This is a genomic window from Acidimicrobiales bacterium (genome assembly GCA_035630295.1).
Classification (GTDB): Bacteria; Actinomycetota; Acidimicrobiia; order Acidimicrobiales; family Iamiaceae; genus Iamia.
On sequence record DASQKY010000003.1, the window covers coordinates 56,910 to 114,580 of the forward strand.

Genomic DNA, 57,671 nt, shown 5'->3' on the forward strand with positions numbered 1-57,671 from the left:
TATCGCGCAGGTTCGGCAAGTTTGGGTCGGTCATGGTGGTTGTTGGCGTGTGTGTGGCCCGGCAGGTTGCGCATGTGCGTGTTTCAGAGTTGTTCGCCTACAGGGGGGTCCCCCAGACATGTTGTCCAGACGTTTTCGGGCAGTGCTGACGGTCGTGGCGGCCGCGGTGCGTGCCTTCGCTTTTGCCCCCCCCCCCCGAGGGATCTAGAGGGTAAGAGCAGCCTCCAGCCGGCCCGCCGCCGGGGCCTCGTCGGCCTCGTCGCGGTGGCCGCGATGGCCCTGTTCGGGTCGCTGCTGGGCCTGCCGTTGGCCTCGGCGCCGGCCGGGGCCGTGGCCCAGGAGATGGAGCTGGCCATGGTCCCGGGTGGGGGCACCTTGGTGTTGCGGGACTCCGAGGAGCCCGCGCAGTTGGGGTCCCCGACGACGCTGACGGGGACGATCGATGACGCCAACGGTGCGTTGACCGGCGGGGTGTTCACCACGCCGACGGTCGAGTACCAGTTCGACATCACGAGCCCGGTGCCGGGGACGGTGTATGTGGATGCGACGTTCTCGGAGGTCGCGCCGGGGACGGTGACGGGGTCTCTCGACGATGAGGGCAACTTCAGCGTGGAGATGATGGTCAAGGCCGATCTCCACATCGAGCTCAACTCGCCCCCCGCGCTCTTGGCCGATTGCACCACCCCTCCCATCCCGCTGCGGTTCGTGTCGACCGCGCCCTATGACCGTGAAGGCACCAAGCAGGTGACCTTGCGCGACGCCGACTTCACGGTGCCCACGGTCCCCACCACCCCCGCCTGCCCGGGGATCGTCGCCGACGCCGTCAACGAGCGTCTGGCCGGTGGCGGCCACTCGCTCGAGCTGCGGATGCAGGGTGAGATCCCTGAGGTGAAGGGCATCGGGGACCCGACCACCACGGCCCTTAGCGTCGAGCCGGCGGTCAGCCGGGCGGGTGACGACGTGGTCTTGGCGGCGACGGTGACCACGGCCGAGGGTGGTCCGGAGGTGCCGACCGGCGCGGTGGAGTTCCGGAACGGGCCCACGGTCATCGGCTCCGTGGCCTTGGACGGCACGGGCGTGGCGTCGTTGACGGTCTCGGACCTGGCTGTCGGGCAACACACCTTCAGCGCCCGCTACATCGGCGACGGCGCGCTCCACCAAGCATCGCGGAGCACCCAGGTCGCGCATCTGGTGGCGGCGGCGCCGACGGTCGAGGTGGCCATGGGCGACGCGTTGATCGGTGGCGGGTTCGTGCCGGCGACGGTGACGGTCACCAACCCCGAGGAGTTCGGTGCCGACATCGTCAACGGCCGGGTCGACCTGCGGTTCCGACGGCCGGCGGGACAGACCGGTGACCTCACCTCCGCCCGCATCGCGGTCGAGTGGCGCAACGGCGGGACCTGGGAGCCGTTGACGCTCGCCACGGTTCCGACTCGCACGGTCGTCGCTTCGATCGGCCTGCCCGCCGGCTTCCGCCTGGATGCCGGCACCGAGCACGAGCTCCGGCTGCGGGTCCGCATCTTGGGGGCGGGCGCCCCGACCACGTCGTGCAGCGGGACGAACCCGGTCACCTGCCCCGGGCCGGTCGAGCTCTCGGCCACCCTCAACGAGGTCAACCCCGGCGACGGGACGATCCGAAAGACGGTGACCACTGGTCAGACGGTGTTCACCATGGTCGAGACGACGCGGCGAGACACCACTTTGACCGTCAACGGCGGCGCCCCTCGTCCGCACAGCCTGCGGGCCGGCTACACGATGGACGTGGTCGTCGCTCACGCCCCGAACCTGAGCGGGGTGCGTCCCAGTGGCTCCGTCGAGTTCTACGTGGACGGCCGTCTCACCCCGGCCCGTCGTCTGGTCGACCCGCTGGGCGAGTACAACGCGCAGGTGCCGATCGGGTCGGCGATCCAGGGGTTGATCCTGCTCCCGCCGGACATCGAGCCCGGCCCCCACTCGCTGGCGGTCCGTTACCTGGGTGACAAGGTCTTCAAGCCGGCCGAGGCCTTCACCACCTTCACCGTCTTCCCCGCAGTGGCCGATTCGGTGGCCTTCGTGTGCCAGGAGACGGCCATCAGTGGCAACCACGAGTTCGGGGCCAACGTCACCTTCGACGCCGCGGTCCCGGAGACGGCCCTCAGCGGGACCACCGTCGACCTCGACATCACCAACGCGGTGATCAACATGAGCCGGCCCGGGTTCTCCGATCCGTGGCAAGGGCTGATCAACAACGTCACCGCCACGGTCGGCGACCCGACGCTGAACGGCATCTCCTTCGGGTTCGGGCCGGACGGGGCCGGGACGGCGGCGTCGGTGATCCGGACCGGGGCGACGCCGCAAGGGTTGCCGAACCCGGTCACCGATCTGTCGCAGCTGGATCAGAAGGTGACGTTCAACGATCCGATCGGCTCGGTGACCGTTGCTGGTGCTCCGGGTGATGTGGTTCCGGTGACCCTTGATGAGGTCGTGGTGACGCTCAACCTCGTCAGCCCGCCGCTGGTCTTCGATGTCCGTTGCACCCCGGTCGATGGCGAGCCGATGGTGTTGGGTGAGGTGGAGATCGCGGGGACGTCGGTGTCGGTGTCGCCGACTCCTGCTCGGGAGCGCTCTGAGGTGACCGTCGAGGCCCGGACGTTCCCCTCCGGTGCGGCGGGCACGGTGGCCTTCTCGAGTGATCGGGATGGCGCGTTGGGGACTGAGGTGGTGAGCGGTGGGGTGGCTTCGGTGGTGACCGATGAGCTCAGCCCGGGGGTGCATGTGGTCACGGCGGCGTTCAACGCGGCGGATCCGGGTGTGCCGGACAGTGTGGGGACGGCCACGGTGGTGGTGACTTACAGCCCGCGTACTGAGACCGAGGCGTTCGTGGTTGCTGCTCGCACCGACTATCTGGGGTGGGCGGAGCGCGATGCGGTGGTGGCTGATGCGGAGGATCTCGATGCCGGGTTGTCGAAGGTGACGTATCTGCGGCGTCTGTCGCAGTCCGATGCGTACTTGGCCCGGTTGGTCGATGAGTTGTATCAGGACACGTTGGGCCGTCCGGCGGATGAGGCGGGCAAGGCGTTCTGGATCGGCCGGTTGCGGGATGGGTGGTCGGTGGCGAAGGTGACGGCCAGCTTCTACGGCTCGGGTGAGTACTTCGCCGACGCTGGTGGGGGCACGGTCGAGACCTGGGTCGATGATCTGTACGTGAAGCTGTTGGGCCGCCCGTCTGATGCGGCGGGCAGGGCCTACTGGGTGGCCCAGACCGGCCGGATCGGTCGGGGTGGTGTCGCTCTGCGGCTCTTCCAGTCCCGAGAGTCGGCCCGGTCGCGGGTGGTCGCGCTCTATGACCTGTTCTTGGGTCGCAGTCCGAGCTCGGCGGATCGGGACTTCTGGGCCGCCCGGGTCGTCACCCGGGGCGACTTGGCCCTGGCGGTCGAGCTGACCGTCAGTGATGAGTACGCCGGGCGGGCCGAGAACCGGTTCCCTCTCATCTGACCCACCCGGCGATCTGATCCACCTCGGTTCTGGCCGAGGGCCGGCCTCCCTTGTGAGGTCGGCCCGGCCAGGACCGGCCGCCTCCCCCCTGGGGCGGCCGCGTCCGGTGGGTCTTCGTTCTGGTCCTGGCCTCTTGTGGCTGGGGCCGGTCGAGCCGGGGTTCGATGCTCCCTGCCGGTGTCGGACCTGTGACGGCTCCGTGGTGGCTGCCTGCACCATTCCCCCCGGTGCGGGCGGCCACCACCCCCAAGAGCGGATGGCGTGGCCCGGCGTGGGGGGCTGCCGTCTGCTGACTGGCGGGCACCCCGGCGGAACCACGGCGGGTGGCCCGTTCTCGCATCACTGTCTGATCCGAAAGAGGTTCCTCATGTTCACATCTTTGTTCTCTGTTCGTTCTGGTCGTCGTCGACGGCCACTCGTCGGCGTGGTCGCGGCGTTGGTGTTGGTGGTGACCGCGGCGGCGTGTGATCCGCCGCCGCCGGAGAACGCGCCGTATTGGCTTCCGGGGACCACGGTGGATGCGTCGCTGCATGGTGCGTTCGTGCGCATCGAGTGGGACGCGCCTCAGGGTGGTGATCCGGTCGCTGCGTATCAGATCAACCTGGGGACCCCTAACGGCACGGGTGTGGCGTTGGTCCCGGCGTCGGTGCGTGATTGCATCATCACTGGCTTGGCCGCCAACACCGCGTACACGATCGTGGTCACGGCCCGGGATGCCCAGATGCATTGGAGTGGTCCGTTGTCGGGCACGCAGGGGAATCGCAAGACCACGATCACGACCATCAACCAGGCCGGTCCTGGCAGCCTGGGGTGCCATCGCGACAACGACGGCGACAGCCTTCCTGACCCATGGGAGACCAACGACGGGTCCTACACCGGCATGACCGATGCCGGGACTGACCCGACCAAGGGCGACACCGACAACGACGGCGTGCCTGATGGTGAAGAGGTCCTCGGCACCGGTGTCCGTGATTGGGACAAGGACGGCATCCCCGATGTCGCCGATGGTCGGGGCAGCATCAACTTGGTGGCCATGGGCGCTCGGCCCACCCACAAGGACATCTTCGTCGAGATGGACTGGACCAGCACACCCGGCTGTCCAACGGGATATCGGCCCACCGCGGCGGCGATCTCCGCGCTGAGAGCTCCGTTCACCGACGCCCCGATCACCAACCCTGATGGCACCACCGGCATCAACCTCATCGTCGACTACGGCCAAGGCGGTGTCTTCGCCGGTGGCAACGCCATCACCCACGACGGCAGCCCCATCGCCGGCGTGCTCAGCGATGCGTACCTGGCGTTCAGAGACGCGAACTTCGACGCCGGCCGTTCCGGCGTGTTCCGCTACGGCCTCAGTGTGGGATCAGGGAACTCGAACGCGGTCACTGGGACCTGGCTCATGATCTCCGGAGACTGCGCTCGTCCCGCGCATGATCAGGCTGCCCATCTCATGCACGAACTGGGCCACACCCTCAGCCTCGCGCATGGCCGGAAGAGCCCCGAGACTGCGATCGCGGTCGGGGTCGCCAACCAGTTCCCGAACTACAACTCGGTCATGAACTACGCCTACCCCGAGGGGGTCGACACCGACTGCGACGGCGACGGGTTCGACGACCTGGTCCTCGACTACTCCCACGGCACCAACGCCCCCCTGGACGAGTCCGACCTCGACGAAAGCGCCGGCATCTGCAACGGCGTGGACATCGACTGGGACAACGACGGCATCATCGAGAGCTCCGTCCAAGTCGACATCAACCATGACACGGTCATCAACTTCCCCCATTTCGAAGGTGAGGGCTACGACATCCTCCGCGACTTCGACGACTGGGCCAGGGTCGACGAGAGAGGCATGCGCTGCATCCGCATCTGCGACGGGACCCTCTTGTAGCGCGACCTCGACCCCGTCCCGCTGGGAGCTGACCTGATCCCCACCTCGCCGGGGCTGACCTATCCGGTCAGCTTCCGCTTCTGCTCGGGGACCTGACCCCACCACGGAGCTCCCTCTGGATCAGCGTCGACTGACCCTCCCCTCGGTTCGCCGGGGCTGACCCGCCCGGTCAGCCCCGGCGGCATGACCGGCACCAGCATCGGTGGTGGCGTCGGGGAGGGGTGAGGTGACATGGCATCTGGCGGTTTGGCCATGTCGCCGCACAGGGCGCGGATGTGGCTGACCGCCGAACGGTGGGCACCCCGGCGGAACGGCGGCGGTTGCTCTCCTCCTCATCCATTGAGCAGAAAGAGACTCTCGTGTTCAGACCTTTGCTCCCTGTTCGTTCTCGGCCTCGCCGACGGCCCCTCGCTGGGGTGGTTGCGGCGTTGGTGTTGGTGGTGACGGCGGCGGCGTGTGACCCGCCCCCGGAGAACGCGCCGTACTGGCACCCCGGGACCACGGTGGATGCCACCGTGGTCGGCCCGTTGGTGCGCATCTCTTGGGATGCCACCACCGGCGGCGATCCGGCCACCGCCTATCAGATCAACCTCGGGACCCCCACCGGCACCGGTGTGGCGCTGGTCCCGGCGTCGGTGAAGGACTGCTACATCTCCGGCCTCTCGCCCAGCACCGGTTACACGATCGTGGTCACGGCCCGCGATGCCCAGATGCATTGGAGCGGGCCCCTCCCGGGGACGAAGGGCAACCGCAAGACCACCATCACCACCAGCAGCCACGGCGGCGCCGGCCCCAACCTGTGGTGCCACACCGCGGTCGACGCCGACAGCGACGGGTTGCCGAACGGGGTGGAGACCAACGACGGCTCCTACTCCGGCGCCGGGGACACCGGCACCAACCCCAACAACCCCGACACCGACACCGATGGCATCACCGACGGGGAAGAGGCCCTGGGCACCGGTGGCGTCAACCTCTGGGCCATGGGCGCTCGGCCGACGCACAAGGATCTCCTGGTCGAGGCGGACTGGACTTCCACGCCGACCTGCGCGGCTGGCAATCGGCCCACTGCGGCGGTCGTGTCCGAGCTTGCCGCCGTGTTCGCCGGGGGTCCTGTCACCAACCCTGATGGTGTCGGCGGTGTCAAGCTCATCGTGGACTACGGCCAGGGTGGTGTCTTCACCGGTGGGAACGCCATCACCCACGACGGCAGCCACGTCGATGGGCCACGCGAGGAGTTCAACGAGTGGAAAGCCGAGCACCTCGTCCCGGCCCGCCTCGGCGTGTTCCACTACGCGATCATGGTCGGCCTCGGAACCTCGATGGCTGAGAACGGTGGAGACGATCTCACCATCAGCGGGGCCTGCAACCCTGTCCCACACGTTGTTGCCCGCAGCCTCTTGCACGAGTTGGGCCACAACCTTGATCTCATCCACGGTGGCGTCTTCAGTCAGGGCGGCGGCTCTCGCCCGGTCAACGACCTTCCGAACTACAACTCGATCATGAACGACGCCTACGCCGAAGGGGTCGACACCGACTGCGACGGTGACGGCTCGGACGACGGTGTCCTCGACTACTCCGATGGCTCCAACGCCCCGCTGGATGAGTCCGACCTGGACGAGACCATCGGCATCTGCGACGGGCCTGATGCAGGTACGACCGGTGACCCCATCGACTGGGATCGCGACGGCATCTACGAGACCTCCGTCGAGGTCGACATCAACGACGACGACAGGATCAACCTCATCGACAACTTCGGGTACCTCGGGGTGCCCGAAGCGGTGGTCCCCCTCCATGACCACAACGACTGGGCCAAGATCAGCGCAACAGGCCTGCGCTGTGTCGGGCCGCTAGGCCCGTCGTCCTGTTGAAGCAGCCGGACCCCGAACCAGATGCAGCAATGGACTGATTCGATCCCCTTCCGACTGACTCCCGACCCGTCCGCCGGGGCTGACCCACTCGGTCAGCCCCGGGGGCCCGGCTGGGCGTGAGTTTTCCAGCCGCACCGGCACAGAGGGCGGTGAGGTGGTGTTCGAGGGCACCGTGGAGGGGCTGCGGGGCAGCGACACCCTCACCGGGCGGGCACCTGGACGACCGAGCCGCCCTCGAGGACGAGGTGCGGATCGCGTCGGAGGTGCTGGAGGTGCGGGGCACCGGCCTCACCGTTGGCGGGTACGCTCGCCGACCGCTCCACGGGTGGGGGCTGCGGATCCGGACGTCGAGCTGAGGAGACTGCGTGACGGCGACCATCGAAGCCAGTGGGTTGACCAAGCGCTACAAGACCAAGGACGGCGACCTCGAAGCCGTGCGGGGCGTCGACCTGCGGGTCGAGCCCGGTGAGATCTTCGGGTTCCTGGGGCCCAACGGGGCCGGCAAGTCCACCACCGTGCGCATGCTCACCACCCTGCTGTCGATCACCTCGGGCCGGGCCACGGTGGCCGGCGTCGACGTGGCCGCCGACCCGTCGGGGGTCCGCACCAAGATTGGAGTCGCCCTCCAGGAGGCCGGCCTGGACGAGCGCCAGAGCGGCCGCGAGCTCCTCGTCCTGCAGGGCCGCCTGTTCGCGCTGAGCCGGGCCGACGCCACCGAGCGGGCCCAGAGCCTGCTGGAGCTGGTCGAGCTGGTCGACGCCGCCGACCGTCCGCTGAAGAGCTACTCCGGGGGCATGAAGCGCCGCCTCGACCTGGCTTCGGCGCTGGTCCACCGGCCCGAGGTGCTGTTCCTGGACGAGCCCACCACCGGCCTCGACCCGGCCAGCCGGCTGGTCATCTGGGACGAGGTCCGCAGCATCAACGCCCAGGGCACCACGGTCTTCCTAACCACCCAGTACCTGGAGGAGGCCGACCAGCTCTGCGGCCGGCTGGCCATCATCGATGACGGGGTCATCGTGCGCGAGGGCTCGCCGGCCGAGCTCAAGGCCGACCTTCGGGCCCGGGCCGGGCTCGACCGCGATCCCACCCTCGACGACGTGTTCCTCGACGCCACCGGGCGGACCCGGGAACGACAGGCCGGCGACGTCCAGGAGGTCAAGGGATGACCGAGACCCTCGTCCTCACCCGTCGGGCCATCGTGGAGGGGTTCCGCTCCCTCGAGTCGCTGATGCCGGTGTTCTTCATCCCGCTGTTCTTCTTCGTGGTGAACATCGGCCAGGCCGGCAAGATCTTCCCCCGGGAGGGCACGCCGTTCCTGGAGGGCCAGAGCTACGCCGCCTTCTCGCTGCCCACCGCCCTGCTGACGGCGGCCTCCTTCGGCACCGCCGCCCTGTTCCTGGTGGAGGAGATCGAGGGGGGCTACTTCGACAAGCTGCGGGCCACCCCGATCCCCCGCCACGCCATCGTGCTCGGCCGGTTGCTGTCCGAGGCGCTGAAGAACGTCCTGGTCACCACGGTGATCGTGATCGTCGGCCTGCTGTTCGGCGTCCGCATCGAGAGTGGCCCGCTCGGGTTCCTGATCCTGGTGGCCGTCATGTCCGTCTGGGCCACGGTGTTCGCCGGCTTCATGCAGCTGGTGGCCATGAAGAGCCGCAGCGCGGCGGCCACCAACTCGGCCAGCTTCATCTTCTTCCCGCTGCTGTTCCTGACCCCGAACTTCGTGCCTCGTGACCAGCTCACCCGGCCCATGGAGATCGCCGCCTCCTGCAACCCGGTGACCTACATCATGGAGGCGGCCCGGTCGCTGATCCTGGAGGGCATCGAAGGGGACACCCTGGCCCGGTGCGCGGTGGTCCTGGTGGTGGGCATGGTGCTGGCCATCACCCTGAACGTCCGGGCCATCAACCACTACGACTGAGCGGGCCCGCCCCCGGGTCCGGCTTCGACGGCCTCAGTCGCCGGAGGCGCGGAACGGCCGGTGGCCGTGGTGGTCGAGGTGGACGACCTCGCCGATGGGGCGGCGGGTGGTGGGGCCGTAGCGACCCTTGGCCCAGCCGATGGGGATGACGCACACCGGGGTCACGCTGCGGGGCAGGCCCAGGATGCGGCGGGCGGCCGGCACGTACCAGATGGGCAGGGTCTGGAGCGATGCCCCCAGCCCCACGGCCCGGCATGACAGCAGCAGGTTCTGCACCGCCGGGTAGACCGAGCCGTAGAACGACGAGACCGAGATCTGGGGCCGGCCCACCGGCTTGTGCTTCAGGCCCCGGCGGTAGCAGGGGATGACCAGCACCGGCAGCTCGTCGAAGTGCTCGGCCTGCCACTGGCCCGGCCGCATGCGTCGCAACGCCTGCTCGTCCCCCCGGGCCTGGCGCTCCACGATCGGGTTGAACAGTCGGTAGAGCTTCCCGTAGAGCCGGCCGATGCGGGCCTTCTGCTCCCGGTCCTGCACCACCAGGTACGACCAGTCCTGCGTGTCGGAGCTGGTGGGTGCCTTCAGCGACAGCTCCAGCAGCGGGAGCAGCACGTCCATCGAGACCGGGTCGGGGTGCAGCCGGCGCACCGCTCGCTGGGTGCGCATGGCCTCGGCCAGCGGCATCGACAGCCGGGCCAGGGCCTCGGCCGGCTCGGGCGCCACGAACGTCTCGTCCCCCACGGTGGTCATGGCCCGAGCGTAGGGACCGGGCCCCCCGGCCACCGCTTGCCGGTCGATCGTCGGCGTCGAAGTCGGTTGCCCGGGCCGACCGGCCCGGCCAGGCTGCCGGCATGGGCGACCTCGCGGAGCAGACGGCGGTGGAGCACCTGGGCGACGGCCGGTTCACGGCCACCGTCTCCCAGGACTGGGAGATCTGGGGGCCCATGGGCGGGTACGTGGCCGCCCTGGCCCTCCGGGCCGTGGGGGCCCGCACGCCCCACGCCCACCCGGCGGCCTTCTCCTGCCACTACCTGGGGGTGGCCCGCTTCGCCCCGGTCGACATCGTGGTCGAGGTCCGCAAGGAGGGGCGGGCCGCCTGCTCCCACCGGGTCGACATCACCCAGGAGGGCCGGCCCATCCTCGACGCCATGGTGTGGAGCACGGCCGACGGCGAGGGCCTGGAGCACGACGAGACCGTCCCGCCCGACCTGCCCGGTCCCGACGAGCTGAAGAGCATCGTGGACCTGATCCCCCCCGACGCCGAGCCGCCCTTCCCCTTCTGGGCCAACTTCGACGCCAAGCCCATCGCCTTCGAGCCCGACTGGCCGCCGCCCGGGCCCCGGCGCGCGGCCTGGCAGGAGTGGCTCAAGTTCCTCCCCACCTCCACCTGGGACGACGAGTGGGTCGATGCCGCCCGCTCGGTGATCCTGGTCGACCTGCCCAGCTGGCCCTCGGCCCACCGGCCCCACGCCTGGAAGCAGGAGCCGTGGATGGCCCCCACCCTCGACCTCAACGTGGCCTTCCACCGCCCGACCTGCGGCGAGGAGTGGCTGCTGTGCGACGGCACCGCCCCCGTCTCCACCGGGGGGCTGTTCGGCTGGACGGCCCGGGTGTGGAGCGCCGAGCGGCGCCTCATGGCCTCCGGCGGCGGCCAGTGCCTCTACCGGCGCATGCGCACCTGAGGGCGGCGCGGGCGGCGCTAGCTGGCCGCGTACTCGGGGCGGGTGAAGGCGTACTCGGCCAGCACCGTCGAGGTGGACGGGCCGGCCAGCAGGGTCGTCAGCTCGGCGGCGCTGGGCGCCCGGCCCAGCATCTGGATCACGATCACCGAGACGTTGACCACCTTGGCCTGGGTGGCCGCGTACTCGGCCGACTCCGAGAACCCGACCATGACCCGGCCCCGGCTGCGCCGCCCCGAGCGGAGCTCCCCGGTCCAGAAGGCCAGCCCGGGGTCGTCGGCCGGCCGGCCCAGGACGTTGCGATAGAGGAGGTCCACCAGCTCGGCGTCGCTGAGGGCGCCGTAGCGCCGGGCGAACTCGGCCGACGCCGCGAACATCCCGCTGATCCGGGACAGGGAGGCGCCGGCGCGCTTGCGCTCGATCCAGTACTGGAGGCCGGTGGCGTCGGGGACGCGCAGGAACGCGGCCCGGTACAGGCGGGTCACCGGGTCGACGTTGGCCCGGTTCTCGTTCGACGACCGCAGGGAGGCCACCAGGTCGGCCCGGGTGCGGGTGCCCAGCAGGAGGCGCTGGTTCCAGGTGGCCCGCTCCGACGCGGTGGGCGCCCGCCCGATCAGGTCGAGGTACTGCCGGTCGATCAGCCGGCCCAGGCTGGTGAACGGGGCCGCGCTCCCCACCGGGAGCCGGAGCATGCCTCGGCCGTAGACGTTGTCGGTGCCGGCCGCGCCCCGGTCCTGGGTGGCGGTGCGGAGGTAGCCGGCCAGGCCGGCCGGGGTGGACGCCATCCCGGCGTCGAGGGCCAGGGCCAGGGCCCCGGCCGCCGCCGGTGTGGACGCGCTGGTCCCGTTGAAGCACTGCTCGCCGTAGGACGTGGTGGCCACGCAGGCCGGGGCGGCCAGGTCCGGCTTGACCCGCCCGTCGTTGGTGGGGCCCTGCGAGCTGTAGGAGGCGATGGCCGTGCCCCCGGGCGGGTCGATGGCTCCCACGGACAGGGTGCCCGGGTTGGCCGAGTCGGCCATGGGGGCCGCCGCCGCGTGGGGGTTGGACCACCGCTCCAGGCCGGCCCCGTTCACCATCAGCTCCATCACGTCGCCGGTGGTGCCGTTGCCGGCGTGGTACCGGTACACGGCCACGCCCACCGCCCGCCGCACCCGGCACGGCATGGTGTTGAGCCGTTCGATGGGCGGGGCGCCGGAGCGCTGGTCGTCGATGCTCTGGCTGATGGGCACCGGCGGGGTCACCGTCATGTCGTAGAGCACGACGTCGTAGTCGGTGGCGTTGCCGGCCCAGTCGTCCCACCGCAGGCCGTTGAAGTACCAGCAGGTGGTGGCCAGCAGCTCGTCGCCGGGGGCGAAGTCGAGCCAGCCGTCGTTGTCGGTGTCGGTCCACGGGCCCCGCCAGTACGAGCCGCTGCGGGTGGGGGTGCCGCCGTTGTTGCCGGCCGAGTTGACGTACACCATGCCCTTGGCCACGGCGTCGTCGATCACGTCGGCCACCCCGCCGGTGCCGTCGCCGGGCCCGTCGTACTCCGCCGTCTGGGACCGGGTGATGATCTGCACGCCCTGGCTGTGGAACCAGTCGACGGCGGCCTGGAAGTCGGCGGTGGTGAGGGCGTCGGCGATGTAGATCTGGGCGCCGGGGGCCATCTCGTGCACGACCTCGGCCACCGCCACCCCGTGCTCGGAGCGCGCCCCCCAGATGTCGCACGGCGCCCCGGCCCACCGGCAGAACGCGCCCGCCGGCCCGCCCCCCAGGTCTCCGGCGCCGGCGGCCGCCAACCACGTGGCGCCGTCGAAGGTGTCGATGATGCCGACCTTGGTGCCGGCCCCGTCGATGCCGGCGGCGTGCCACTCCTCCGCGTTGGTGATGGCCACCTCGGCTCCGGGCGTGCCCTGGGCCCGTTCCTCGGCGGTGGGCGCCACCCGGGTGGGCGTGGTCACGTAGGTGACGTGGGGGGCGGCCTCCACGGCGGCGACGGCACCCGCCAGCATCGTCGCCTCGACCGCATGGTCGCCTGCCGGCCCGTGGAGCCGCCCCCCGTGAGCCGCGACGGCGCCCTCAGCCGCGGCCCGATCCCCGTCGTGGTGGACTTCCACCACCACGGTCTTCTGTGCCTCCTGCGCCGCCGTCTGGTCCAGGGTGGCGTTGCTGGGTCCCGCGCCGGCCCGTGGGCGTGAGGGCGGGGAGGCGACGAGGTCCTCGGCCGCGGTCGGGACGACGGTGTCGGTGCCGGCGTCGAGCCCCGCCCGGGCCGCCGGATCGGCGGCCGGGGTGGCCGGGCTGGCCGGGGCCGCGGCTCCGACGCTCAGCGACGTGATGGTGATCCCGCCCGCGACGGCGCAGGCCCCGAGGGCCCTGCGGGTACGTCGACCCATTGTCCTCACCTGGTCCTTCGCCGGCCGCCACCCGAGTGCGACCCAGGAGGCGAAGGTACTCCTGCAGGCTGTGTGAAGTCACTACTTCAGACTGTTCTTTTCCGACTTTATCCCTGGTCGGACCGTTGCTGCCAAAAGTTTGACGTTCAGATGTCCTCTCGATCGGACAGGCCGATCCGGTCCTCGGTGGGCAGCCCGGGGGCCTCGGTGCCGAGACCCACGCGAGGTGTCCGGGTGTCGCCCTCCTTTGACGTCAAAGCGTTGCGGCGGCGCTCGGCCCTGCCGTGCTACGACAGGGGGGTGACCGCTGCGCCGGCCGATGTCCACCTGCGGGTCCGGCCCGGGCGAGAGATCACCGGCATGTCCGCCGTCCTGGTGCCCCACACCGCGGCCGGCGCCATCGACTGGGCGGCCACCGAGGCCCACATCGCCCGGACGGCGGCCGCCGGACTGGTGCCGGCGGTGAACATGGACACCGGCTACGTGCAGCTCCTGAGCGGCACCGACCAGGAGCGGGTGCTCGACCTGGCCGCCGCCGTCACCAGCGGCCGGTTCGTGGCCGGCGCCTACGTGGCCGACCAGCCCGGCGACCCCTTCGCCCTCGACGCCTACGTGTCCGCCGCCGAGGCGGTGGCGGCCCGGGGCGCCACCCCCGTCGTGTTCCCCTCGCACGGCCTCAACGCCCTCGACGACGAGGGCTGGGTGGCCGCCCTGGCCGCCATCGGGGCCCGCCTCGACCGCTTCATCGGCTTCGAGCTGGGGTCCATGTTCGTGCCCTACGGGCGGATCCCCTCCCTCGACGCCTACCGGGGCATGGTCGAGATCCCCCAGTGCATCGGGGCCAAGCACTCCTCCCTCAGCCGCCAGCTGGAGTGGGACCGCCTGGCCGTGCGGGACGAGGTGCGCCCCGAGTTCCAGGTGCTCACCGGCAACGACCTGGCCATCGACATGGTGGTGTACGGCTCGGACTACCTGCTCGGCCTGTCCACCTTCGCCCCCGAGGCCTTCGCCGCCCGCGACCGCCTGTGGGCCGCCGGCGACCCCGCCTTCCACGAGCTCAACGACCTGCTCCAGTACCTGGGCCACTTCACGTTCCGGGCCCCGGTGCCCGGCTACCGCCACGACGCGGCCATGGCCTTCGTGCTGCGGGGCTGGGCCGCCAGCGACGCCACCCCGCCGGGCGTGCCCCGCCGCCCCGAGGCCGATCGGGCCGTGCTGGCCGACATCCTGGAGCGCCTGGAGGCGTGGGGGTGAGGATCACCCAGGTCAAGAAGCTCGCCACCCTCGACGCCCTTCGGGCCCACCTCGAGGCGCTGGGGGTGGAGATCCCGGTGGCGGCCGAGGTCGACCCGGCCGGGGTGCTGGCCACGCCGGTCGAGGTGCACGACGGGTCGGCCGGCACGCTCACCATCCCCAACCGGTTCGCGGTGCTGCCCATGGAGGGCTGGGACGGGGGGCCCGACGGGCGCGCCACCGACCTGGTGCGCCGGCGCTGGGGCCGCTTCGCCTCCAGCGGCTGCGGGCTGGTGTGGGGCGAAGCCACCGCGGTGCGCGCCGACGGCCGGGCCAACCCCCACCAGCTGGTGCTGGACGAGACCACCGTCGACGACATCGCCGCCCTGCGAGACGTGCTCGACCCGGCCCAGGTGGCCGGCGTCCAGCTCACCCACTCCGGGCGCTGGTGCCGGCCCGACGGGCCCCTCGTCCCCCGCACCGCGTACGCCCACCCCGCCCTCGATCCCCGCAGCGGGGCCACCGGGGCCTCGGTCCTGAGCGACGACGAGCTGGACGAGCTGGCGGCCACCTACGTCGAGGCCGCGGTGTTGGCCCACCAGGCCGGCTTCGCCTTCGTGGACGTGAAGCACTGCCACGGCTACCTCCTGCACGAGCTCCTCACCGCCCACGACCGCCCGGGCCGCTACGGCGGCGACCTGGCCGGGCGCACCCGGTTCCTGCGCACCGTGGTGGCCGGCATCCGGGACCGGGCCCCGAGCCTGGCCGTGGCCGTGCGCCTGTCACTGTTCGACCTGCGGCCCTACACGGCGGGGGAGGGCGGCGTGGGGGTGCCCGACGGCTCCGGCCCGTACCGCCACGCCTTCGGGGGCGACGGCACCGGCCTCGGCATCGACCTCACCGAGACCCACGCCCTGCTGGACGTGGTCGGGGAGCTGGGCATCGGCCTGGTCAGCGCCACCGCCGGCAGCCCCTACTACGTGCCCCACGTGCAGCGCCCGGCCTACTTCCCGCCCTCCGACGGCTACCAGCCCCCCGAGGACCCGCTGGTGGGGGTGGCCCGCCAGCTGGCCGCCACCGCCGAGGTGGCCGCCCGCCACCCGGGCCTCACCGTCGTGGGCGGCGGCTACAGCTACCTGCAGGAGTGGGTGCCCCAGGTGGCCCAGGCCGTGGTGGCCGGCGGCGGGGCCGACCTGGTCGGGTTGGGCCGCATGGTCCTCTCGTACCCGGACCTGCCGGCCGACGTCCTGGCCGGCCGGCCCCTGCAGCGGCCGCTGCTGTGCCGCACCTTCAGCGACTGCACCACCGCCCCCCGGAACGGGCTGGTCTCGGGGTGCTTCCCCATCGACCCCTTCTACAAGGACCACCCCCAGCGGGTGGAGCTGACCCGGGCCAAGAAGGAGGCCAAGGCCCGCCTGCGCTGATGCTCTGACCGCATGCCGGGCACGGATCAGCCCGACATCCCGGCTCTTTCGTGCCCGGTATCGGGGGAGGTCACCAGCGGGAGCGGGACTCCTCGGCGAAGCCACCGATGCCGTCGACCCGCACCACCGTGCCGTCCTCCGTGGTGACGTGGCCGGCCCACGTGCCGAACACCTGGTGGACCTCGGTGGCCAGCACCACGGCCTGGACCTTGGTGTGGCGGTCGTGGCGGGGGGTGAGGGTGACGTCCAGGGAGCCGTCGGGGTGGCGGACCCGCCACGGCCGCAGGGGCCGGTCCCAGTGGTAGGACCACTCCAGCTCCTGGCCGATCTTGGTCAGCCGACCGTCGACCAGCACACCGTTCTCGGTGGCGCCGGTGCCCTCGGTCCACCGCCCACCGAACTGCAGGCCGACCACGGTGGCGCCGTCGGTGGCCGGCCCGGCCCCGCCACCCCAGTTCCAGCGGGTGCGGTAGGGCCAGCGGCCCCGGCCCACGTCCAGCACGCCCCACGCCGGGCCGTCGTCGTCGCCGAGGTGGTGGACCACGTCGCCCACCCGCAGCGTCCCCCGGGCCGGCCGGGCCTGGTGCTTCGACGTGTACTGGAAGAGGGTCTCGGTCCAGGGGATGACCACGTTCAGCGACTCGTGGCCCGGGGGCTGGTCCACGTGCACGTCCAGGGTGCCGGGCCGGCCGTCGGCCTCGTCCCACCGGGCCACGAGGCGGGTGCCGTCCTCGTCGTCGGTCAGGTCGAGGTCGAGGGGGCGGCTGCGGAACCGCAGCGGTTCGGCGCCGGGCCGCTCGGGCAGGCGCAGGCCTCGGCCCAGGGGAGCGGGGACGTCGCGCCCGCCCTCGGTGCCGGTGCGCAGGTCGACCCACCAGACGGTGGCCACGCCCAGGTAGCCCACGTGGCCGTAGGTGACGGCCAGGGCCAGGTCGTCTCCGAGCACGGCCCAGTAGTCCCACCGCTTGGTCCGGAACCGCCGGCCCCGCAGGTTGGCGGTGTGGAGGGGGCGGCGGGACCAGCCCCGGGCGGCGGGGGCCAGGCGCCGGCCGTCGGGGAGGCACAGGTCGACCGGAGCGGTGATCTCGTGCTCGGCGGTGGCCACGCCCCAGTGTGACCGATGCCCTGTGGGCTCTGGGGTTGAGCGATGTTACCGTCGGTAATACCGAAGTCCGGCCGTCCCGACGGTCCCGACGAGAGGATCCCCCGCATGAGCGCTGCCGCCACCCTGGACCCCACCGCCCCCGAGGCCCGGGAGACCCCGGCCCTGAAGGTCCGCCGCATCTCCTTCGACTACCCCGGCGACGAGGACATGCCCCGGCACTTCATGGACGACGGCGACCTGGTGATGAGCCACATCGTCTCGGTGCTCTCCGCCCTCTTCCCCGAGGGGGAGGACTTCTTCGTGCGCAGCGTCCGCCACTACCGCGACGAGATCACCGACCCGGTGCTGAAGAAGCAGGTGGCCGGCTTCATCGGCCAGGAGGCCATCCACGGCCGGGAGCACCGGGAGTTCAACGACCGCCTGGCCCGGATGGGCTACATCACCCGCCTGGTCGACCGCACCACCGCAGTCCGCCTGAAGCTCAGCGAGAAGGTCGCCCCGGCCCGGGTGAACCTGGCCGTCACCGCCGCCCTGGAGCACTACACCGCCACCCTGGCCGAGGTGCTGCTGGGCGACCCCGCGGCTCAGGCCACCTTCACCGAGGACGAGGTGAGGGGCCTCCTCATGTGGCACGCCATCGAGGAGAGCGAGCACAAGGCGGTGGCCTTCGACGTGTACCAGGCCGTCTGCGGCGACCCGAAGTTGCGGGCCCGGGTCATGAACGCGGTGACCGTCGGCTTCCTCGGCACCGCCGTGGTGTTCACCCTGCTGTCGCTGGCCAAGGATCCGGCGTCACGCGACCTGCGCCGCCTGGGGCAGAGCCTCAAGAAGATCCGCACCTCCCCGTGGCTGACCAAGGACGTCCGGGCCCGCATCCGGGACTACAACCGCCCCGACTTCCACCCCGACGACCACGACGCCACCGCCCTCCTCGAGGAGTGGCGCGACCGCCTCTTCGGCGAGCACGGCACCCTCACCGACCACCTCGCCTCCTGACCAGGAGGCGCTACGGCGTCGGTGCCTCGGAGAGCCGATCCTCGTTGCCGCCCCACGGACGGATCACCGGTGAGCTCGCAGGGGCGGGATGCTCCTCAGGGCTGATTGAGGGCGCGGGGGGTGGCTCCGGACGGGCAGCAGTTCTTCCGGCTCCGGGGCCGTCCTGGGACGATGCCGCCGTCGATACCAAGCTGCGGGGCACGTCCTGCTCAACCGCCTCCTGCTCGACCGCGCCGGGTACGGGGCGGCTACGCGGTGCGGACGGAGCCCAGGGTCGGAGGCGCTCGACGGTGGACGAGTAGAAGTCGTCCAGTACACCCAGCACTGAGCCGATGAACGATCCCCGGCCCTCGCCCCGCTTCGTTCCCATGGGCGCGGCCTGAACGAGCCTGAAGGCGCGCAACTCCCGCTTCGGGTCCCCGATGAGGATCGACGGGTCGGAGCGGACGTCCCGTAGGAGCTCCGAGGTGGCCACGGCGCGTCCGTTGAAGACGAAGGTGTCGATTCGAAGGGTGTCAGGGGCCTCCTTCAACTGCCTCAGCAGCCAGTTGATGCGGGTCAGCGGCCGGCCCTCCTTCGGCGCGTCGATGGTGAGGGAGCACATCACTCGCTGGGCTCGCAGGTCGGCAGCGAGGGTCAGGGGCGCCACACCACCGGGGATGCGGATGTCCCGTTGGAGGAGGCCGTTCCGGGTCAGGTTCTCCACGAGAACCTGGTTGGCGACCGTCGGATCTGCTGCTTCGCGTCGCGGCAACGCGGGTTGGACCTCGACGCCCAGCCGCTGACCGTGAACGAGGCAGGCGAAGCGGATGAGTTGGTCCCACCGGGAGGCGACCCGGGGAGCTCCCTTGTCGGTGGGGCGGAGGGTGCCCGCGTCGACGGCGTTGCGGACCGTGACCCAATCGTCGCCCATGTCGTCGAAGCCCATGGCCCCGGAGCGAGGGTGCTCCAGGTAGCGGATCAACTCACCAAGGATCCACGCCTGGTCGGGATCGGCAACACCGCGGTGGACCTTCTGCATCACGGCCGCCGTCGTGACCTCCGTCCACGAGATGTGGTGCAGTTGGACCTTCTTGAGCTTGCGACGATCGACCGCCGTCGGGTGGAGGCCAGGTAGAGGTGCGAGCTCGTTCGAGACCGTGATCAGCGCATCGAACCCTTCTGTCCGGGCCACGTCGAGGTAGTCCTCCAGTTGGGCTTTGATCAGCGCGTTCGTGACGGTCTTCACTTCGACCAGCGCGGTCCATTCGTACGTGCCTCGCCGGACGCGGACCAGGCCGTCGGGGAACACCTTCCGCTCGCCCAGGTCGAACGGGACCTCGATGAACGTGTCGATGGTGCCGGACAGCGCCCCGAACCGCTTGGTCAGGGCCAAGCCGAACTCTCGGACAGAGCTCATGACGGCCAGGAGGGCCGAGGTCGCCCTTCGCTCCTGCTCGTCGGCACCGTTGATGCCCGACGTGGGGATCAAGCGCGCCGCGTGCCAGGTCTCCTCGCTCATCGGAAGGTCCTTCCCCTCGTCGGCCCGTGACAGTACTGGGGGGTACGGTCCGGTTCTCGGACCGCCTCCGGCCAGCCCTGAGACGCCAAAGTCCGCGCTCTCGACCTGACTGGTCCATCCGTCGTCGCCCTGCGGGGGCGGGCCGATCCGGTCCGTGAACAGCTGTCACCGGCTGGCTCATCGCGTCCTCTGTGGGTGAGAGGGCGGGTTGAGGGTCCGGGGTTGGGCTAGTGAGGGGCGTCGTGGGACGAGTGGAGAGCGACGACGTCGACGGGCTGCTGGCCTCGTACCAGGGGGAGCGGCCGGCGCCCCCGGGGCGGCCCTGGGTCATGGCCAACATGGTCGCCGGGCTGGACGGCAGCGCGGCCATCGACGGGCGGGTCCGCGGGCTGTCCGGCGAGGTCGACCGGGCCCTGTTCGTGCACCTGCGGGCCCAGGCCGACGTGGTGCTGGTGGGGGCGGCCACCGTCCGGGCCGAGCGGTACGGGCCCCTGCGCCTCACCGACGAGCAGCGCAAGGCCCGGCTCGACGCCGGCCGGACCGAGGTGCCCCGGCTGGCCGTGGTGTCGCGCTCGCTGGTCCTCGACTGGGACGGTCCCGCCTTCACCTCCGACGACGGCCCCCGCCCCCTGGTCGTCACGTCGTGGTCGGCGCCGGTCGAGCTGCGGGCCGAGGCCGAGGCCCACGCCGAGGTGCTGGTGGCCGGCGAGGACACCGTCGACCTGGCCGCCGTCCTGGCCGAGCTGGGCGACGCCGGCGCGTCGGTGGTCCTGACCGAGGGCGGCCCCATGCTCCTGGGCGAGCTGGTGGCCGAGGGCCTGCTCGACGAGCTGTGCCTGACCCTGGCTCCGGTGCTGGGCGGTGACGCCCTCCCCGTCGCCGTCTGGCCCCCCGGGCGCCGGCCCGCGCCGGAGGTTCACCTGGTGGAGGCCCGCGAGGTGGGCGGCCACCTGTTCCTCCGCTACCACCTGGACGGCCGGTGACCGACGAGGTCCACGTCGCCTTCGACGCCCTGGTCGGCGAGTTGGTCTCGCCCCTGGTCGTGGTGACCACCGCGGCCGACGGCGTGCGGGCCGGGTGCCTGGTCGGCTTCCACGGGCAGTGCGGCATGGAGCCCCGCCGGTACGCGGTCTGGCTGTCCAAGGCCAACCGCACGTACCGGGTCGGGATGCTGAGCGAGGTCTTCGCCGTCCACTTCCTCGGCCGGGACGACACTGCGGCCGCCGCCCACTTCGGCGGCGAGACCGGTGACGAGGTCGACACCTTCGCCGGCTGGGCGTGGTCCGGGGGCGAGGGCGGCGTGCCCCTACTCGACGCCTGCCCCAACCGGATCGTGGGGCGCCGGACGGCCCTCCTCGACGCCGGCGCCGACCACGTCTGCGTGGTGCTCGACCCGGTGGCCGTCACCCACGAGGGGTTGGGCGGCCAGCTGTCCCTGGCCGACGTGGTCGGCCTGGAGCCCGGCCACGCCGCCACCGAGCGCCAGCGGCCCTGACGGACACCACCCGGCGGCCGGTGGCGGGACGGACCGCTCTCAGTCGTCGTCGGGCGGCGGAGCAGCCGAGTGGCCGATCAGCTCGCCGGCCCGGAGGACGGTGACGGGCCCGTCCTCGCTGACCACCACCACCGTGGCCCGGGGGTCGTCGTAGCTGTAGCGCCGGCCGGCGGTGTGGCGCATGCCCCGGTAGCCGTCGACGCCGCCCTCGGCCTCGGCGCTGGGCACCAGGCGCACACCGATCTGGCGCAGGGTCCCGGACCGGTCGAACACGGCCGCCCCGTCGACCTGGGCCAGGGCGTGGCGCAGGGGGGCCAGGTCGGCCGGGCGGCGGACCTGCAACGGCGGGGGCGCGGCCAGGCGGCCCTCCACCCCGGCGGGGAGGCCGTCGTCACCCGGGCCGTCGTCGGCCCGGTAGAGGAGCGTGGCCCCGATGTTGCGGGCGCCGAGGTCGTGCACGGCGAAGGCCAGCAGCGTCTCCAGCACCTCGCGGTCGCCCTGGGCCCCTCCGGCGGCCACGGCGTCCACCCAGGTGGCCACGAGCGGCTCGTGGTGCCAGCCGATGCCGTCCCAGCGGTGCACGCCGAAGGGCCCCACCACCCGCACGATGCCGGCCGGGTGGCGCTGCACGGCCACCGCGCCCAGCGCATCGACCAGGACCACCAGGTCGCGCTCGGATCCGGCGGGCCGGTCGAACACCGCCCACTCGTCGTCGCCGCCCGGGCGGCGGATGAGCCAGCTCGACATGCCGTCGGCGTAGCGCCGGGCCACGTCGGTGGAGCGCTCACCGGTCGGCCGGCGCTCGATGGCCAGGTCGGTGGCCGCCTCCCAGCCGGCGGGATCGGTGGTGGGAGCGACGAAGGCGCCGAAGCTGGGGACCCGCCGCTCGTGGATCTTGGGTCGCAGAGCGTAGTCCAGCTCCCGGAGGGCGAGACCGTGCCAGGGCTCGGTGCCCCCCAGGTCCAGGCCGACCTCGGCCAGTTCGTCGACCAGGCGGGCCAGGCGGCGGGGGGAGGGGGGGAGGGGAGCGCCCATGGCCGCAGGCTACGGAGGGGCCGGACGATCGCGCGCCGGGCCGGGCCAGCGGGCAGCATCGGGGCGTGGGCGACGACGCCGAAGCTGACAGCGCACCGGGACCCGACACCGACCCGGAGGCCGGGCGCCACCCGCCGGCCGTCGACGGCCGGACGGCACGGCGCGACCGCAACCGGGACGCCGTCCTCGACGCCGTGATCGAGCTGTTCGGCGAGGGCATGCTCCTGCCCGCCGCCGTCGACGTGGCCGAGCGGTCCGGTGTGTCGCCCCGGTCGGTGTTCCGCTACTTCGAGGACACCGAGGCCCTGTCCCGGGCGGCCATCTCGCGGCACATGGAGCTGGTGGAGCCGCTGTTCGCCCTGCCCGACGCCGCCGTCGGCTCGGTCGACGACCGCATCGAGCGCCTGGTGGCGACCCGCCTGCGGTTGTGGGAGGCGGTGGCCCCGGTGGCCCGGGCCGTCATCGTGCGGGCCCCGGTCAACGAGCTGATCGCCGCCCAGCTGGAGCGCAACCGGGAGCGGATGCGGGCCCAGGTCGAGACGGCCTTCGCCGGTGAGCTGGATGCCTGCGACCCGGCCGAGCGCCGGGCCCTGCTGGCCGCGGTGGACGTCCTGTGCGGCTACGAGGGCCTCGACCACCTGCGCCGGCACCGGGACATGACCGTGAGCCAGTCGCGGGACGTGCTGATCCGGGCCCTGAGCCGGCTGTTCGCCGCCCGGCCCGGCGAGCCCGGGGTGCCGGGCTAGCTGGTCGTCGCTTAGCTGGTCATGCCCCCGAGGCCGACCAGGCCGCGGGCCAGCTCGATCTCGCCCATGTGCCGGAGGCCGTGCTGGTAGATCCAGCACTCGGCCGCGTCGAGGAGGGTGATGCCCTCGGGGCCGGCCACCCGGGCGCTGTAGGTGCTGGCCACCTGGGGCGGGAAGGGCCGGGGCACCACCACCCGGGTCAGCTCGGCCGGGTCGAGCTGGTCGAGCCAGGCCTCGGTGCGGGCGAACACGGCCCGCATGTAGGCCTTGAAGGCCTCGTAGTCGCCGATGCGCTGGTGGACCATCTCGTCCACGGTGCGGTGCTTGCCGTGGTCGTCGATGGCCGGCCGGACCCGGTCGTGCCACCCCTGGTCCCAGATGGGCGGGGTGCCGGTCATGAGCATGAACGAGGCGTCGATCATGTTGGTGATGTGGAACAGCGAGAAGGCGATGGGCAGGACGCCGTCGCGCTCGAAGTGGTTCACGTGGTCGAGGTCCATGGTCTCGACGGCCTGCTCGTAGAGCGAGTGCAGGGCCCGCATGCGCCGCTGCAGGGAGTCGAGCACGAGAGCGTCGGACATGGCCCGAGCCTAAGTAGTGACACTATGACTGTCAACTGTTACCCTGGGCCGATGCTGGGGAGCGTCCGCCACGAGATCCGCATCGCCCGGCCCGCCGCCGACGTGTGGGTCCTGGCCGGCGATCCCGCCCGCCTCCACGAGTGGTTCCCCGGCATCGTGGCCTGCACCGTCGAGGGCACCCACCGCACCATCACCACCGGCGCCGGGTTCGACATGCCCGAGGAGATCCTGGTGCGCGACGACGTGCACCGACGGTTCCAATACCGGCTGGACATGCCGGTCATCGCCCATCACCGGGGCACCATCGACGTCATCGACCTGGGCGACGGCACCTGCCTGGCCGTCTACGCCACCGAGGCCGACCCCCGCACCATGGCCCTGGTCATCGGAGGCGGGTCGAAGGGCGCCCTCGACGAGCTCAAGCGCCAGATGGAAGGACCTCCCTGATGGGCCGAAAGATCCTCTTCGTCACCACCGACCAGCAGCGCTACGACGCCCTGGGCTGCAACGGCGGCACCGTGGCCCGCACCCCGGTGGTCGACGCGCTGGCCGCCCACGGGGTGCGCTACGAGCGGGCCCACCCCCAGTCGGTGGTGTGCATGCCGTCGCGCTCCACCATGCTCACCGGCCAGCACCCCAGCACCCACGGCGTGTGGATGAACGGCGTGCCCCTGCCCGTCGACGCCCCCTCGGTGGCCGCCGAGCTGCGGGCCGCCGGCTACCGCACCGCCCTGGTCGGCAAGCCCCACTTCCAGCCCTTCCTCGACCCCTTCGGGCGCTTCGAGGAGAACCGCTTCGCAGCCCACGGCCAGGTCGACCTGCCCGACCCCCACCGGGGCTTCGAGCACTTCGAGTCGGCCACCCACGGGGCGGCGGGCCCCCTGCACTACGCCCGCTGGCTGGCCGCCGAGCACCCCGAGGCGGTCGACATGTTCTACCCGGTGCTGGACCGCGCCCTGGAGGTCAACTCCCTCGGCGGCGGGGCCACCGGGGCGCCCCAGGTGCACGACAACCCCATCCCCCGGGACTGGTACCACACCGACTGGGTGGCCGACCGCACCATCGGCTGGCTCGACTCCCTCGACGCCGGCGACGACTGGTTCGCCTGGATGAGCTTCCCCGACCCCCACCACCCGTGGGACCCGCCGGCCTCCGAGCTGGGCCGGGTCGACTGGCGCGACGTGCCCCTGCCCGACGGCTACCTGGCCGACCCGGCCGAGCGGGACCGCGTCCTCGACGCCAAGCCCCGGCACTGGCGGGCCTGGTACGACGGGCGCCTGGTGTCCAACTACGAGGCCCCCCTGGACTGGGTGCCGGCCACCCTCACCGCGGAGCAGGTGCGCGAGGTCAACGCCCGCAACGCGGTGGAGTGCGAGCTGATCGACGAGGCCCTGGGCCGGGTCCTGGCCGCCGTCGCCGCCCGCGGCTGGGCCGACGACGTGGACGTGGTGTTCACCACCGACCACGGCGAGCTCCAGGGCGACTTCGGCCTGCTGTTCAAGGGCCCGTACCACGTCGACGGCCTGATGCGGCTCCCCCTGGTGTGGCGGCCCGCCCCCTCGACCGGGGCGGCGCCGGCCACCGTGACCCGGCCCGTGGGCCTGGTCGACCTGGCCCCCACGTTCTGCGCCATCGCCGGCCTGGACGTGCCCGGCTGGATGGAGGGCCGGCCCCTGCCCACCGACGACGCCGATGCCGAGGCCCGGGGCTTCGAGCGGGTGCTCACCGAGTGGGACAGCGAGCTGTTCGGCATCGACGTCCACCTCCGCACCATCACCCGCGACGGGTGGGTGTGCACCACCTACGGCCCCGGCCACGCCCACGACGGCACCGAGGGCGAGCTCTACGACCTGGGCGAGGACCCGCTCCAGCGGGCCAACCTGTGGGACGACCCGGCCCGGGCCGCCCTGCGGGACGACCTGCTGGCCGACCTGCACGACCACCAACCCCCCATGCGCACGCCCTTGGCGACGGTCGAGGCCCCCGTGTGACGGGGCTGTGGCCCAGCCCGTGGCCGGCCGAGGACGGGGGCCCGGTCCAGCTCCAGGCCCCCCACGGCGGGGCAGCCCTGGGCCTGCAGCCGGGGGAGCGGCTGGTGGCCACGTCCCGGGAGGCGATGGTGGCCACCATGGTCGTCCTGCGCGACCCCGGCCAGGTGTACCTGCTGCGCCACACGACCGGCGACGAGGCCGTGGCCTGGGTGGAGCGCATCGATCCGATCACGCTGGAGTGCCTGGAGCGCTTCCTTCACCACCCTCACCCGGGTCACGATCGAGCCGGGCTGAGGGCGGCGGCGGCCGCCGGCCCGGCGCCCCCCTCGTCCACCAGGGCGGCCAGGGCCGCGGCCCGCAGGTGCTCGTCGGCGGCGCCCGCCGCCACCCGCAGGGCATCTGTGAAGGCCGGCCGGTGAGCCCGGAAGCCGAGGACCAGGAGGCTGCGCTGGCGCAGCCCCCCGAGGGCGTGGCGCCGGTCGGCCGGATCGGCCTGCTCGTCGGCCAGGGTGGCCAGGTGTCGGGTCACGTGGACGTCGCCGTCCCGGGTGGCCCGTCGCCGAGCGCCGTCCCGGGCGCGCCGTGCCGTCTCATCCATCCCCATCTCAATCCCTCCCCGGATCGCATGGCTGGCGCCGACACTACCCGGACGGGTGGCGGTGCGCTGCGGGGGCGGCGCGGTCGGCCCCGAGGGCGCCGGTGAGGGGCCCCCGAGGTCTTCAGATCGTGTAGGCCAGCCGGGTCAGGACCTGGTGGCCCAGGGCGGTGTCGCCCTCGACCTCGACGGGGTCGTCCAGCTCGTCGAGGGTGGCTCGGCCCCCGGCCAGGCGCGAGAAGGCGTGTACCCCCAGGCGCAGGGTCACGGTGGCCGGCCCGTCCAGCGCCTCGACCACCCGGGCCCGCCCGTCCACCGCCACGTGCAGGTCGCGGCCCAGGTCGGTGAGGGCGAAGGTGACCGAGGTGCCGTCGGGGGCGCCGGCCTTCTTGCCCACCGCGTAGCCGAGGGCGCTGGCCATCTCGTCGATGGTGACCTCCACCGGCAGGCCGGTGGTGTGGCCGGGGCGGCGCAGCGCGTCGCGGATGTCCTGCTCGTGCATCCAGCAGTCGAACACCCGGATGCGCATGAACCGCCCGTAGGAGTCGGGGCCGGCCGGGGTGAAGCTCTCGGCCTCCCACTCGTCGTCGCCCATGGCCCGCAGGGTGGCGACGCGCTCGGCGGTGACGTCCCGCAGCAGGGCCAGCATCTCACCGGGGTCGGTGCCGGCGTGGCCGATGACCCAGGCCTCGTTGAAGGCGCCGATGTCGTTGCGGACGTGCGGCCGGGCGTCCCGGTCCACCGGGACATCGGGCGAGGGCCGGCCGGCCAACATCCACTCGGTGCCCACGATGTGGGCCACGTTGGCCCGCACGTCCCACCCGGGGCACGGCGTGGGCCGGGACCAGTCCTCCTCGGGGAGGTCGGTGAGCAGCGCGTCGAGGGCGGCCAGTTCCTCGGCCAGGGCGTCGACGGTGCGCCCTTGGGGGACGGGGGTGGTCACGGGGTCTCCTTCTGGACGGTGATCCAGTCGCGCGCCTCCAGGTACGGGCGGAAGCGCTCGGCGATGAGGGCGATGTCGGCCGGTCGCTTGGGCCGCTGCAGCTCGTAGAGGTGGGGGAACTCCCGCCAGCCGCACACCAGGTCCCACAGCCGGACGGCGGCGTCGCCGGTGGGCGGGTCGACCACCACCGGCCCGAAGAGCCACGAGTCGTCGTCGGTGAAGTGCAGGGTGGGCACGCCCCATCCCCCGCCCGCCAGCACCGCCTCGTGCTCGGCCCGCACCTCGTCGTGGGTGGTCTCATCGGCGATGGCCTCGTCGACCAGGCCGGGGTCGAGGCCCATGTCCTCCAGGAGGGCCCGGGCCACCTCGGGGCGGTGGGGCTTGCGCCCGTCGACGTGGAGGGCGGTGGCGGCCCGGAGGTACCAGTCGTCCAGCAGGGCCGGGTCGTCGCGCCGCAGCCGGGCCCCGACCCGCATCATCGACCACCCGTAGGACCACTCGCGCTCCCACGGGTGCTTCTTGCCCTCGGCCCGGTTGACCTCCTCCAGCGAGAAGAACCGCCACCCCACCTCCAGCCCGGTGCGGTCCCGCACCTCCCGCATCCACACCGACGTCTGGAAGGCGTACGGGCACATGATGTCGAAGTGGAAGTCGACGGCAGTCGGCCCGGTCACGACGTCAGTCTGGCCCCACCATCCGCCGACTGCCGCCCGTCAGGGCGGCGGGTGGGGTCGGCGGACGTGGAAGTCGACGGCAGTCGGCCCGGTCACGACGTCAGTCTGGCCCCACCATCCGCCGACTGCCGCCCGGGCGAGCATGCTGGGGCGGTGGAGCTGTTCGAGGTGGTGGCCGACGCGCTGCGGGGCATGGTCCCCCCCCACCTGGGACCGGTGCACCACCGCTGGCATCGCTACGGGGTGAAGGTCTGGTTCGGGCCCGAGGCACCGAGCCGTGAGCACTACGAGGCCCAGGTGGTCGGCGCCCGTGACGTGCCCGGGGCCCAGGTGCTGGCGGTCGAGGTCGGCTTCCACGCCGAGAACCGGGACCCGGCGGCCAACGAGGCGGCCCTGGCCCTCCTGGTGGCGGCCGAGAGCGCGTGGCGGCCCGAGCTGGGCGACGCCCCGGTGGCCGGCCCGTTCCTGGGCCGGCGCGACGACTGGTGCCGGGTGTCGGAGACGTGGAACGACCCGGACCTGGGCGACGAGGAGCTGGGCCTCGCCCTGGCCGCCCGCCTCACCGACTACGTGGAGGCGCTGGAGCCGATCCGGCGGCACCCCCCGGCCTGAGGGGCGGGCGCTCACACCCCGCACGCGGGTGCCGGTGCGTGCCACCGCCGGCACCCCGGGCTCGGCCGCATCGGCCCTGGTCGTGGCACTGATCGCCGGTTGCGTCCGGCACCTTGACACGAGGTGGACCGGGCCCCACACTGCCGGCCCTGGCGACCCTGGCGGATCATCGGCGACTCCTGTCGTCGGCCGTCAGGACAAGAGCGGATGTTCGTCGTGCGATGCACGGCGACGAAGGGATGAACACATGACCCGTTGGGTTCCTCGCACGAAGGTGGCGCGCGCGCCCTCACGACTGGTGGCCGCGGTGGTGGTGGCCGGCCTGGCCCTGGTGGCCGCCGGCTGCAACCCGAACGACATCAACACCCGTCTCAACCAGGTCGGCGACGACGCCACGGCGTCGACGCTGAACGGTGGGGCCAAGGGGGCCAGTGTGATCCTGGGTGACGGCCGGGTGGTGTTCCTGGCCAACGACGTCTACGCCGGGACCGTCAACTCCAACGGCACCCGGTCCAACAACACCCGGGTGGCCAACGCCCTGATGGTGGCCGAGGGCCTCGAGTCGACCGACCCCGTCACCACCAAGCTCGGCTCGAGCAACAGCGCCTACCTCAAGCCCAGCACCTCCGGCAACAGCTACAGCCTGTTGAGCGCGGTGGCCGGCGGCTCCGACATCCAGGTCTTCGCCACCGAGCGCAACAGCGCCGGTACCCGGGTGGCCATCAAGATCGTCCGCCTGCTGCAGTCGACCCTGGCCCCCTCGGGCACGCCGGTGTCGGTGCCGATCCACGCCGGTGGGCCGGAGTGGGGCAACCACGTCCTCCAGCGCAACGGCTACTGGTACATCTACGGCGCCGGGGCCACGGCCTCGACGTACGTGGCCCGCACCCCGGTCGGGTTCCTCACCTCGACCGGCGACTGGGAGTACTGGACGGGGTCGAGCTGGTCGGGCTCCGAGTCGGCGGCCGGGCCCATGCGGGACTGGTCGGGCCAGGTCGTGGACAAGTACCTGACCCCCGCCACCGACAACGGGAACGCCCGGATGGTGTTCCTGGGCCGTGACGGCGGCACCACCGGCAACACCTTCACGTTCTACGCCTCGGCCACGGCCTACGGCCCGGTGGCCGTGGGGTCCGACGTGTACACCGCGCCGGCCGAGTCCTGCGGGTCGGGGGGCTCCGTCTACGCCTTCAGCCTCAGCTCGCACCCGCACCTGTCCGACAACGAGGACAACGCCATATTCTCCTACGCCCGCCGGTGCACGGTGACCAACACCCAGGCCGCCGTGGACCGGCCCCGGTTCATCGCCCTGGACCTGGACGACGCCCCGGAGACCCCCCGGTGGCGACCCACCTGGGGGACGAGCCTGGCTCCCATCACCTCCAACTACGACTTCCCCAACGGCTTCACCGCCGGGACCAGCCTCCGCCAGGTCGTCCACACCACCCGGAGCGGCTCGACGGTCCGGATCCGGCTGAGCAACGTCCACGGCTCGAGCCCCCTCCAGATCGGTGCCGTCACCGTCGGGATCTCGGGTGAGCAGGCCGGCGACACCAAGACCGTCACCGCCGCCCCGACGGCCCTGACCGTCGGCGGCCAGGGCGGGTTCACCATCCCCGTGGGCCAGACCGTCCACAGCGATGCCATCACCCTCCCCGCGGCGCTGCCCGGTGACCATGACGTGGCCATCACCATCTACTTCACCGGCAACACCACGGTCATCGGAGGCCACGTCTTCAACCTGGAGACGTCCCACGTCGGCACGGGGAACCACACGGGGAGCATCTCCGGCTCCGGGCTGACCACGACGACGGGCAACGGGTACGTCCTCACGGCCCTCGACGTGGCCGACCCCAACCTCGGGGGCACGGTCGTCGCCCTGGGCGACTCGCTCACCGACGGGTACGGCAGCAGCGTGGACGGCGAGGCCCGCTGGACCGATGTCCTGCACGACCTCCTGGTCACCGCCGGCACCCCGGTCCGCAGCGTGACCAACGTGGGGGTGGCCGGCAACCACCTCCTGACCGGCGGCTCCATCAGCGGGCTGGGCCGCTTCGACGCCGATGTCGCCCGCCAGCCCGGGGTGACGACGGTGGTGGCCTGGCTGGGCTACAACGACATCCTCGCCGGGAAGAGCGCGGCCCAGCTGGAGGTCGGCCTGGAGGATTTGGTCGACAAGGCCCACGCCGCCGGCCTGAACATCATCCTGGGCACCATCACCCCGTTGGTGGGCCCGAACGGGAACCCCAACTGGAACCAGGAGCTCGAACGGCTGGCCATCAACGCCAGGATCCGCCAGGGCGCCCTCGGGGCTGACGCCTACGTCGACATGGCCGCCGTCGTGCAGGACCCCGGCAACGAGGCTCGGGTCAGGGCGGCCTACTCGTTCCTCGGTGGCGGGCACTTCAACGACGCCGGCTACGAGGCCATCGCCGACGCCGTCTTCGCCAAGCGCGCCTTCTTCTGATCGGCCGGGAGGCGGCGCCGCCCCGGCGGCGCCGCCCCGGCGGCGCCGCCTCCCTCTCGCCGTCTCGCCGTCTCGCCCCGTCGCCCATGGCCTACGGTCGGGCCAATGGTCGACGTGGTGGTGGTGGGGGCCGGCTTCGCCGGGCTCTACATGGTGCACCGAGCCCGGGAGCTCGGCCTCGACGTGGTGGGGATCGAGGCTGCCGACGGGGTCGGCGGCACCTGGTGGTGGAACCGCTACCCCGGGGCCCGTTGCGACGTCGAGAGCCTGGAGTACTCGTACTCCTTCGACGAGGACCTCCAGCAGGAGTGGGAGTGGACGGAGCGCTACGCCGGCCAACCCGAGATCCTCCGCTACCTGGACCACGTGGCCGACCGCTTCGACCTGCGGCCCCACTTCCGCTTCGGCACCCGGGTCACCGCCGCCACCTGGGACGAGGGTCGGGCCCGGTGGTGGGTGGAGACCGACGCCGGAGACACGGTCAAGGCACGGTTCGTCGTGATGGCCACCGGGTGCCTGTCGTCGGCCATGGAGCCCGCCATCCCCGGCCGGGACTCCTTCGCCGGCGCCACGCACCACACCGGTCGCTGGCCCCACGAGGGGGTCGACCTGGCGGGCCGGCGGGTTGGGGTGATCGGCACGGGCTCCTCGGGCATCCAGGCCATCCCGGTCATCGCCGAGGAGGCGGCCGAGCTGACCGTGTTCCAACGGACGCCGGCCTACTCGGTGCCGGCTCGCAACGGCCCCCTCGACCCGGTCGAGGCCAAGGAGGTCAAGGCCCGCTACGCCGAGCTGCGGGCGGCCAACCGGCTGCGCGCCACCGGCTTCGGCTCCCGGGTGCCCCCGGCCGGGGCCAGCGCCCTGCAAGCCACCGACGAGGAGCGCCGGGCCGAGTACGAGGCCCGGTGGCAGCGGGGCGGGTTCACGTTCCTGGCTGGCTACACCGACCTGTTCACCGACCCGGGGGCCAACGCCACCGCGGCGGAGTTCGTGCGGGAGAAGATCGGCGAGGTGGTGGCCGATCCCGAGGTGGCCGCCCGCTTGGCCCCGACCCAGATGATCGGGTGCAAGCGCCTGTGCCTCGACACCGGTTACTACGAGGCCTTCAACCGGCCCCACGTGCGCCTCGTCGACCTGCGGGAGACGTTGCTGGAGGCCATCACCCCCGACGGCATCCGCACCTCCGCCGGCCACCACGACCTGGACGTGATCGTGTTCGCCACCGGGTTCGACGCCATGACCGGCGCCCTGTCCCGCATCGACGTCCGGGGCCGGGACGGGCTGGACCTCCGCGACGCCTGGGCCGCCGGTCCCCGCACCTACCTGGGGCTGGCCGTGCACGGTTTCCCCAACCTGTTCACCGTGACCGGTCCCGGCAGCCCGTCGGTGCTGACCAACATGGTCGTCTCCATCGAGCACCACGTGGACTGGATCGCCGGGTGCATCGCCCACCTGGACCAGGCGGGTCGCACCGCCATCGAGGCCAGGCCCGAGGCTCAGGAGCGTTGGGTCGAGCACGTCAACGGGGTGGCCGCCTTCACCATCTTCCCGACGTGCAGCTCCTGGTACCTGGGGGCCAACGTCCCCGGCAAGACCCGGGTCTTCATGCCCCTGCCCGGCTTCCCGGCCTACGCCGAGACGGTGGCCGAGATCACCGCCGATGGCTACCGGGGCTTCGCCCTGACGTAGCCGGACTGTTCTAGTTGCCCGTGTCGGCTAGCCGTGCTGCCAGATGCGCTGGCGGAGGGTGCGGGTGCCCTCCAGGGCGGCTGCGTCGAGGGCGGCCACGTCCCCGGGGGGCAGCGACCAGCCCAGGGCGCCGGCGTTCTGGGTGGCCTGCTCGGCGCTCTTGGCCCCGGGGATGGGCACCGCTCCCTTCTCGATGATCCACCGCAGGGCCACCTGGGCCGGGGTGCGGTCGTGGGCCTGGCCCAGCCGGCGCAGCACAGCCACCACCCGGTCGACCTCCTCCATGGGGTGGGTGGAGAAGGTGCGGCTGCCCGGCGGGGGCTGGGCCGCCGAGTACTTCCCGGTGAGCCGCCCCTGCCCGAGCGGTGAGTAGGCCAGGGGCACCACCCCCAGGCGCCGGCACTCGGCCAGCAGGCCCACCGTCTCCGGCCGCCGGCGCAGCAGCGAGAGCTCGATCTGGTTGGAGGCCAGCGGCACGCCGGCGCGGGCCAGCGTGTCGTGGATGCGCTGCATCTCGCCCGAGGAGTAGTTGGACACCCCCACCGCCGAGGTGAGGCCCTCGTCCACCACCGCGGCCAGGGCGTCGGCCAGGGCCGCCTTGGACCGGAGGCTGACCGGCCCGTGGATCTGGTACAGGTCGACCCGCTCCACCCCCAGCCGCTCCACCGAGGCCAGCAGGGCCGACCGCAGCGCCCCCTTCACGTTCAGCTTCTGGGGCAGGGGTATGAACTTGGTGGCCAGCACCACCCGGCTCCGGGCTGACGGGTCGGCGGCCAGCAGCCGGCCGATGATGCGCTCGCTCTCGCCCCCGCCGTAGACCTCGGCCGTGTCGATGAGGGTCACCCCGGCGGCCAGCGAGGCAGCCCACGCCTCGGCGATGCGTCCCTCGGTGAGCTCGGTGTCGTAGCCCCCCATGCCCCACGTCGCCTTGTCCCCCCAGGCCCACGTCCCCACCCCCAACGGCGCGGTGGGCCTCGGGCAACCGGCGAACGTGACAGGAGCATCGCTCATGGCCAGGACGCTAGGGCGTGGTGGGCCGGGATCGGTCAGGTCGCGTTGGCTTGATCGTTGGTCGTCGGGGTCGACATCGGTCGATGGGGGTGCCGTCGGGTCGGTGGACCTGGAGGGTGCCGTTGGGTCCGCGGGCGAGGTGGAAGCGCCCTTCGTGGACCCGGTGGTGGTGGAAGCGGCATAACAGACAAAGATTGGCCAGGTCCGTCGGACCGGTCTTGTTGCTCGGGTCGTAGGGCTCGATGTGGTGGGCTTCGCACCAGCTGGCGGGGGCGGAGCAGCCGGGGAACTGGCAGCCTCGGTGGAGGAAGGCCAGGGCTCGTCTCTGGGCCCGGTTGGCCAGGCGCACGTCGAGGCCGAGGTCGAGGACTTCGCTCTTGGCGTTGACGAGGACCCGATGGAGGACCGCCTCGCACAGGAGTCGTTGCATGGTGGGAACGGGGATGGGGGTGCCGTCGCGGGTCTGGCACACCCGGGACTGCTGGTCGGCGTCGTCTTCGATGGGGATGTCGAGCAGGGTGCGTTCGTCCACGATGACCTCGATGGAGGGGCGGATCTCGCCGTTCTTGATCCCCACCCGGCCCTTGCGCACCAGGACCTGCACCAATGCCTGCCCGCGTCGCTCCGGCGGGGTCAGGCCGTCGTCCGGTCCGAACACGCCGGTGCGGAACATGTCGTCGACTTCGGCGTCGATCACCGAGCGCACGATGGCTCCGTGCTCGGGGTCCATCTCCCCGTCGAGGACGTAGCGACCCTGGAACGTCTGGGCCAGGTTCACCGCCACCCGAGGTGCTTCTCCGGGAGGTGGTCCGTCCGGGTCGACGGAGTCGATGGCCAGGCGGGCGAACTGCTGCCACGACTGCAAGAACCGTCGTGCCTCGTCGGCGCGCAGCGCGGCGACCTCTTCGACCAGGTACGCCTCCTGCTCGGCGAACACCTCGATGAGCTCCGGGGTGCGCACCTCCATGAGCGCATCGACCTTCACCCGCCCCAAGCGCCCGGTCCGGGCCGCTTCGGCCACCACCGGCGCATCGCGCAGATCGCGGGCCAGGCGCACCTCGTGGCGGGCCGCACCCGGCATCGCATCCACCCGAGCCGCCAGCCACGCCCCGGCGGAGCGGGCCGCATCCCCGGCCCAGATCATCCGCCCGTCGAGCACCCCCGTCGCCTCCACGATCGCCGCGTCCAGAACGGCCCGCAGCCGGTGCAGATCGCGGACGTGCCGGCGCACCCCCTCGTCGGCCAGCTCGCCGGGCGTCACCGTCAACAGAGCGAACGCGTCGAGGCACACCTCGTCGCGGTCGGGGTGGCTGGTGCACATGCCGACCATCCTACCGAACGTCAGTTCGTCCAAACCGAAGAAGCCCTTGTTCCATAAGGGCTTCTGACCCCCATCACGGGTGGTGCCCCACGGCGGCCCGCCTCGGAGGGACGGCCACCGTCGGGGCCTCGAGGTGTGCCGGCGGCGGCTGCCGGCCCAGGCGCCTCCGGGAAGCGGTGCGTCGCCATCGCGGCCCGCGCCCGCCTCCTCGTCACGTCCGGAGCGGTCAGCATGTCCGGCCTCGATCCCCACCCAGCATGGCCCCGGCGCCCGGCCGGCGCGACCAGCGATGTGCGTGGTTCGGGTCCAGCCATGGTGCTCTTGCCGCTGGCCGCACTCGCGGGCGGCGAGGGGTCGTCCGATCAGCTGGGTCGTCCGGTCGCGGTCGGGCACGGCACACTGAGCGGCTGTGCCCGGGCCGCTGGACCTCCGCTTCGTCACCTCCGCCGACCGGCTCGACCGGCTGCCCCCGACCCGGGCCGAGGTGGCGGTGGTGGGGCGGTCCAACGTGGGCAAGTCGTCACTGCTGAACGCGGTGGCCCACCGGACCCGGTTGGCCCACACCTCCAAGACCCCGGGGCGGACCCGCCTGCTCAACTGCTTCGCCTACGGCGACGACGCCACCGTGGTCGACTGCCCCGGCTACGGCTACGCCCAGGCCCCCAAGAACATGCGGGCCGGCTGGCAGCGCATGATCGAGGGCTACCTGCTGGGCCGCGACGAGCTGGTCACCATCCTGGTCCTGGTCGACGGCGAGATCGGCCCCACCAAGCTCGACGTGCAGATGCTGGAGTGGCTCGACCACCACGACCGGCCCTGGACCGTGGTGGCCACCAAGCACGACAAGGTCAAGAGCTCAGGCCGCGACAAGCGCAAGCGGGAGCTGGCCGAGGGCTGCGGCCTGCCCCCCGGCGAGGTCCTGTGGGTCAGCGCGGCTAAGGGCACCGGCATCGACCGCCTCCGAGGCCAGATCCACACCTGGCTCACCGCCTGACGACGACCGGCGTCGCCGGTCAGCCCTGGAGGGTGCGGCGCTCCTGGACGTCGGCCTCGATGTCGGTGTCGCTGAAGAGGAGGGGGCGGGTGGCCTTGGCCGCGTAGGCCTCGGTGCCATCGACGTGGTGGGGTGAGCCGGGGTCGCCGCTCTGGCCGTAGGCCAGGAGGCCCTGGCCCCGGGGCCCGTCGTCGGTCATCTCCACCACCATGAAGAAGCTGGTGCCGTAGGTGCACCGGTAGCCACCGGCGGTCAGGCCGGTGCGCTCGGTGCGGCCCGGCTGGAGCTCCAACGGGGGCGGTCCGGGCTCCAGGGCGCTGGACGACAGGGCGCCGGTGGGGCCCAGCACGTTGAGGACGCCCTCGACCTCGCCGCCGCCGTGCACGGGGACGCGGTGCTCGCCCCGCTGGGCCCACTGCACGTCACCCAGGGGCGCGTCGAGGGCCACCCCGGCCCGGTCCAGGGCCACCACGGCCCGGGCCACGGCCCCGACCACCGGGTCGTCCCCGTCGGCCGGGGCGGGGGCGAGGTCGCGGGGGGTGGCCACCGGGTCGGCCGGGTCCCAGCCCTCGCCGAACAGGGGGCCGGCGTCCAGCAGCTCGCCGGCGGCGAAGCCGGCCACCACCTCCCGCCACAGGGCTGCGCCCCGCGACGCCAGGTCGTAGCGGCCGTCCCAGCCGGCCAGGACCTCGGCGGCAGCGGCCACGTCCACCACCTGGCCCTCGGCCTCGACCTTGCCGGCGGCCCGGGCTCGCGCCACCACCGCGTCGCGCAGCAGCTCGGCGCTCAGGCTCTCGTTGGCCAGCACCGCCTCGGCCACCGCCTCGACGGTCACGTCGCCGGAGGCGGCCAGCCCGGTGGCCACCTTCAGGTTCTGGCGGGTCCGGAGGGTCCGGGGCGTGCGCTCGAAGCCGTGCAGGGGCGAGTAGCCCTCCAGCAGCTCGTCGGGGTGGGTCAGCCAGTGGGAGTCGTTGGCGTTGACCACCACGTCCCGCCGCTCCACCTGGGGCAGGCGGGTGTGGGGGACGAGGCCCGGGCTGCGGGCGCCGTCCTCGTCGACCCAGTCGTCGCCGGGGTCGCTGCCGTCCAGCAGGGCCACCCGGTTCTCCAGCAGCAGGGCGGCCACGAAGTCGGTCTCCACCCGCTGGCGGTAGCGGACCTCGGCCTCGGGCGACAGGTTGGGGGTGGCCGAGGCGTCGATGTACCAGCACCGCCCGGTGCGGTCGGCGGCCAGGGTGTTGACCCAGGGCAGGCCCTGGACCTCGGCGAAGACCCGCTGGAGGTCGTCCATGGACCGGGCCCGGTCCATGCCCAGGAACTGCTCGATCACTGCGGTGTTGTCCAGGTTGGCGTCCCGGTAGGTGAAGGCCGTGTCCAGGCCCCAGCCCAGCAGGGGCAGGTTGACCATGGGCCCGTGGTGGGTGCTCCACAGGGTGCGCTCCACCCGGGTCAGCTGGCCGTCGTCGCCCCGCACGTCGACGGCGTAGGTGGCGGGCACCATGTCGCGCTCGTCGTCGCCGTGGCGGTACGAGGTGGGCCGGCCGGGCACCAGGTCCAGGCGGGCCAGGGTGAAGCGGTGCCCCTTGGAGAAGGTGTGCGCCCAGGCGATGTCCGAGTTGAAGCCCATCTGCACCCCGGGGGTGCCCAGCAGGGCCACGCCGTAGACGTCGAGGGTGCCGGGGATGGTGAGGTGGCACTCCCAGAACCGGGCCTCGCCGCCCCACGGGAAGTGGGGGTTGGCCATGACCATGCCGTGGCCCGAGCGGGTGGCGTCGCCGCCGAAGGCCCACCCGTTGCTGGCCCCGGGAGCCGGCCCGCCCAGGGCGGTGACGGGGGACGGGGGCACGGGACCGTCGGGGCCGGGGGCCTCGGCCCGGCCGATGATGCCGGCCAGGTTGCGCCCGCTGCCCATGAGGGCCATGTCGCCCAGGTAGGCGTAGAGGTCGAGCTCGCTGATGGGCCGGATCCACTCGGCCTCGGCGCACCACGGGGGGAGGGCATCGGTCTCGCGGGCCTCGGCCAGCCACGTGTTGCAGCCGGCCACGTAGCCGGTGACCATCTCCCGGACCGGCTCGGTCTGGGCGGAGCGGAGGGCCTCGGCCCGGGCCACGACGCCGAGGGCCAGGTACCCCATGTCGCTGGCCAGGTGGGCGCCGTCGACGCCGGCCCCGTGGTAGCGGGCTCGCTCGCTGCGCACCTTCACGACCTGGTCGGCCAGGGTGGGCAGGTGGTCGCGGGCCAGGGCCCACCCCTGCCCGAAGCCCAGGCTGCCCCAGTCCTCGGCGCGGACGTGGGCCACCCCGTGGGTGGTCCAGCGGACGTCGGCCCGGTAGCGGCCGGTCCCCTCCGTGGTCGTGCTGGTCATGGGCGGAGACTCTTGCACCACCGCCGCACCGGCGCCGAACACGCCGGCCGGGAGCGGCCGGGCGGACGTCAGCCCACTGTGACCAGGATGCGGGCCGCGGCGAAGGCGCCGATGCCCACGTGGGCCCCGCCCACCTCGACGGTGGTGGTGCCGTCCGGCGACGCCGCGGTGACGACGCCGCTGCGGCCCGGGAGGAGGTCGGCCTGCTCCAGGAACTCGAGCATGCCGGGGGTGAACTCCAGCTCCTCGGGGATGCGGCTCACCACGAAGCCCGAGCCCACCTTCAGGTCACCGAGGGGCCCGGCGTCGGGGGCGTGGTAGTCGGCGCCGGGGATGGGGTTGCCGTGGGGGCAGGTGGTGGGGGCGCCGAGGACGCGGTCCATGGCCGTCTCCACGTTGAGGGAGATGACGTGCTCCCACTTGCCCGCCTCCTTGTGGGCCTCGGCCCACGACAGGCCCAGGATGTCGGTGAGGAAGCGCTCGGCCAGGCGGTGGCGGCGGACCACCGACTCGGCCAGGCGGAGGCCGTCAGGGGTGAGGTTGATGCGGCCGTCCACCTGGACCAGCCCCTCGCCCTCCAGCTTGCGGATCATCTCCGACACCGCGGGGCGCGACACCTCCAGCCGCTCGGCGATGCGGGCCTGGATGACGTTGACGTCGTCCTCGTCCAGCTCGAAGATGGCCTCGCAGTACTCCTCGAAGGCCGGGTGGTACTCGGGCGCTTGGTACGGGGCCACGGGCGGGAGCCTACCGGCCCACCCCGGGCGGAGGGCAGGACATCGGCTCGGCCGGTCGAGGACGGAAGGACGTGGGGGCACCGGCGCGTCGCGCCCCGAGCCCGGCCGGTCGATCAGGCGTAGAGTGCCCCCGATTCGACCGGTACCCGAAACGGCACCGCGTCGGCACCTGGTTCCCTGGAGGTCCCGATGGCTCGTTCCCCCCGTCCCCGGCGCCTGGTGGCCGCCCTGGCGGCCACCACCCTGGCGGCCACCACCTTCACCGCCGCCCTGGGGGTCGCCCCCTCGGCGGCCATCCCGGTCATCGCCCCGGGCTCCGCCTACCGGCAGGTCAACCTGTCCTCCGACGTGCCCGGCGTGGCCCCCATCCTCGACCCGCAGATGGTCAACCCGTGGGGCCTGGCCTCGAGCGCCAGCGGCCCCCTGTGGCTGGCCAACGACGGCACCAGCTCGGCCAGCCCGTACCAGGGGACGTCCACCTCCACCTTCGTCCGGCACCCGAGCCAGGCGGCGGTCACGGTGCCCGGCGGGCTCCCCACCGGCGTGGTGGCCACCGCCAACGACGACTTCGAGATCACCTCCGGCCCCGCCTCGGGCCCGGCCCGGTTCGTCTACGCCTCCATCACCGGCAACCTGGTGGGCTGGAACCCGTCGGTGCCGGCGGCCGGCTCCACCACCGGAGTGATCGCGGCCAGCCACCCGGGCCACGTCTACACCGGCCTGGCCATCGGGAACGTCGGCAGCGCCGACCTCCTCTACGCCGCCGACTTCGCCAACGGCACCATCGACGTGTTCGACGAGGACTTCGCCCTCCAGCCCTCGGCCAGCTTCCCGTTCGCCGACCCGACCATCCCGACCACGCCCGGCAACACGTACCACCCGTACAACATCCAGGCCGTGGGCAGCAGCCTGTACGTCACCTACGCCAAGGTCGGCGGGGGCGGCCTGGACGAGGAGGGCGTGGGCAACGGGTTCGTCCGCCGGTTCAACACCTCCGGCGTGCGGGACCTGACCTTCGGCATCAACAACGGCCCGCTGAACAGCCCGTGGGGCGTGGCCCTGGCCCCGCCCACCTTCGGCATCTTCGGGGGCGCGCTGATGATCGGGAACAACGGCAACGGCAACCCCAGCATCCACGCCTTCAACCCCACCACCGGCGCCTTCCTGGGCACCCTGCAGGACGAGAGCGGCAACGGCATCGTCATCGACGAGCTGTGGGCCCTGCGCTTCGGCAACGGCGGCGAGGGCGGCCTGCCCGGCACCCTGTACTTCACCGCCGGCCTGGGCGAGGAGGAGCACGGCCTGTTCGGGGCCCTGAACCCCACCACGGCGACGGCCACCTCGCTGGTCCAGTTCAGCACCGACGAGTACTCCCTGGGCGAGGGGGCGCCCCGCCTCCGGGTCACCGTGACCCGCAACGGCGAGGTGTCCGGTCCGGCCACGGTCCGCTACGCCACCTGGGACCAGTCCCGGCCCGGCCAGGCCAACCAGAAGACCGACTACGAGATGGCGGTGGGCATCCTCACCTTCCTCCCGGGCCAGACCAGCCGGACCTTCTCCGTCCTGCCCGTGAACGACCCGTTCGTGGAAGGCCCCGAGGACATCGGGTTGATGGTGGCCAACGTCACCGGGGCCGGCGTCGGCCTGGGTTCGCCCGCCACGGCCACGCTCCGGATCGTCGACAACGACGCGGTGGCGCCTTCGGCCAACCCCATCGACGACCCCACCTTCTTCGTGCGCCAGCAGTACCTGGACTTCCTGAACCGCCCGGCCGAGCCGGAGGGCCTGGCCTACTGGGTGGGCCGCATCACCGCCTGCGGGGCCAACGCCACCTGCCGGTCCCGGGAGCGGGTGAAGGTCAGCGGCAACTTCTTCCTCTCGCCCGAGTTCCAGAACGGCGCCGGCGCCGCCTTCCGGGCCAGCCGGGCGGCCACCGGCCGCAACCCCCTCTACGGCGAGGCCATGGTCGACATGTCGATCTTCAAGGCCCAGGGCAGCCCCGGCTTCTTCGACGGCTACGTCCAGCGCCCCGAGTTCGTGGCCACCTTCGGGCCCCTCTCCAACGCGCAGTACGTCGACCGCCTGATCGCCAACACCGGCGTCACCTTCACCCCCAGCCAGCGTGCCGCCCTGGTCAACGGGCTGAACGGAGGGACCAAGACCCGGGCCGTGGTGCTGCGGGAGGTCACCCAGAACCCCGCCTTCCAGGCCGCCGAGCACTCCCGGGCCTTCGTGCTGAGCCAGTACTTCGGCTACCTGCGCCGCAGCAGCGAGCCCTCCGGCTACGCCTTCTGGCTGGCCGAGCTGGCCGGCCACGGCGGTGACTTCGTGCAGGCCGGCATGGTGGAGAACTTCCTCACCTCGCCCGAGTACCGCCAGCGCTTCGGGACGTCCTGACCCGGCGCCTCCGCCCACCCGCCCACCCCGGGGAACCGGCGCGGCCCGGGGAGCGACCCGGAGGGTGTGACCCTCACCCTCCGACCCGGCCCCGCTCGACCTCGCTGGGTACCGTCGGCCCCCGTGCGTCGCCGCCTGCTCCGTCCGCTGCTCCTGCTGGCCGCCTTGGCCGCCCCGCTGGCCGGGTGCGGCGGCGACGAGGGGCCCACCTCGGCCCCGGCCGACTGCACCCCCATCGAGGACGGGCGGTTCACCCTGGTGGCCAAGAACCTGGCCTGGAACACCGAGTGCCTGCGGGTGCCGGCCGGCACCGACGTCACCTTCACCGTCGACCTGCAGGACACTTCCGTCGACCACAACCTGGCCATCTCCGGGCCCTCGGGCAAGGCCGACACCCCCCTGGAACGGGGCCCGGGGCGCCAGACCCTCCGGTACCCGGCCACCACCCCCGGATACCACCAGTTCGTGTGCGCCATCCACCCCTCCATGGAAGGCGACCTCTGGGTCGACCCCCGATGAGTGGTCGCTAGGGCGACCCGGCGTCTCCACCGCCCTCAGCTTCTTGCTGCACGGGAAACCGCTGGGCCAGCACAGGTGCGAGCTGATCGAACCGGACCACGCTGCCGTCCTGCGAGCTCGAGGTGGAGGTCCCCGGCCAGATCGGCGTAACGATGAGGGTGCCGGGGTGCCGGCGCTTCCGGGCCACCCACTTCCTGACCAGGTCCCCGTCCGGGGTGCCGAACAAGCTCACGATCTCGACCGAGTCCGGACCGCGGGAGAAGCGAGAGGTCTTCCGACGGGCGTTCCTGATCCCCCTCTTCTTCCGCCATCCGAGGATCTCCATCTGTTTGGCCACGAGCTGGTTGAACACTCGCAGTCGCAAGGTGCGGGTCAGCTCCTCTCCGGCTTCGATGGTGCTGCGGACGCTCTCCTCGTTCATGACCTCCAGGTCGGTGAGGGAGAGGGACAACGCGATCGATGCCGTCCTCGCATCGGCAGAGAGCAGCAGGCCATCGTGTTCGAGCGAGCCGATGGTGGCGAACGGCCGGTCCCCACCCTCGGTCGGGCGACCTGGATCCACGAGCGGCAGGTGGTCGGGGAGGGTGTGCTTGACCAGATAGGCGAGCTTCCTCTCCAGCGCCCACCGCATGGCCAACCACCGTTCCTGCCAGTCCTCTGTGGGTGGGTCCGCCGCCGGGCTGACCCCCTTCTCCTGCTCCTCGTCCCCGACGGCGGGCGTCGGGCCGTTTATGGCGACGTTCAGGCCGGCGAACCCGATGGACTTGAAGGGGAGGTCCTTGACGGCTTCGGGGCAGAAGATGAGGACCAGGACCAGGACGGCCAGGGCCACGGCGATGACCCACCTCGACCAAGGGTCGCTGGAGCCGAGGACCAGTGCTGCTCCGATGGCCGCCATCGGTAGCAAGAGACCTGCCCTCTTGAGGCGGGAGCGCCGGCGCCGCTGCTTCCATCCCGTCTCGAGTGCATCGCAACGGTCGCTCTCTCGGGCCCTCATGGCGCTCTCCCTCCCCGGCAACCTTATGACCCATCCTGCCAGTCCGACCGGGTGGGGCGGTTGGAGGGCGTGAGGCGGCGACCTCGAGGGGTCACGGTGTCGCGCCCCCGCCGTACGCTCGGGGGATCGGCGCCCCTCCCCCCTCTGACCTCCCCCCCGAGGACCCGCTGGCCCTGTTCCGCGCGCCGGTGGCCGAGTGGTTCCGCACCTCGTTCGGGGCCCCCACCGACGCCCAGGCCCAGGGGTGGCCGGCCATCGCCGCCGGCGACCACACCCTGATCCTGGCCCCCACCGGGTCGGGCAAGACCCTCGCTGCCTTCCTGTGGGGGATCGACCGGCTCATGGCCCGGCCCCGGCCGGTGGACGAGAAGGGCAAGGAGGTCGAGGCCACCCGCATCGTCTACGTGTCGCCCCTGCGGGCCCTGGCCGTCGACGTGGACAAGAACCTCCGCAGCCCGCTGCGGGGCATCCGCCTGGCCGCCGAGCGGCTCGGGCCCGAGCACGCCGCCGTCGCCGCCCGGGAGCCCACCGTGGCCCTGCGCACCGGCGACACCTCGCAGGAGGAGCGCCGGGCCCTGGTCCGCCACCCGCCCGACATCCTCATCACCACCCCCGAGTCGCTGTACCTCATGCTCACGTCCCGAGCCCGGGAGACCCTCACCGGGGTCGAGGCCGTGATCATCGACGAGATCCACGCCGTGGCCGCCACCAAGCGGGGCTCCCACCTGGCCCTCACCCTGGAGCGGCTGGAGGCGGTGGCCGAGCGCCCGCCCCAGCGCATCGGCCTGTCGGCCACCCAACGCCCCCTGGACGAGATCGCCCGCTTCCTCGGCGGCTTCGGCGACGACGGCCGGCCCCGGCCCGTGGCCATCGTCGACGCCGGGACCCGCAAGGTGCTCGACATCGAGGTCGTGGTCCCGGTGGACGACATGGCCGACCTGGGCCGACCGATCACGCCCGGCGCCGGCGCGGCCGGCGGGCCCGACGGCCCCCCCAGCGGCCCGGCCTCGGCGGGGCCGGCCCGGCGCAGCATCTGGCCGGCCATGCACCCCCAGCTATTGGACCTGGTGCGGGCCCACCGGTCCACGCTGATCTTCGTCAACGCCCGGCGCCTGGCCGAGCGGCTGGCCACCCGCCTCAACGAGCTGGCCGCCGAGCAGGACGCGGCCCACAGTGGGGGCGACGCTCCCGGCGGCCGGTGGCTGGGGGCGGAGAACATGGGCCAGCCCCCCGTGCCCGTCGGCACGGTGCTGGCCGACGGGGTGGTCGGGCCCGGACCCGACGGCGCCCCGTCGGTCCCGGTGCCCGAGCTGGTCAAGGCCCACCACGGCTCCCTGGCCCGGGAGCAGCGCCTCATCATCGAGGACGACCTGAAGGCCGGGCGGCTCAAGGGCCTGGTGGCCACCTCGTCGCTGGAGCTGGGCATCGACATGGGGGCGGTGGACCTGGTGGTGCAGGTCGAGTCGCCGGGCGCCGTCAGCCGCGGCCTCCAGCGCATCGGCCGGGCCGGGCACCAGGTGGGCGAGCCCAGCCGGGGCCGCATCTTCCCCAAGCACCGGGCCGACCTGCTGGAGGCGGCCACCGTGGTGCCCCGCATGGAGGCCGGCCTGGTCGAGGCCACCCGCTACCCCCGCAACCCGGTGGACGTGCTGGCCCAACAGGTGGTGGCCCTGTGCGCCCTCGACGACTGGTCGGTCGACGACCTGGCCGCGCTGGTGCGCCGGGCGGCGCCGTTCCACGACATGTCCGACACGGTGCTCCACGAGGTGCTCGACCTGCTGGCCGGCCGCTACCCCTCCGAGGAGTTCAGCGAGCTGCGGCCCCGCATCGTGTGGGACCGGACCGGCGGGGTGGTGCGGGGCCGGCAGGGGGCCCAGCGCCTGGCGGTGACCAGCGGCGGCACCATCCCCGACCGGGGCCTCTACGGCGTGTTCCTCCCCGACGGCAGCCGGGTGGGCGAGCTGGACGAGGAGATGGTCTACGAGAGCCGGGTGGGCGAGACCTTCCTCCTGGGCGCCTCGACCTGGCGCATCGAGGACATCACCCCCGAGCGGGTGGTGGTCGTGCCCGCTCCCGGGCTGCCGGGCAAGATGCCGTTCTGGCACGGCGACGGGCCGGGCCGGCCCCTGGAGCTGGGCCGGGCGGTGGGGGAGGTGGCCCGCACCCTGCGCCAGCTCCCCGCCCCCGAGGCCCTGGCCCGCCTGCGCGACGTCCACCGCCTGGACGAGCGGGCCGCCACCAACCTGCTGGCCTACCTGGACGACCAGGCCGCGGAGGGGGCGGTGCCGGATGACCGCACCATCGTGGTCGAGCGCTTCCGGGACGAGATCGGCGACTGGCGGGTGTGCGTGCTCTCCCCCTTCGGGGCCCGCGTCCACGCCCCGTGGGCCATGGTCCTCCAGGCCCGCCTGACCGAGCGGTGGGGCAGCCCGGTCGAGCTCATGTGGAGCGACGACGGCATCGTGCTGCGCCTGCCCGAGGCCTACGACGAGCTCCCCCTGGAGGAGCTGCTGGTCGATCCCGAGGACATCGACGAGATCCTGGTCACCCACCTCCCCTCCACCGCCCTGTTCGCGTCGCGGTTCCGGGAGTGCGCGGCCCGGGCCCTGCTCCTGCCCCGGCGCCGCCCCGACCGCCGCACCCCCCTGTGGCAGCAGCGCCAGCGGGCCGCCGACCTGCTGGCCGTGGCCGCCCGCCACCCCCGGTTCCCCATCCTCTACGAGACCACCCGGGAGATCCTGACCGACGTCTTCGACGTGCCCGCCCTGCGGGAGCTGCTGGGCGACCTGCGGTCCCGGACGGTGCGGGTCGTCCCCGTCGACACGCCCAAGGCATCCCCGTTCGCCCAGTCGCTGCTGTTCGGGTGGATCGCCGTCTACATGTACGAGGGCGACGCCCCCCTGGCCGAGCGGCGGGCCGCGGCCCTGGCCCTCGACCGCGACCTGCTGGCCGAGCTGCTGGGAGCCGACGAGCTGCGCGACCTGCTCGACGCCGAGGTCCTGGAGGAGGTGGAGGCCAGCCTCCAGCACCTCGACGGCGACCTGCCGGCCCGCGACCCCGACGAGCTCCACGACCTGGTCCGCACCCTCGGCCCCCTCGGTCGGGACGAGCTGGCGGCCCGGGCCGCCACGCCCGAGGCGGTGGCGGGGTGGGTCGACCGGCTGGTGGCCGAGCGGCGGGCCATCCCGGTGACGGTGGCCGGCGACGACCGGGTGGCGGCGGCCGAGGACGCCGCCCGCCTGCGCGACGCCCTGGGCGTGGTCGTCCCCCCCGGCCTGCCCTCGGCCTTCACCGACCCGGTGGAGCGCCCCCTCCACGACCTGGTGGCCCGGCACGCCCGCACCCACGGGCCCTTCCTGCCCCGGGAGGTGGCGGGCCGCTACGGCGTGGACGAGGCCCGGGTGATCGCCGCCCTGGTCGACCTGTCGTCCGAGGGGCGGCTGGTGCAGGGCGAGTTCCGGCCCGGCGGGGTGGAGCGGGAGTGGTGCGACACCGAGGTGCTGCGCCGCATCCGGCGCCGGTCGCTGGCTGCCCTGCGGCGCGAGGTCGAGCCGGTGGAGGCCGACGCCCTGGCCCGGTTCCTCACCGCCTGGCAGGGGGTGGGCCTGCCCCGTCGGGGCGTCGACGGCCTGGTCGAGGTCCTCGGGGTGCTCCAGGGCGCGCCCGTCCCGGCCTCGGCCCTGGAGTCCGACGTGCTGCCGGCCCGGCTCGACCCCTACCGGCCGGCCGACCTCGACGCCCTGGCCGCGGCGGGCGAGGTGGTGTGGGTGGGCGCCGGGGGCATCGGCTCGGGCGACGGCCGGGTGCGCCTGGTGTTCCGCGACGAGGTCGGCCTGCTGGTCCCCGAGCCCGACGAGGCCGACCGGCCCGACGGGCCCGTCCACGACGTGCTGCGGTCCCACCTGGCGGCCCAGGGGGCCTCGTTCTGGCCCGCCCTCCAGCAGGCGGTGGCCGACGCCGAGCTGGCCTGGGACGACGCCACCCTGGTGGCCGCGCTGTGGGACCTGGTCTGGGCGGGCGAGGTCACCAACGACACCCTGGCCCCCCTGCGGGCCTACGTCGGTGCCCGTGGCGCCCGGAGCGGGCGGGGGTCGTCGGCTGCCGGCCGGGCCCGGGCCGGGCGCCCCCGCCCGGGGCGGCTGACCCGCATGGGTCCCCCGGCGGCCGGGGGGCGCTGGTCGCTGGTGGCCCCCCTCCGGGCCCCCGAGCCGAGCCCGTCGGAGGCGGCCCTGGCCCGGGCCCGCCAGCTCCTGGAGCGCTACGGCGTCCTGACCCGGGAGGCGGCCCTGGGCGAGGGGACCCAGGGGGGCTTCGCCGGCGTCTACCCGGTGCTGCGGGCCATGGAGGACAAGGGCACGGTGCGGCGGGGCTACTTCGTGTCCGGGCTGGGGGCGGCGCAGTTCGCCCTGCCCGGCGCGGTGGAGCGCCTGCGCTCGGAGCGGTCCGGCCCCGTCGCCCGCCCGCCGGCGGTCCCGCCCCCCGACCAGGACGCCGACCCGGCGGCCGGCGGGTGGGGACGCTCGGCCGACGCCCCCGGCCCGGCCGACGAGGTGCTGTGGGACGGCCCGCCCCTCGACGACGAGGACGACACGCCGGCGGCGCCGCTGGTCCTGGCGGCCACGGACCCGGCCCAGCCCTACGGGGCGGCGCTGCCGTGGCCCGAGTCGCCGGGCCGGCCGGCGCGGGCCGCCGGGGCCCACGTGGTGCTGGCCGAGGGCCGGCCCCTGGCCTACCTGGAGCGGGGCGGGCGCAGCGTCAGCCTGTTCCCGGACGCCGCCGGCGACACCAGGTGGATCGACGCCCTGGTGGGCCTGGTGCGGGGCGGGCACCGCCGGTCGGTCGAGATCACCAAGGTCGACGGGGCCCCGGTGCGGGAGGCGCCGGCGGCCGAGCAGCTCCGGGCCGCCGGCTTCACCGACTCCTACCGGGGCCTGGCCCTCCGGGGCCGCTGAGTCGCCGCCGTCGGTCCCGACGGTTCCTGGTCAGGCCCCGTCGTCGCTCTCGGTGTCCGTGCCCTCCCACTCCTCGTCGGCCTCGTCCCAGGCCTCGTTGCGGGCCTCGGCGGTCTCCTTCCAGGCCTCGGCCGCGGCCCGGCTGGGGTAGGGGCCCAGCACCTCCATGTCGCGGGGCCGCTCGTCGCTGGTCACGGCCCGGCCCTGGGCCAGGTCCCACCACCACGTCTCGGCCATGTCGCACCTCCGTCTCGGCGGCCCCGACCATGCCACGGCCGGGCGCGTCGAGGCGGGGCGGACGGGCGGTGAACAGGCGGCGAGGGTGGCGGTCGAGCGGCCCTGCGGGGCCGTGCGGAGCGTCATAGGGTCGGCGGCGATGGACGACGTGCACGCCCTCGACGCCACCGCCCAAGCCGCCCTGGTCCGGGCGGGCGAGGTCAGCCCCATCGAGCTGGTGGCCGCGGCCGTGGCCCGGGCCGAGGCGTCGAACGGGGAGCTCAACGCCATCATCCACCCCCGCTACGAGGACGCCGTGGCCGACGCCGCCGGGGCCCTGCCCGACGGGCCGTTCCGCGGCGTGCCCTTCGTGCTCAAGGACCTCGACGGCCACGCCGCCGGCCTGCCCCTGCACATGGGGACCAAGGTGCTGCGCGACCACGGCTACGTGCCCGACGTGGACGACACCCTGACCGAGCGCTTCCGGCGGGCGGGGCTGGTGGTCATCGGCAAGACCAACACCCCGGAGCTGGGCCTGGTCCCCTCCACCGAGCCCGAGTCCTACGGCCCGACCCGCAACCCGTGGGACCCGACCCGCACCGCCGGGGGGTCGAGCGGGGGGTCGGCCGCCGCGGTGGCGGCCGGCATCGTGCCCATGGGCCACGCCGGCGACGGTGGCGGCTCGATCCGCATCCCGGCCTCGGCCTGCGGCCTGGTGGGCCTGAAGCCCAGCCGGGGCCGGGTCCCGGTCGGGCCACTGGTGGGCGAGGCGTGGGCCGGCCTGGTGTCCCGCCTGGCCGTGACCCGCTCGGTGCGCGACACCGCGGCGCTGCTCGACGCGGTGGCCGGGCCGTCGGTGGGCGACCCGTCGTGGGCGCCCCCGCCGGCCCGCCCCTACGCCGAGGAGGTGGGCGCCGATCCCGGGTCGCTCCGCGTCGGCTGGATCGTGGACGCCCCCGACGGCGGGGCCAGCTCGTCGCCCGAGGTGGCGGCGGTGGTGGAGCGGACGGCGTCCACCCTGGCCGAGCTGGGCCACCGGGTCGAGGCCGCGGCCCCGGCTGCCCTGGGCGACCCGGAGATCGTGGCCCACTTCCTCACCTGCTTCGGGGTGTGGACGGCCCGCGAGCTCGACCGCATCGGGGAGATGATCGGCCAGCCGGTCACCTCCGACGGCGTCGAGCCCGGCACGTGGGCCGTGGCCGAGATGGGGCGCTCGGTGGGCGGGGCCCAGTACCTGGCCGGCGTGGAGGGGATGCACCGCCTGGCTCGCCGGGTGGTGGCCTGGTGGGAGGAGGACGGCTGGGACCTGCTCCTCACCCCGACCATGCCCGAGCTCCCCCCCACCCTGGGGCAGTTCGCCTCGACGCCCGAGGACCCCTTCGCCGGCGTGATGCGGGCCACCCCGATCGTGGCCTTCACCGCCGCCTTCAACATCACCGGCCAGCCCGCGGCTTCGCTGCCGGTGGGCGAGAGCGGTGGCCTGCCGGTGGGCGCGCAGCTGGTGGCCGCGCCGGGCCGGGAGGACGTGCTGCTCCGGGTGGCGGCCCAGCTCGAGGAGGCCCTCCCGTGGGCCGGTCGCCGGCCCCGGCCGGGGGTCGACGCCTAGCCGGGCTCGGGGGGCCGGCCCACCACCCGGCCGGGCAGGATCGGGGCCACGGTGGGGTGCGGGTCGTCCCAGACCGGGGCGCCGGCGGGCGGGAACTTGGCGTCGACGTAGGCCAGCACCACGTCGGCCAGCTGGTGGAAGAGCCGGTCCTGGCCGTCGGGGGCGACGTCGCCGGCGCGGATGAGGAACGCGTTGACCACGGTGACGACGGCGTCGGTGACCTCGTCGCGGTGGGCGGGCCCGATGTCGGGCACCCGCAGCTCGACCAGGTCGGCCACGTGGCCGGCCAGGCCCGAGCGGAGGCGCTGGCCGGCCCCGTCGCCGGCGGCCGGCCCGCTGGCCGTGGCCGCGATGGCCGAGAAGGCCCGGCGTTCGGCCACGAAGCCGGCCAGGGCGGCCAGCACCCGCCGCACCAGCACGTCCACCGGCTCGTCGTCGTCCACGTCCAGGACGGCGGCGTAGAGGGCTTCCAGGTCGTCGAGGTAGCGCTCGCACAGGGCGAGGGCGATGGCGCCCTTGTCGGGGAACCAGCGGTACAGGGTGGGGATGGGCACCTGGGCTCGGCTGGCCACCAGGTTGGTGGTGGCCTTGGCGTAGCCGACCTCCTCGAACACGGCCTCGGCGGCGGTGAGGATGGCCTCGACCCGGGCCGCCGAGCGGGCCTGGCGGGGCCGGGCCCGGAGGTGGTCCTCGCCGGCGCGGCGGGGGGACGGTGCGGCCACGGCAGCTCAGGGTACCGGGCCCTCCCCGCCGCACTTGGCGTCGGACGATGACGTATGATCCGCGCTGCCGCTCCGCTTCGGATCTCGCTCACCTGTACGGGTGAAAGGGGCTCGGGGGCGGGGTCGACCGGCTCGGAGCCCGAGGGGGCGCAGGACCGGCGTGGCACTCTCAGAGCCTGTCCACCCCACCGGGAGACGCATGCCCCCGAGCGATCCGATCCGCATCGCCGTCATCGACGACTACGACGTGATCGTGGAGGGGACCGCCGCCCTCCTCCGCCCCTACGGGCACCTGGTGGACGTCGTGTCCTGCACCGTGGACGGGGGCCCCGGCCTCCCGGTCGAGGTGGCCCTGATCGACTGCTTCGCCCTCCCGGGGGAGGGCTCCCGGGTCATCCGGGCCGTGGCCGCCCACCCCAACGTGGGCAAGGTCGTCGTCTACACCTGGGGCAACGCTCCCGAGCTCATCACCGCGGCCCTGGCCTTCGGCGCCGACGGGTTCGTCAGCAAGGGCCTGTCGGGCCGGGAGCTGGCCGAGTCGCTGGTGGCCGTGGCCCGGGGCGAGCAGGTGGTCAGGGTCGGCACCGCGGCCAACGCCGCGGCCCAGGCCGACGGTCGCCCGGCGGAGGTCCGGCGCTGGCCCGGCCACGAGGTGGGGCTGACCGAGCGGGAGAGCGAGGTGCTGGCCCACATCGCCCAGGGCCGGCGCACGGCCGAGATCGCCGACTCCCTCTACCTCAGCATCAACTCCATCAAGACCCACACCCGGAACCTGTTCCGCAAGATCGGGGTCTCGACCCGCACGGAGGCCGCGCTGTGGGGCATCGACCACGGCTTCCGTCCCGACCGCAGCACCCGCGACACGTGGTCCTCGCCGTGACGGCACCGCTCTCCTGACCGCCCGGTCCGCCCTTCACCACCACCAGGTGTAGTTGGGAGGTCGCGCACGGGCCGCAACTCCTGCCGGGCGCATGGTGGCTCGATCCACCCGACGGACATGGAGGTGCGACGGAGGTGTCGCTGAACGCGATCGTGGGTCGCAACGTGCGGATCGCCCGGGCCGAGCGCGGCATGACCCAGGAGGACCTGGCCGCGGCCATGGGCTGGACCCGCGACTCGGTGAGCGCCACCGAGTGCGGGACCAACAACCTGTCCCTGCGCGCCGTCGACCGGCTGGCCTCCTGCCTCGACCTGTCACCGGCCGCGCTGTTCCGCGACCGCCGCCACGTGCCCCACGACCCGGACCGGGGCGGCCGCTGACCGGCGACCGGAAACCACCCGGCGCGCCACCGCCACGGCCCCCTACCCTCGGCGGGCATGCCCGTCGTCGCCGCCCGCGCCCTGGCCGGCGCGGCCGCCCTGCTCGTCACGGTGGTGGCCTGCGGCTCCGGCGACGGCGGGGCCAGCCCCACCACCGACCCCCGCCCGGCCACCACCGGGGGGCCGGTGGGGGAGGAGCAGCTGCTCGACTGGTCGGCCCGGGGCCCCCACGGCGTCGGCTCGCAGCAGCTCGCCCTCGACGACGGCCGCCGGGTGGCGGTCTGGTACCCGGCCGAGGCCGGGGCCGGCACCGACGAGCCGACCGGGACCTTCGACATCACCAGCCTGCTCTCGCCCGAGCTCCAGGCCCAGGTCCCCGCCGATGCCCGGCCCGTCCACCCGGTGCCCGCCGCGCCCGGCGCCGCCCCCGACCGGGCCGCGGCGCCGTACCCCGTGGTCCTCTTCAGCCACGGCTTCGCCGGCTTCCCCGAGCAGTCGGCCGACCTCGTCACCCACCTGGCCTCCTGGGGCTACGTGGTGGCCGCCCCGGACCACGTGGAGCGGTCCCTGAGCGGCCTGCTCGGCACCGCGGCCCAGGGCGTCCCCCGGCGGGACGATCCCGAGGTGCTGGCGGCCACGCTCGACCTGGTGCTGGCCCGGGCCACGGTGGCCGGCCCGCTGGAGGGCATGGTCGACGGCACCCGCGTCGGTGTGGCCGGCCACTCGGCCGGCGCCAGCGCCGCCTACCGCCTGGCCGCCACCGACGAGCGCGTCGACGCCTTCGCCGCCTACTCCGTGGGCTCCGGCCAGGGGGACCGGGCCCTCCCCGAGCCGCCGGCCGTCCCCGGCCTTGTCATGGTGGGTGAGGACGACGGCATCATCGAGCCCCGGGCCACCCGGGCCGTGTTCGAGGCCATGGAGCCCCCGAAGTACATGGCCTCCATCGCCGACTCCGGGCACCTGGTGTTCAGCGACCTGTGCCTCATCGGGGCCGAGCAGGGGGGCCTGGTGGGCATCGTGGAACGCATCGGCCTGCCCATCCCCGACGACCTGCTCCGCCTGGCCAGCGACGGGTGCGGTGAGGGCGCCCTCCCGGTGGAGGAGGCCTTCCCGGCCATCGACGCCCTGTCCGTGGCCTTCTTCCGGGCCCACCTGGACGAGGAGGTGGGGGCCGCTGACGCCCTGCAGCCCGGGCCGCTGAAGGGCCTGGACGGCGACGCCGAGGTCCGGGTCAGCGCCCAGCCCGGCTGAGGCCGGGGCCGGGCCCGCCGCTCAGGCCGGGTCGGGGCAGGCCTCGCCGCGGGCCTCGGCCAGGACGGCGTGCTCGGCCAGGCGCCAGCCCTCCGGCGTGGGTCGGGCCTGGTACTGGTGCCGGCGGGCCGTGACCGTGGTGCTGAGGATGCGCCACGTGCCCCGGACCAGGAGCAGGTCGGCGTCGACCTCGCACGTCGTCACCAGGGCGTGGTCCTCCCGGACCTCCACGTCCTCGACGGCCACCGACGAGCGCGCCGACAGGCGGATGGCCTCCGGCGCCAGCGTGAACCGGCGGTACTCGCTCCCGTAGGCATCCCGGTAGGCCCCGGTGAGGTACCGGTCGGCCTCGTCGAGCAGGAACCGGTCGCCGCGGATGCCGCGGGACACGTCGAACCACTCCTCGGCCAGGCGCTCGACCTCGGCGGCCACCTCCTCGGGGGCGGCGGCCGGGGGCTCGGCGTCCACGGGCCGGGCCGTGGCCCGGGGTGGGGCCGGGGCCTGGGCCGCCGGCTCGGGATCGTCGCTGCAGCCGGCCAGGACGAGCCCGGCCGCCAGCACGCCGGCCAGCAGGCCGACCGCCACGCCAGCCCGCACGGCCGGGATCCCCGGGGCGGCGCGGCGGCGAGGGCGGCGAACGGGGCGGGGCACGGTCGGTCACGGTACCAACCGCCCCGGCCGGGACCCGCCTCGCCCGGCTCCGGGTTTGACCGGGACGCGGCCCGGGCAGGCCGGCGCCGCTTCCCCTCCCTGTCCCACGTGGGCGCCGCTTCCCCTCCCTGTCCCACGTGAAGGGAGGGCCATGGCCCCCACCCCCGCCGACCTCGACACCGCGGCCGACGCCCTGCGCCGCTCGGCCACCTTCCTCGTCCTGGCCTTCGAGCCCGTCGGGCCCCGCAGCGACGGCGAGACGTGGGAGGGCCCGGCCGCGGCCTCGTTCCGCCGCGACCTGGCTGCCGTGGAGGCGCGGGTGGCGGCCCTGGCCACCGCCCTGCGGGGCCGGGCCACGGCCCTGGAGCAGCGGGCCGAGCACCGCCGACGGGTGTGGGCCGAGGCCGAGGAGGCGCGGTGGGCGCGGGACCGGGCGCTCCACCGCTCACCCTCGGTGTTCGCCGACCGGCTGGACGGGCCGTGAGCGGGGAGCCGGGGCTGGTGGCCCTCGACCCCCGGGGCCTGGCCGAGCTGGAGAGCACCCTCCAGGGCGTGGCCGAGGTCTACCGGTCCCAGGCCGGTCGGGTCCTGGACGTGCTGTCCGAGGTGGGCGAGAGCGGCACCGGCGAGGCGGCCCAGCTCCACGCCCTGGCCGACTGGTGCCGCCGTCACCGCGACGACGTGGCCCGGCGCCGCCTCCTGGTGGCCGCCCTGCCCGCGGCCCTGCCCCTGCCGCCCCGCACCTTCGAGACCCGGTCGGAGGGGTGGCGGGCGGCCGAGGCCCAGGCCGGCCGGCTGCGGCGCGCCCTCGATGCCGGTGCGCCCTCGTGGTCCACGCTGGCCCCGCTGCTGGCCGAGGCGGCCCGCGGCGCCCACGACGGGGCCTACGCGGCCCGGTTCCTCACCCTCCTGGGGCCGGAGCGGACGGCGGCCCTGCCCCTGGCCATCGACAGGGCGGCCGGGGCGGCCGGGGCCGCACCGGAGGGCGACGACATGCAGGCTGTGGTGGCCGGGGCCCTGCTCCGGGCCTCCCGCCACCAGGGCCCGGGCCGCCTGTCGGAGCGATGGATCGCCCGCTTCACCGGGCCCGCCCCGGCCGCCGCCCCGGCTCCCTCCCACCGCCTCCCGGGCCCGCCGGAGGGGGACGGCCCGGACGGTGGCCCCGAGGCCCTGCTCGGCCACCTGGGCTTCGGCACCGACTTGGCCCGGGCCGTGGCCCTCGGCCTCGGAGCCGGCCGCCTGGCCATGGCGCTGCGGGGCCCGGGCACGGTGCTGGCCGTCGTCCGGCTGGCCACCAGCGACGACGACGTGGACGGCTGGGACCTGGCCGGCATGGCGGCCGACGCCGGGGCCACCCTGGGCCTGGCCCTGGTCACCACCGGCGTGGTGGCCACCCCCCTCGGCGTGGCCACCGCGGTGGGAGCCAGCATCGTCGCCTCGGCCCTGGGCTGGCTGGCCCACCAGGTCGAGCCGGCCCGGCCCGAGAGCACGCCCGAGGCCCCGCGCCGGCGCAACGCCCCGGCCTTCGACCCGGACACGGGGACCACCCACTACCCGGGCGGGGGCCAGGACCGGCCCCACCAGGACGGCGCCGGTGGCGTCCTCCCCCCGTCCATGGTGCGGTGACGGCCCTAGCCTCCCCCCATGCCCGAGGGCGACACCATCTGGAGAGCGGCCTCCCGCCTCCGCCCGGTGCTGGCCGGCACCACCCTGGAACGGTTCGAGGCCCCCCGCCTGGTCGGCGACCGCCCCCGGCCCGGCACCGTCATCGACGACGTGGAGGCGGTGGGCAAGCACCTGCTGGTCCACTTCGCCGGCGGCCTGTCGCTCGACACCCACATGCGCATGACCGGCTCGTGGCACCTGTACCGCCGGGGGGAGCGGTGGCGGAAGCCGGCCCACCTCCTCCGCTGCCGCCTGGTGGTGCCCAGGTGGGAGGCGGTGTGCTTCGCCGCCCCGGTGGTGCGGACCTACCGCCGTGACGGCCGGGCCGGCCCCCTGGGCGGGGCCGAGGACCCGGTGGCCCACCTGGGGCCCGACCTGTGCCGGCCCGACGCCGACCTGGACGAGGTGGTGGCCCGCATGGAACGCCACCCGGAGCCGGGCACGACCATCGCCGAGGTGCTGCTGGACCAGACCGTGGCCGCCGGCATCGGCAACGTCTACAAGAGCGAGGTCCTCCACGCCTGCGGCCTCGACCCGTTCACGCCCCTGGCCGCCGTGCCCGCCGCCCTCCGGCGCCGCCTGGCAGAGGTGGCGTCGCGGCTCCTGCGCCGCAACCTGGCCACCGCCCGGCGGACCACGGTGGCCGGCCCGCCCGGGAGCGTCGCCGTGTACGGCCGGGCTCGCCGCCCGTGCCCGCGGTGCGGCACGCCGATCCGCGTGGCCCGCCACGGAGCCCAGGCCCGCTCGACCTACTGGTGCCCGCGCTGCCAGCGCCCGCCCCGGGCCGCGGCAGGCCCCGGGAACGAAACCCCGGGCCCGTGACTCGTCGGGGGTGATGGAGATCACCGACGACGAGGTCGAGGCCGTGGCCCCGCTGCTCCCTGCCGTGCCCGCCGTCCCGGACGTCGGGTTCGAGGAGCTGTTCGTGGCCGAGCGGGTGCCCATGACCCGCCTGGCCTACCTGTTGGTGGGGTCGGAGGCGGTGGCCGAGGAGGTGGTGCAGGACGCCTTCGCCCAGGTGTACCAGCGCTGGGGCGGCCTGGACCGGCCCGGCGGCTACCTGCGGACCTGCGTGGTCCACGGGGCCCGGCGGGCGTCGCGGCGCCGGGCCCGCGACCTGCGGGTCGTCCACCGTCCCGAGCCCGCGGCCCTGGGCGCCCGGGAGCTGCTCGACGCCCTGGGTCGGCTGCGGCCCTCGTGGCGGGCCGTGGTGGTGCTGCGCTTCTACGGCGGCATGACCCAGGACGAGATCGCCACCGCCTTGGGCATGCGGCCCGGGACGGTGAAGTCGGCCCTGCACCGAGCGCTGGGCCAGCTACGAGAGGAGATCGAGCGATGAGCACCCCTGAGGACTTCGAGGAGCGCCTGGCGGCCCGGCTGGAGCAGGCCGGCGAGCCGGTGACCGGCGGCGGCGTGACCCGGGAGGGCGTGGCCGCCCGCCACCGGGAGCGGGCCCGGGCCCGGCGCCTGCGCCAGGGGGCGGTGGTGGCGGTGGCGGCCAGCGTGCTGGTGGTGCTGGGCGTGGCCCTCTCGGCCGGCGACCACGACACGACCCCGATCGCCGCCGAAGGCCGGCCCACCACCAGCGGGGCGGGCCCCACGCCGGGCCCGTCGACCTGCCAGGAGGACGTGGACGTGATCCTCTTCCTCGATCCGGCGATCACCGAGGCCGAGCGCGAGGCCCTCGCCGCCTCCCTGGAGGACGAACCGAACGTCGTGGCGTTCCGGTACGTGAGCCAGGAGGAGGCCTACCAGGAAGCGCGGGAGCTGTTCGCCGACCAGCCGGCCACGCGGGACCTCCTGCAGGAGGAGGACGTGCCCCCGTCGTTCCGCATCGCCCGCACCGAGGGCGAGATCCCGTCGTTCGCCGGGGACTACGAGGACCGGCCCGGCGTGCGGGAGGTGGAGAGCCTGGCCCCGACCACGTCGGCGCCCCCGCGACCGCCGTCTCCGTCGGCCGCGGTGCCGGGCTCGCCGGTCGAACCCGACGCCGGGGCCGTCGAGAGCGACATCGCCATCTTCCCGGCGGGGCCGCTGGCCGTCCCGTGCGACGGGTCGACGGGCCCGGCCGTCACCGTCCCGCCGAGCACCGGGACGACGATGCTCCCGTCATCGGTCCCCACCACGCCTCCGGGGCCCAGCCCGGAGGTCGAGGGGTCCACCCCCCCGGCGGGCCCCGGCCCGACGACGACCGTGGCCGCCCCACCGACGACGACGATCCCGTAGCACCAGGCCAGGCTGGGCGGTACCCTGCTCTTTGTGAACGGACGCACAAAGGTGGTGATCGTCGGGGCCGGGTTCGGGGGGCTGGCTGCGGCCCGGGAGCTGGAGGGGGCGCCGGTCGACGTCACGTTGGTCGACCGCAACAACTTCCACACCTTCCAGCCGTTGCTGTACCAGGTGGCCACCTCGGGCCTCAGCCCGTCGGACGTGGCCTATCCGGTGCGGGGGATCTTCACCCGGCAGCGCAACCTGGCCTTCCGCCGCGACACCGTCGTCGCCGTCGACTGGGAGGCCCGGCGGGTCCGGCTGGGCGGGGGTGGGCACCTGCCCTTCGACCGGCTGATCGTGGCCGCCGGGGCCACGGTCAACGACTTCGGGGTCCCCGGCGTGGCCCAGCACGGGTTCCCCCTCTACGTGCTGCCCGACGCCGTCCGCCTCCGCAACCACATCCTGGGCCGCTTCGAGGCCGCCGATGCCGAGCCGGCCCTGGTCGACGAC

At 73.7% G+C, this 57,671-nt stretch carries 48 protein-coding genes (1 of these 48 only partly in view); 31 read left to right on the forward strand and 17 right to left on the reverse strand.

All coding sequences use genetic code 11. The annotated features are described in order from the left end of the window. The first annotated feature begins 273 nt into the window (after positions 1-273). From VEW93_00900 to VEW93_00920, 5 genes are all read left to right on the forward strand, one after another. Positions 274-3,474 (forward strand): Ig-like domain repeat protein, encoded by a 3,201-nt coding sequence (locus tag VEW93_00900; protein HYI60341.1) that lies wholly within the window; start codon positions 274-276, stop codon positions 3,472-3,474. Positions 3,475-3,898: 424 nt separating this feature from the next. Beyond that, on the forward strand, positions 3,899-5,362 hold the full coding sequence (locus tag VEW93_00905) for a fibronectin type III domain-containing protein (GenBank protein HYI60342.1): 1,464 nt from the start codon (positions 3,899-3,901) through the stop codon (positions 5,360-5,362). A 503-nt stretch (positions 5,363-5,865) separates the two neighbouring features. After that, on the forward strand, positions 5,866-7,230 hold the full coding sequence (locus tag VEW93_00910; GenBank protein HYI60343.1) for a fibronectin type III domain-containing protein: 1,365 nt from the start codon (positions 5,866-5,868) through the stop codon (positions 7,228-7,230). A 365-nt stretch (positions 7,231-7,595) separates the two neighbouring features. Further along, entirely contained in the window at positions 7,596-8,396 is an 801-nt protein-coding gene (locus VEW93_00915) for an ATP-binding cassette domain-containing protein (GenBank protein HYI60344.1), read from the forward strand. Further along, positions 8,393-9,148 (forward strand): ABC transporter permease, encoded by a 756-nt coding sequence (locus tag VEW93_00920; protein HYI60345.1) that lies wholly within the window; start codon positions 8,393-8,395, stop codon positions 9,146-9,148. Before VEW93_00915 ends, VEW93_00920 begins: the two co-directional genes overlap by 4 nt. A gap of 33 nt (positions 9,149-9,181) precedes the next feature. On the opposite strand, the gene VEW93_00925 is transcribed toward VEW93_00920, so the two are convergent. Further along, the gene (locus VEW93_00925; GenBank protein HYI60346.1) at positions 9,182-9,895 is read right to left on the reverse strand and encodes a nitroreductase family protein; all 714 of its coding nucleotides are present in this window, start codon (positions 9,893-9,895) and stop codon (positions 9,182-9,184) included. Positions 9,896-9,996: 101 nt separating this feature from the next. Between VEW93_00925 and VEW93_00930 the strand changes: the two genes are divergently transcribed. Continuing rightward, entirely contained in the window at positions 9,997-10,827 is an 831-nt protein-coding gene (locus VEW93_00930; GenBank protein HYI60347.1) for a thioesterase family protein, read from the forward strand. A gap of 17 nt (positions 10,828-10,844) precedes the next feature. Here the strand turns inward: VEW93_00930 and VEW93_00935 are convergent, their stop codons facing one another. Then, positions 10,845-12,815, reverse strand: a complete 1,971-nt coding sequence (locus tag VEW93_00935; GenBank protein ID HYI60348.1) for a DUF4214 domain-containing protein — start codon at positions 12,813-12,815, stop codon at positions 10,845-10,847. A 684-nt stretch (positions 12,816-13,499) separates the two neighbouring features. On the opposite strand from VEW93_00935, the gene VEW93_00940 reads away from it, so the two are divergent. After that, entirely contained in the window at positions 13,500-14,453 is a 954-nt protein-coding gene (locus tag VEW93_00940) for a dihydrodipicolinate synthase family protein (protein ID HYI60349.1), read from the forward strand. Then, on the forward strand, positions 14,450-15,856 hold the full coding sequence (locus tag VEW93_00945; GenBank protein ID HYI60350.1) for an NADH:flavin oxidoreductase: 1,407 nt from the start codon (positions 14,450-14,452) through the stop codon (positions 15,854-15,856). The genes VEW93_00940 and VEW93_00945 overlap by 4 nt, the downstream gene beginning before the upstream one ends. 70 nt (positions 15,857-15,926) lie before the next feature. On the opposite strand, the gene VEW93_00950 is transcribed toward VEW93_00945, so the two are convergent. After that, positions 15,927-16,961 carry a DUF2804 domain-containing protein gene (locus VEW93_00950; GenBank protein HYI60351.1) on the reverse strand — a complete coding sequence of 345 codons (1,035 nt, stop codon included), beginning with the start codon at positions 16,959-16,961 and terminating at the stop codon, positions 15,927-15,929. Positions 16,962-17,066: 105 nt separating this feature from the next. On the opposite strand from VEW93_00950, the gene VEW93_00955 reads away from it, so the two are divergent. Next, positions 17,067-17,957 (forward strand): metal-dependent hydrolase, encoded by an 891-nt coding sequence (locus tag VEW93_00955; GenBank protein ID HYI60352.1) that lies wholly within the window; start codon positions 17,067-17,069, stop codon positions 17,955-17,957. A 10-nt stretch (positions 17,958-17,967) separates the two neighbouring features. Here VEW93_00955 and VEW93_00960 read toward each other — a convergent pair whose 3' ends face one another. Then, complete coding sequence (locus VEW93_00960; GenBank protein ID HYI60353.1) at positions 17,968-19,458, reverse strand: hypothetical protein; 1,491 nt, start codon at positions 19,456-19,458, stop codon at positions 17,968-17,970. Between the two features lie 242 nt (positions 19,459-19,700). On the opposite strand from VEW93_00960, the gene VEW93_00965 reads away from it, so the two are divergent. Both VEW93_00965 and VEW93_00970 read left to right on the forward strand, forming a co-directional pair. Then, complete coding sequence (locus VEW93_00965; GenBank protein HYI60354.1) at positions 19,701-20,441, forward strand: pyrimidine reductase family protein; 741 nt, start codon at positions 19,701-19,703, stop codon at positions 20,439-20,441. Further along, positions 20,438-20,953, forward strand: coding sequence for a flavin reductase family protein (locus tag VEW93_00970; GenBank protein ID HYI60355.1), 516 nt, complete (start codon positions 20,438-20,440; stop codon positions 20,951-20,953). Before VEW93_00965 ends, VEW93_00970 begins: the two co-directional genes overlap by 4 nt. 39 nt (positions 20,954-20,992) lie before the next feature. Here VEW93_00970 and VEW93_00975 read toward each other — a convergent pair whose 3' ends face one another. After that, positions 20,993-21,988 carry a diadenylate cyclase gene (locus tag VEW93_00975; GenBank protein HYI60356.1) on the reverse strand — a complete coding sequence of 332 codons (996 nt, stop codon included), beginning with the start codon at positions 21,986-21,988 and terminating at the stop codon, positions 20,993-20,995. A gap of 65 nt (positions 21,989-22,053) precedes the next feature. Here VEW93_00975 and VEW93_00980 point away from each other — a divergent pair, with 65 nt between their 5' ends. Then, positions 22,054-22,734, forward strand: coding sequence for a TetR/AcrR family transcriptional regulator (locus tag VEW93_00980; protein ID HYI60357.1), 681 nt, complete (start codon positions 22,054-22,056; stop codon positions 22,732-22,734). A gap of 11 nt (positions 22,735-22,745) precedes the next feature. Here the strand turns inward: VEW93_00980 and VEW93_00985 are convergent, their stop codons facing one another. Continuing rightward, positions 22,746-23,315, reverse strand: coding sequence for a DinB family protein (locus tag VEW93_00985; protein ID HYI60358.1), 570 nt, complete (start codon positions 23,313-23,315; stop codon positions 22,746-22,748). A 51-nt stretch (positions 23,316-23,366) separates the two neighbouring features. Between VEW93_00985 and VEW93_00990 the strand changes: the two genes are divergently transcribed. Continuing rightward, positions 23,367-23,762, forward strand: a complete 396-nt coding sequence (locus VEW93_00990) for an SRPBCC family protein (protein ID HYI60359.1) — start codon at positions 23,367-23,369, stop codon at positions 23,760-23,762. Beyond that, complete coding sequence (locus tag VEW93_00995; GenBank protein ID HYI60360.1) at positions 23,762-25,306, forward strand: sulfatase-like hydrolase/transferase; 1,545 nt, start codon at positions 23,762-23,764, stop codon at positions 25,304-25,306. The genes VEW93_00990 and VEW93_00995 overlap by 1 nt, the downstream gene beginning before the upstream one ends. 274 nt (positions 25,307-25,580) lie before the next feature. On the opposite strand, the gene VEW93_01000 is transcribed toward VEW93_00995, so the two are convergent. From VEW93_01000 to VEW93_01010, 3 genes are all read right to left on the reverse strand, one after another. After that, positions 25,581-25,904, reverse strand: a complete 324-nt coding sequence (locus VEW93_01000; GenBank protein ID HYI60361.1) for a hypothetical protein — start codon at positions 25,902-25,904, stop codon at positions 25,581-25,583. A 121-nt stretch (positions 25,905-26,025) separates the two neighbouring features. Beyond that, on the reverse strand, positions 26,026-26,844 hold the full coding sequence (locus VEW93_01005; GenBank protein ID HYI60362.1) for a maleylpyruvate isomerase family mycothiol-dependent enzyme: 819 nt from the start codon (positions 26,842-26,844) through the stop codon (positions 26,026-26,028). Beyond that, positions 26,841-27,518, reverse strand: coding sequence for a DsbA family protein (locus VEW93_01010; protein ID HYI60363.1), 678 nt, complete (start codon positions 27,516-27,518; stop codon positions 26,841-26,843). Before VEW93_01010 ends, VEW93_01005 begins: the two co-directional genes overlap by 4 nt. A 153-nt stretch (positions 27,519-27,671) precedes the next feature. Here VEW93_01010 and VEW93_01015 point away from each other — a divergent pair, with 153 nt between their 5' ends. From VEW93_01015 to VEW93_01025, 3 genes are all read left to right on the forward strand, one after another. Then, entirely contained in the window at positions 27,672-28,130 is a 459-nt protein-coding gene (locus VEW93_01015) for a hypothetical protein (GenBank protein HYI60364.1), read from the forward strand. A gap of 274 nt (positions 28,131-28,404) precedes the next feature. Then, complete coding sequence (locus tag VEW93_01020) at positions 28,405-30,597, forward strand: GDSL-type esterase/lipase family protein (GenBank protein HYI60365.1); 2,193 nt, start codon at positions 28,405-28,407, stop codon at positions 30,595-30,597. A 105-nt stretch (positions 30,598-30,702) separates the two neighbouring features. After that, positions 30,703-32,286: an NAD(P)/FAD-dependent oxidoreductase gene (locus VEW93_01025; protein ID HYI60366.1), complete on the forward strand. Its 1,584-nt coding sequence runs from the start codon at positions 30,703-30,705 to the stop codon at positions 32,284-32,286. A gap of 27 nt (positions 32,287-32,313) precedes the next feature. On the opposite strand, the gene VEW93_01030 is transcribed toward VEW93_01025, so the two are convergent. Next, positions 32,314-33,297: an aldo/keto reductase gene (locus tag VEW93_01030; GenBank protein HYI60367.1), complete on the reverse strand. Its 984-nt coding sequence runs from the start codon at positions 33,295-33,297 to the stop codon at positions 32,314-32,316. A 10-nt stretch (positions 33,298-33,307) separates the two neighbouring features. Continuing rightward, entirely contained in the window at positions 33,308-34,618 is a 1,311-nt protein-coding gene (locus VEW93_01035) for a DUF222 domain-containing protein (GenBank protein HYI60368.1), read from the reverse strand. A 409-nt stretch (positions 34,619-35,027) separates the two neighbouring features. Here VEW93_01035 and yihA point away from each other — a divergent pair, with 409 nt between their 5' ends. After that, the gene (gene yihA, locus VEW93_01040) at positions 35,028-35,612 is read left to right on the forward strand and encodes a ribosome biogenesis GTP-binding protein YihA/YsxC (protein ID HYI60369.1); all 585 of its coding nucleotides are present in this window, start codon (positions 35,028-35,030) and stop codon (positions 35,610-35,612) included. A gap of 19 nt (positions 35,613-35,631) precedes the next feature. On the opposite strand, the gene VEW93_01045 is transcribed toward yihA, so the two are convergent. After that, positions 35,632-37,977: a penicillin acylase family protein gene (locus tag VEW93_01045; protein HYI60370.1), complete on the reverse strand. Its 2,346-nt coding sequence runs from the start codon at positions 37,975-37,977 to the stop codon at positions 35,632-35,634. A 68-nt stretch (positions 37,978-38,045) separates the two neighbouring features. Next, complete coding sequence (locus VEW93_01050) at positions 38,046-38,714, reverse strand: metal-dependent transcriptional regulator (GenBank protein ID HYI60371.1); 669 nt, start codon at positions 38,712-38,714, stop codon at positions 38,046-38,048. Positions 38,715-38,903: 189 nt separating this feature from the next. On the opposite strand from VEW93_01050, the gene VEW93_01055 reads away from it, so the two are divergent. Further along, complete coding sequence (locus VEW93_01055) at positions 38,904-41,111, forward strand: TIGR03118 family protein (GenBank protein ID HYI60372.1); 2,208 nt, start codon at positions 38,904-38,906, stop codon at positions 41,109-41,111. Positions 41,112-41,234: 123 nt separating this feature from the next. Next, entirely contained in the window at positions 41,235-41,630 is a 396-nt protein-coding gene (locus VEW93_01060; GenBank protein ID HYI60373.1) for a cupredoxin domain-containing protein, read from the forward strand. Positions 41,631-41,637: 7 nt separating this feature from the next. On the opposite strand, the gene VEW93_01065 is transcribed toward VEW93_01060, so the two are convergent. Continuing rightward, on the reverse strand, positions 41,638-42,627 hold the full coding sequence (locus VEW93_01065) for a hypothetical protein (protein ID HYI60374.1): 990 nt from the start codon (positions 42,625-42,627) through the stop codon (positions 41,638-41,640). Positions 42,628-42,815: 188 nt separating this feature from the next. Here VEW93_01065 and VEW93_01070 point away from each other — a divergent pair, with 188 nt between their 5' ends. Then, positions 42,816-47,579: a DEAD/DEAH box helicase gene (locus VEW93_01070; GenBank protein HYI60375.1), complete on the forward strand. Its 4,764-nt coding sequence runs from the start codon at positions 42,816-42,818 to the stop codon at positions 47,577-47,579. 30 nt (positions 47,580-47,609) lie between these two features. On the opposite strand, the gene VEW93_01075 is transcribed toward VEW93_01070, so the two are convergent. Beyond that, a complete protein-coding gene (locus VEW93_01075; protein HYI60376.1) occupies positions 47,610-47,816 on the reverse strand; it encodes a hypothetical protein in 207 nt (68 codons plus the stop codon). Between the two features lie 139 nt (positions 47,817-47,955). Between VEW93_01075 and VEW93_01080 the strand changes: the two genes are divergently transcribed. After that, on the forward strand, positions 47,956-49,401 hold the full coding sequence (locus VEW93_01080; GenBank protein ID HYI60377.1) for an amidase: 1,446 nt from the start codon (positions 47,956-47,958) through the stop codon (positions 49,399-49,401). Here VEW93_01080 and VEW93_01085 read toward each other — a convergent pair. Continuing rightward, positions 49,398-50,123: a TetR/AcrR family transcriptional regulator gene (locus tag VEW93_01085; protein ID HYI60378.1), complete on the reverse strand. Its 726-nt coding sequence runs from the start codon at positions 50,121-50,123 to the stop codon at positions 49,398-49,400. The genes VEW93_01080 and VEW93_01085 overlap by 4 nt on opposite strands. Before the next feature lie 199 nt (positions 50,124-50,322). Between VEW93_01085 and VEW93_01090 the strand changes: the two genes are divergently transcribed. The 3 genes from VEW93_01090 (at position 50,323) to VEW93_01100 (ending at position 52,634) form a co-directional block, all read left to right on the forward strand. Further along, positions 50,323-51,003 carry a response regulator transcription factor gene (locus VEW93_01090; GenBank protein ID HYI60379.1) on the forward strand — a complete coding sequence of 227 codons (681 nt, stop codon included), beginning with the start codon at positions 50,323-50,325 and terminating at the stop codon, positions 51,001-51,003. A 134-nt stretch (positions 51,004-51,137) separates the two neighbouring features. Further along, positions 51,138-51,383 (forward strand): helix-turn-helix transcriptional regulator, encoded by a 246-nt coding sequence (locus VEW93_01095; protein ID HYI60380.1) that lies wholly within the window; start codon positions 51,138-51,140, stop codon positions 51,381-51,383. Between the two features lie 57 nt (positions 51,384-51,440). Beyond that, positions 51,441-52,634, forward strand: coding sequence for a dienelactone hydrolase family protein (locus VEW93_01100; GenBank protein HYI60381.1), 1,194 nt, complete (start codon positions 51,441-51,443; stop codon positions 52,632-52,634). Positions 52,635-52,655: 21 nt separating this feature from the next. Here the strand turns inward: VEW93_01100 and VEW93_01105 are convergent, their stop codons facing one another. Next, on the reverse strand, positions 52,656-53,285 hold the full coding sequence (locus VEW93_01105) for a hypothetical protein (protein HYI60382.1): 630 nt from the start codon (positions 53,283-53,285) through the stop codon (positions 52,656-52,658). A gap of 151 nt (positions 53,286-53,436) precedes the next feature. Here VEW93_01105 and VEW93_01110 point away from each other — a divergent pair, with 151 nt between their 5' ends. The 6 genes in view from VEW93_01110 to VEW93_01135 are tightly spaced (at most 33 nt apart) and all read left to right on the forward strand, a layout consistent with a single transcriptional unit that may run on beyond the window. Then, entirely contained in the window at positions 53,437-53,769 is a 333-nt protein-coding gene (locus tag VEW93_01110; GenBank protein ID HYI60383.1) for a hypothetical protein, read from the forward strand. After that, positions 53,766-54,911 carry a hypothetical protein gene (locus tag VEW93_01115; protein HYI60384.1) on the forward strand — a complete coding sequence of 382 codons (1,146 nt, stop codon included), beginning with the start codon at positions 53,766-53,768 and terminating at the stop codon, positions 54,909-54,911. The genes VEW93_01110 and VEW93_01115 overlap by 4 nt, the downstream gene beginning before the upstream one ends. 18 nt (positions 54,912-54,929) lie before the next feature. Beyond that, on the forward strand, positions 54,930-55,772 hold the full coding sequence (locus tag VEW93_01120; protein ID HYI60385.1) for a DNA-formamidopyrimidine glycosylase family protein: 843 nt from the start codon (positions 54,930-54,932) through the stop codon (positions 55,770-55,772). A gap of 13 nt (positions 55,773-55,785) precedes the next feature. Continuing rightward, positions 55,786-56,289 (forward strand): sigma-70 family RNA polymerase sigma factor, encoded by a 504-nt coding sequence (locus tag VEW93_01125; protein ID HYI60386.1) that lies wholly within the window; start codon positions 55,786-55,788, stop codon positions 56,287-56,289. Beyond that, the gene (locus VEW93_01130) at positions 56,286-57,176 is read left to right on the forward strand and encodes a permease-like cell division protein FtsX (protein HYI60387.1); all 891 of its coding nucleotides are present in this window, start codon (positions 56,286-56,288) and stop codon (positions 57,174-57,176) included. Before VEW93_01125 ends, VEW93_01130 begins: the two co-directional genes overlap by 4 nt. A gap of 33 nt (positions 57,177-57,209) precedes the next feature. Then, a protein-coding gene (locus VEW93_01135) for an NAD(P)/FAD-dependent oxidoreductase (protein HYI60388.1) crosses the window boundary here: on the forward strand, positions 57,210-57,671 show its 5' end (the start). The gene runs 819 nt beyond the window's last position; only the first 462 of its 1,281 coding nucleotides appear in the window; the start codon lies at positions 57,210-57,212; its stop codon lies off the right edge, out of view.

Coding starts and splice junctions, on each gene's coding strand:
- VEW93_00900 (HYI60341.1), top strand. CDS start 274: ATGGCCCTGTTCGGGTCGCTGCTGGGCCTGCCGTTGGCCTCGGCGCCG.
- VEW93_00920 (HYI60345.1), top strand. CDS start 8,393: ATGACCGAGACCCTCGTCCTCACCCGTCGGGCCATCGTGGAGGGGTTC.
- VEW93_00925 (HYI60346.1), bottom strand. CDS start 9,895: ATGACCACCGTGGGGGACGAGACGTTCGTGGCGCCCGAGCCGGCCGAG.
- VEW93_00930 (HYI60347.1), top strand. CDS start 9,997: ATGGGCGACCTCGCGGAGCAGACGGCGGTGGAGCACCTGGGCGACGGC.
- VEW93_00935 (HYI60348.1), bottom strand. CDS start 12,815: ATGCTGGCGGGTGCCGTCGCCGCCGTGGAGGCCGCCCCCCACGTCACC.
- VEW93_00955 (HYI60352.1), top strand. CDS start 17,067: ATGAGCGCTGCCGCCACCCTGGACCCCACCGCCCCCGAGGCCCGGGAG.
- VEW93_00960 (HYI60353.1), bottom strand. CDS start 19,458: ATGAGCGAGGAGACCTGGCACGCGGCGCGCTTGATCCCCACGTCGGGC.
- VEW93_00975 (HYI60356.1), bottom strand. CDS start 21,988: ATGGGCGCTCCCCTCCCCCCCTCCCCCCGCCGCCTGGCCCGCCTGGTC.
- VEW93_00985 (HYI60358.1), bottom strand. CDS start 23,315: ATGTCCGACGCTCTCGTGCTCGACTCCCTGCAGCGGCGCATGCGGGCC.
- VEW93_00990 (HYI60359.1), top strand. CDS start 23,367: ATGCTGGGGAGCGTCCGCCACGAGATCCGCATCGCCCGGCCCGCCGCC.
- VEW93_00995 (HYI60360.1), top strand. CDS start 23,762: ATGGGCCGAAAGATCCTCTTCGTCACCACCGACCAGCAGCGCTACGAC.
- VEW93_01000 (HYI60361.1), bottom strand. CDS start 25,904: ATGGATGAGACGGCACGGCGCGCCCGGGACGGCGCTCGGCGACGGGCC.
- VEW93_01025 (HYI60366.1), top strand. CDS start 30,703: ATGGTCGACGTGGTGGTGGTGGGGGCCGGCTTCGCCGGGCTCTACATG.
- VEW93_01030 (HYI60367.1), bottom strand. CDS start 33,297: ATGAGCGATGCTCCTGTCACGTTCGCCGGTTGCCCGAGGCCCACCGCG.
- VEW93_01035 (HYI60368.1), bottom strand. CDS start 34,618: ATGTGCACCAGCCACCCCGACCGCGACGAGGTGTGCCTCGACGCGTTC.
- VEW93_01045 (HYI60370.1), bottom strand. CDS start 37,977: ATGACCAGCACGACCACGGAGGGGACCGGCCGCTACCGGGCCGACGTC.
- VEW93_01055 (HYI60372.1), top strand. CDS start 38,904: ATGGCTCGTTCCCCCCGTCCCCGGCGCCTGGTGGCCGCCCTGGCGGCC.
- VEW93_01065 (HYI60374.1), bottom strand. CDS start 42,627: ATGAGGGCCCGAGAGAGCGACCGTTGCGATGCACTCGAGACGGGATGG.
- VEW93_01075 (HYI60376.1), bottom strand. CDS start 47,816: ATGGCCGAGACGTGGTGGTGGGACCTGGCCCAGGGCCGGGCCGTGACC.
- VEW93_01080 (HYI60377.1), top strand. CDS start 47,956: ATGGACGACGTGCACGCCCTCGACGCCACCGCCCAAGCCGCCCTGGTC.
- VEW93_01090 (HYI60379.1), top strand. CDS start 50,323: ATGCCCCCGAGCGATCCGATCCGCATCGCCGTCATCGACGACTACGAC.
- VEW93_01100 (HYI60381.1), top strand. CDS start 51,441: ATGCCCGTCGTCGCCGCCCGCGCCCTGGCCGGCGCGGCCGCCCTGCTC.
- VEW93_01110 (HYI60383.1), top strand. CDS start 53,437: ATGGCCCCCACCCCCGCCGACCTCGACACCGCGGCCGACGCCCTGCGC.
- VEW93_01120 (HYI60385.1), top strand. CDS start 54,930: ATGCCCGAGGGCGACACCATCTGGAGAGCGGCCTCCCGCCTCCGCCCG.
- VEW93_01125 (HYI60386.1), top strand. CDS start 55,786: ATGGAGATCACCGACGACGAGGTCGAGGCCGTGGCCCCGCTGCTCCCT.
- VEW93_01130 (HYI60387.1), top strand. CDS start 56,286: ATGAGCACCCCTGAGGACTTCGAGGAGCGCCTGGCGGCCCGGCTGGAG.